Genomic DNA, 46,209 nt, shown 5'->3' on the forward strand with positions numbered 1-46,209 from the left:
CCCGCCGGCCGCCCCCGTCCCCGCCCAGCGGGCGGCGGCCCACGGCCGCCGCCCCTAGCGCGGCGGCGGCATGGACCAGCGTCAGCCCGGCCTCGTGCGCCCAGCGCCCTCGCGCGCGCGGGCCGCGTCCGGCAGCGCCCCGGCCGGCCTGACCCTGCCCGCCTCCGCCCCGTCCGGCACGGCGGGCGACGCCGTGGGCATCCCCGAGGATCACGGGCGGCGCATCCTCGGCTGCCTCCCGCGCAGCGGCGCGGTCTTCGCCTGTTCCGCCCTGTGGTGGTGGGTGGTGCCCCCCGACTCCCAGATCGGCCTCGACTGGCCCGCCACGGCCCGCTACTGGCCCAACGCCGTCCGCCCCGGCGCGCACACGCAGCGCGCGCCGCACCAGACTCCCGCCGCGCCGCGCCACCACGGGGGGCGTGGCGCGGCGGGGGACGGCCCGGCGCAGCTGGTCCACTGGCCGGAGGACGCGGCGCCGTTCACCCACCCCCTGCTGCTCTACGTGGCCGTCTGCCGCCTGGCCGGCGTTCCCCCGGTGACCCGCCTCGCCGCCCAGACCCGCCGCCAACGCCCGCGTGCCTCGGACGCCGGCCCGGTCCGTCCCGGCGGCCGGCCCCGGCTGCGCGGACGCCGGTCCTTCCTCGGATGAGACCGGCCGATCAGGGGTATTTCCCGGGCAGGTGCCGGCCGCGTCGGCCGACGGCTGGGGAGGGGATGTGATGGAGGCCAGAGGCAGGGACGGCTGTGTCCGCTTCGACGGCCGCTTCGTCACCATCACCCCTGAGGGACTGCTCGGCCGAATGCGTCGGCGCACGTCGGCCTCACTGCAAGCCCCGATCGGCTACGTCGTGGCCGTCCAGTGGCGCCCGGCCGGCTACTGGAACCCGGGGTTCATCCACATCATCGGCGCCCAGGACCGGGCGTTCGGCGGCTGGTCGTTCCACCACCTCAGGAAGGCGGCGGCCAGCCCGAAGGCAGTCTGCTTCGACCGGTGGCAGCAGCCACGCTTCGAGGAACTGCGCAGCGTCCTGGAACACGCGATCGCCCAGCGCCCTGGCGCCTGACGGCACCCTGGCCGCACCGATCCGGGCAGGCCACGGGCGACGGTCACTGGCGACACCGCCACGCGGAGGGCACGCGGCCGGCCGGCAACTCCCGAGAGGCACGGCGCGGCCCCGGGCCGCCGGGTCAGGAGGGCCGTGTCCGACCCGGCCCCCGGCTCAGGCCGGGTAGTCCCTGACGTGGGCCGTCTCCTGCTCGCGTTCGACCTGGCGGTTCCACTCGGCCTTGCCGGCCTGCCAGCCGTCCTCATCACTGCCCCGGCGCCAGTAGCCCGAGATGGACAGGGCCTCGCGCGGCAGGCCGCGGTCCTGGCGCAGATGGCGGCGCAGCTCCTTGACGAAGTGGGCCTCGCCGTGGACGAACGCCTGGGGCGGACCCGGCGGGAACGCGGCCGAGGTGACCGCCGCGACCAGTGCGTCGCCGACGCGGCCCGCGCCCCGGTGCAGCCAGCGGATCTCCGCGCCGGCCGGGGCGTCCAGCTTCTGCTCCTCCTCGGGGCCCGCCACCTCCACGAACACCCGAGCCACCGCCCCGGCCGGCAGCGCCTCCAGGGCCGCCGCGATGGCGGGGAGAGCGCTCTCGTCGCCCGCCAGCAGGTGCCAGGCCGCCTCCGGGGCGGGCGCGTACCCGCCGCCGGGGCCCAGGAAGCTCACCGGGTCGCCCGGCCGGGCCGCCGCGGCCCAGGGCCCGGCCAGCCCCGCGTCGCCGTGGTGCACGAAGTCGATGGTCAGCTCCAGGGCCTCCGGGTCCCAGGCGCGCACCGTGTACGTCCGCGTCCGCGGCCAGGCGTGGCGGGGCAGGTCGCGGCGCACGGCGGCGATGTCGAGGGGCTCGGGGTAGTCCACGCCCGGGACCGGGAAGAGGATCTTGACGTACTGGTCGGTGTCGCTCCTGGCGGCGAAGTCGCGCAGCTCCTCGCCGCCGAGCACGAGTCGGATCACGTGCGGAGTCACGCGCTCGGCGCGCAGCACCCGCGCGGTGTTCACCTTCGGGGCGGCCCGGGGGCCGGTTCGGTCGGACACGCGCACTCCTCGGCGTCGGGCGAAACTTAGGCAAGCCTAACTTCACGCGCAAGCCTACTCCTCCGCCCGCCCGGGCGCCCCTCCCGTCCCGCTACAGAAGTGTCAGCCCGTACGCGGCCAGCGCCTCGCCCACCGGCTGGAGGTAGGTCGTTCCCCCCACGGAGCAATTGCCGCTGCCGCCGGAGACCAGCCCGATCGCGTAGGGCGCGGAGAACGCCGGGGCGCCGCTGTCGCCCGGCTCGGCGCAGGCGTTGGTGCGCGTCAGGCCGCTGACGATCTGGCCGCCGCCGTAGTTCACCGTGAAGTTGACGCCGGTGACCGTGCCGGAGCGGCAGCCGGTGGGGGTGGCGATCCAGATGGTCATGCCCACGGTCGCGTTGCGCCAGCCGGTGATGTCCACCTCGCGGCCGTTGCAGACCACCGTGCCGGGGTGCGGCACCGCGGGGTTGGTGTACCGGATCAGGCCGAAGTCGTTGCCGGGGAAGCTGCTCCCGACCGAGGGGCCGATCGGGATCGTCAGGGCGGGGTCGGTGTACCAGGTGGGCAGGCCGGTGGTGCAGTGCCCGGCGGTCAGCAGGTAGGCGGCGGAGCCGGAGACGGTGTTGAAGCCGGCCGTGCACTGCCCGCCCGGCGAGTACACCCGCTCGCCGCCGCTGACGAACGGCCGCAGCGGCGCCGCGGCGCGTTCGAGGGCCAGGGCGGGGGCCAGGTCGCCGGCCTCCCGGCGCAACGCGGCCAGCGCGGAGGCGGGGACCTCGGGGCCGGCGGTGACGCGGACGCGGCCCGAGGCCCGGTCGACGGCCCAGGCCGTGCCCGGCACGTCGGCCGCGCGGACGGCGGCGCTCGCCGCGGCCAGCTCCTGGGCGCCGAACGCCCTCGGCGCGGGCGCGCGTTCGGCCGCGGCGCCCTGGCCGGGGGCGGCCAGCAGCAGTGCGGCGGCGGACAGGCAGGCCAGGAGGGCGGCGGACAGCGCGGAGCGTCTGAGGGGTAATCTCACGGATTCCTCCGGAAGGGACGTGGGGGAGCGAGGGCCCGGCGCGGGCCTTCACCGTCCATCTGCCCGCCGGACGGCGGGAGTTCACCCCGGGACCACCCCTAGCGTCTGTCCGCCCTAGCGCGGCTCGGGCGTGCAGCGCCGCGGGCCGTGGCAGTAGAAGCCGCGGCCCTGGCAGTACCAGCACACGTGCGGGGCCACCACGCCCTGCGGGCTTCCGGAGTCCGGCACGTACAGCGTCTCGCGGAACTCCATCCGCTGCCCCGTGCACGCCTGGCACTGCCGGTGCGGCCCCGGGCACCCGTTCTCCGCCGGCTCCATCGCCACCTCCGCCACACCTCAGCGCCCGCCGATGCGTATCGTGATCGCACGACGGCTCTCCGGAGCCAACCTACCGGCCCCGGCGCCCCGCACGCTCCCTCTCCTCCCGCGCCCGGCGCGCAAGCCGAAGCGGGGGCGTGCTCACCCGGCGCGCGCCAATGTGCGGGATCTCCCAGGCGTGACCCCGGGCGTTGTAGCAGGCTCACACCTTTGGTTCCGGGGGCGTGAGTTCGGTGGTCCCGGCTCCTCGGCCGGGTACATGACACTCCACGGCGCCGGGGACGGCGCCGTCCGCGGCCGTGCCCGCGCCCGGGGAGCCGACCGTTCCCCAGGGCCGAGGGCCCCAGCCACCGACCGTCGAGAGGCGGCCGCGGTGACCCCCGAAGGATGGATGATGCGACCTTCACACCCCGCGGGCCTGACGCTGAAGGCCGGCACCGCATGGGACGAGACCTACGCCCGCTGCCTGCGGGCGGCGCCCGAGGCGTTCGACGAGGACCGGGCGCGCAACCTGTGGGCCGGCGCCTGGCAGCGCGACGGCGTTCCGCAGCCCGCCGTCTCGCCCGTGGACGGCACCGACCTGCCGGGGCCGCCGTTCCTGGACGACGCCGAGGCCCACCGGGCCGTGGCCGCCGCCTATGACCAGCACCAGCGCTGGCGCCGCGTCCCGCTGGCCGAGCGCAGAGCGCGCGTGACCGCCGCGCTGGACGCCATGACCGAGCACCGCGACCTGCTGGCCCTGCTGCTGGTGTGGGAGATCGGCAAGCCCTGGCGGCTGGCCTGCGCCGACGTGGACCGCTGCATCGAGGGCGTGCGCTGGTACGTGGACGCCGCCCCCGGGCACCTGGAGGGCCGCGTCGCCCTCGACGCCCCCGTCACCAACATCGCGAGCTGGAACTACCCCATGAGCGTGCTGATGCACGCCATGCTCGTGCAGGTCCTGGCCGGCAACGCCACCGTCGCCAAGGTCCCCACCAACGGCGGCCTCTCCTGCCTGACCCTGGCCGCCGCGCTCGGCGCCCGCGAGGGCCTGCCCCTGACCCTGATCAGCGGAAGCGGCGCCCGGCTCAACGACGCCCTGGTCCGCTCCCCGCACGTCGGCTGCGTCTCCTTCGTCGGCGGCCGGCGGGCCGGGGCGCGGATCGCCGCTGCCCTCTCCGGCCTGGACCGGCGCCACATACTGGAGCAGGAGGGCCTCAACACCTGGGGCGTGTGGGAGTACAGCGACTGGGACCTGCTGGGCGGCCAGCTCCGCAAGACCTACGAGTACGCCAAGCAGCGCTGCACGGCCTACCCGCGGTTCGTCGTGCAGCGCTCCCTGCTCGACCGCTTCCTCGCGGCCTACCTCGGCGCCGTCCGGGAGATCCGCTTCGGCCACCCGCTGGCCGTGGCCGCGCCCGAGGACCCCTTCCCCGAGCTGGACTTCGGGCCGCTGATCAACAACGCCAAGGCCAAGGAGCTGGCCGGGCTGACCGAGGACACGATCGCCGCCGGGGGCCTGCCGCTGTACCGCGGCAGCCTGGACGACGGCCGTTTCCTGCCCGGCCAGGACACCTCCGCCTACCTGGCGCCGGCGGCCATCCTCGCCCCGCCGCCCTCCTCCCCGCTGCACCACGCGGAGCCCTTCGGGCCGGTGGACACCATCGTGGTCGTGGACACCGAGGCCGAGCTGCTGTCCTCGATGAACGCCTCCAACGGCGCGCTCGTCGCAACCCTGTCCTGCGACGACGAGTCCACGGCCGGGCGCCTGGCCCAGGAGATCCGGGCCTTCAAAGTCGGGATCAACAAGCCCCGTTCGCGCGGCGACCGGGAGGAGCGCTTCGGCGGGCACGGCAACTCCTGGCGCGGGGCGGTCGTCGGCGGCGAGCTGCTGACCCGCGCCGTCACGCGCGGGCCGCGTGAGGAGCGGCTGCCCGGCAACTACCCGGACTACCTGCTGCTGCCCTCCTGACCCCTCCCCGGGGCACGGCCGTTCCGCCCGCGCCCGGGGCCCCTCGCGTCGCGCCACGCGAACGGGCCCCGGCGCGCGGCGAACGGCTACGGTGGCCGCGTGTTCTCCCCCCAGGGTCCGACCCTCCGCGAGCTGGCCGTGCAGGCCCTGTCCTCTGTCGAGCGCGGCTACGACCTGCTGGCCCCGAAGTTCGACCGCACCCCCTTCCGCACCCCCGACGCCGTCCTGGACGCCGTGGGCGGGGCGCTGCGCGGGCTCGGGCCCCTCGGCGACGGTCTTGACGTGTGCTGCGGCACCGGCGCGGGCGCGGCGGTGCTGCGCGAGATCTGCCGGGGACGGGTGACCGGCGTGGACATCAGCACGGGGATGCTGGAGGTGGCGCGCCGGGCCGCGCCCGGCGACGGGGTGGACTGGGTGCGGGCCGACGCCCGCGCGCTGCCGGTCCGGCCGGTCTTCGACCTCGCCGTCAGCTTCGGCGCGTTCGGGCACTTCCTGCCCGCCGAGCGGCCCGCGCTCTTCGCCTCGGTCCGCTCCGCGCTGCGGCCCGGCGGGCGCTTCGCCTTCCCGCTCGTCGCGCCGCCGCGCGTCGGCTCCCGCGCCTACTGGGCGCTGTGGGGTTTCGACGCGGCCATGCGGGTGCGCAACGCCCTGTGGCGCCCGCCGTTCGTCATGTACTACCGCACCTTCCGGCTCCCCGACGTGCTGCGCGACCTGACGGCGGCCGGGTTCGCCCCGGAGACGCTGCCGCTGGAGGCCCTGGGCCGCCGCCCGGACGGCGCCCCGCGCTGCCTGCTCGTCGTCGCCCGCCGCGCCTGAACGCCCCGCCCCCGCGCACCCGAGCGCCCGCCCTTCGCCCGCTGCTCGACTCCGGCCGTGCGACTGGCATATGACGTCTGATCAGGCATTCGTCACCACCCGTGCGTTCCGCATGCCTTTTCCGTGACAGCCGCCACTGTCCGCCGACTCCCGCCGCTGGAACCCTCGTTGACGTGCCGGGGACCGCCCGGACGCACCGCGGACGACGAGAGGCGAGGAGGGGGCGTGGACAAGCGGTACGAGGTCTTCTGCCTGGTCGACCGGCACTTCTACGAAACGCCCGACCGCGCCGCCGCGCCCGCCGCCCCCGGCGGCACGCACCCCGAGGGCTGGTTCGAGACCGCGCAGCGGCCCGTGCCCGCCGGGTGGAGCGCCCGCCGCTCCGGCGACTGGCTCCACCTGATGCCCCCGCCCCCGGGCGAGGGGGGCGCCGCCCCGATGCCCGCCCAGGGCTGGAAGGTGCACGTCTCCGCGACCCTGGCCAACGCCGACAAGACCGCCGCGAAGGTCTGGGACCATTGCGTGCCGCGGGGCATCCCCTTCAAGTTCGTCCCCGCCCGCGAACTGCTCTACCTGCGCAACTCCAAGTACGCCGAACGCCACCTCAGCGGCAAATTCGCCACCCTCTACCCTGCCGACGAGGACCGACTGGAGGTGCTGCTCGCCGAGTTGGGCGAGCTGCTGGACGGCGGTGAGGGCCCGTACATCCTCACCGACCTGCGGATCGGCCGCGGCCCGCTCTACGTCCGCTACGGCGCCTTCGTCCCGCGCTGGTGCGACAACGGCTCCGGCTCCCTCGTCCCCGCCATCGAGGACGACTGGGGCCGGCTGGTGCCCGACCGCCGCACCCCCGTCTTCTCCCTGCCCGAGTGGGTGACCCTGCCCGCCTTCCTCGAACCCCACCTCGCCGCCCGCGACGGCGTCGTCCTGGGGGACCTGCCCTACCGCATCGAGGGCGCCCTGCACTTCTCCAACGGCGGCGGCGTCTACCGCGCCACCGACCTGCGCACCGGCGAGCGCGTGGTCCTCAAGGAGGCCCGCCCGCACGCCGGCCTCGCCGCCGACGGCGCCGACGCCGTCACCCGCCTGAAGCGCGAACGGGCCGCCCTGGAACGGGTGTCCGGCCTTTCCGTGGCCCCGGCGGTCCGCGACTGGTTCGAACTCGGCGAGCACCGCTTCCTGGTGATGGACCACCTCCCGGGGCGCACCCTCAACTCCTTCTTCGCCGAACGCCATCCGCTGCTCGCCGAGGCCCCCGACCCCGGCCGCCTCGCCGACTACGCGAGCTGGGCGCTGGACGTGCACGCGGGAGTCGAGCGCGCCGTCGCCGCCCTCCACGGCCGCGGGCTGGTCTTCAACGACCTGCACATGTTCAACGTCATGGTCGCCCCCGACGGCCGCACCGTCTCGCTCCTCGACTTCGAGGCCGCCGCGCCCGCCGACGAGAACCCGCGCCAGATCGTCGCCCACCCCGGGTTCGTCGCACCCGCCGACCGCACCGGCTACGCCGTCGACCGCTACGCCCTGGCCTGCCTGCGGCTGGCCCTGTTCCTGCCCATGACCTCGCTGCTGGCCATCGACCCCGCCAAGGCCGAACACCTCGCGGAGGTGGCCGCGCGCGAATTCCCCACACTGCCCGGGGCGTTCCTCGACGAGGCCGTGGCCGAGATCCGCGGCGCCGGGAACGGCCGTTCGCCCGCGGCCCCCATATCCGCCGCCCCGACCCCCGCCCCCGCCGCCGCGCGGCGCCCCGCGCCCGCGGACTGGCCCGGCCTGCGCGACGCCCTGGTCCGCGCGATCCTGGCCTCCGCCACCCCCGAGCGGGAGGACCGCCTCTACCCCGGCGACCCCGCCCAGTTCGCGCCAGGCGGCGCCGAACGCCACGAGGAGGGCGAACGCTGGCTGCTGCGCCGCGCCGCCGCGCCCCCCGAGGGCAGCCCCCTGGGCCTGTACGACGGCCTGTTCGGCGTCGTCCACACCCGGCACGGGCTGGGCCACCGGCAGGCCGCGCTCGACCTGGCAGAGCGCGCGCTGGGCGAGCGCTGGGAGCGCCTGCCCGCCCACCTGCACGGCGGCCTGGCCGGCATCGGCCTCGTCCTGGACGAGCTGGCCGCCGCCACCGGCGAGAGCGCCCTGGCCGCCCACGCCGAGCGCGTCACCGACCTGGCCGCCGAACGCCTCGGGGACCCGCCCGGCCCCACCCGACCCGGAAGCCCCGGGGACCCCTCGCGCCCCGCGCCCGGGCGGGCGCGCGCCGGGCTGATGCGCGGCGCGAGCGGCGCGGCCCTGCTCTTCGTGCGCCGCTACGAACGCACCCGCGCCCCCGGCCTGCTCGACCTCGCCGCCGCGGCCCTGACCCGGGACCTGGCCCACTGCCGCGCCGACAGCCACGGCACCCTGGCCGTGGACGAGGGCACCCGCACCATGCCCTACCTCGCCGAGGGCAGCGTCGGCATCGCCGCCGTCCTGGACGACTACCTCGCCCACCGCGCCGACGAGCGCCTGGCCGCCGCCCGGGCCGCGATCCTGCCCGCCGCGAGGCTGCGCTACTACGCCCAGCCCGGCCTCTTCCGCGGCCGGGCCGGGATGATCTGGCACCTGGCCAGGACCGCCACGCCCGGCGTCACGGCCGCCGACCTCGACGCGCAGGCCGCCGCGCTCGACTGGTACGCCATGCCCTGGGGCGGCGGACTCGCCTTCCCCGGCGACCAGATGATGCGCCTGTCGATGGACCTGGCCACCGGCACCGCCGGCTGCCTCCTCGCCCTGGCCGCCGCCCACCGCGGCGACACGGGCGGGCGCGCGCCCGGCCTGCCCTTCCTGCCGCCGCCCCCCGGCGGCGGCCCACAGATTCCTCCGCCGCGGGACGGCGGAGGCGCACGGGGGACCGATTGAAGGCACCACCGCACCACAGCGCACCACACCGCACCACGTCATGAGATCGACGACGGAAGGAAACCCCATGTCCCTGCTCGACCTTCAGTCCATGGAGCCGGAGACCGCCACCGACGGTGGGGGCGGAGGCGGCGGCGAGAGCAGCCTCAGCCTGCTGATCTGCAACAACCACAGCTCGCACAGCACCATCCTGTGCCTCTGAGCAGCGGACCCCAGGCCGCCCCGCGCGCACCGTCGCGCGGGGCGGCCGCCCCGCGCCCGGGGGAGCGGCCCGCCGCCCCGGGCGAGCCCCCCTCGGTCCTGCGCGCGACGGCCCGGCACGGCGCCGCCCGCGCCGCCTGGCTGCTGCTGCTCGGCCTGGCCGAGACCGCAGCAGCCCTGCTGCTGCCCGCCGCGCTCGCCCGCGCCGTGGACACCCTGCTCGCCGGGGCGCCCGGCGCCCGCCGCTGGGCCCTGGCCTGCGCCGGCCTGGCCGGCGCCCAACTCGCCGCGGGCGCCGCCCGCTCCGTCCTCGCCGGAACGACCGACGCGCGGGCCGCCGCCTGGCTGCGCGGGCGCCTCATCGGGCACGCCCTCGCCCTCGGGCCGCGCGGCGCCGCCCCGTTCGCCCCCGGCGACCTGGCCACCCGCGCCACCCTCAACGCCGCCCACGCCGGCGCCGCCCCCGCCGCCCTCGCCGCCGCGGCGGCCGGGGCCGCCGCCCCCGTCGGCGGCCTCCTCGCCCTCGCCCTGCTCGACTGGCGCCTGGCCGCCGTCCTGCTGGCCGGGCTCCCGCTGCTCGCGCTGCTCCTGCGCTCCTTCGCCCGCTCGACCGCCGACGCCCTGGAGCGCTACCAGCGCGCCCAGGCCGCCATCGCCGCCCGGCTGGTGGAGGCCACCCGCGGCGCCACCACCATCGCCGCCGCCGGCACCCTGCGGCGCGAGCGTGACCGCGTGCTGGCCCCGCTGCCCGAACTCTCCGCCCAGGGACACCGGATGTGGCACGTCACCGCGCGCGCCACCGGCCGGTCCGCCGCCCTCTCCCCGCTCCTCCAGCTCGCCGTCCTGGCCACCGCCGGACTCCTGCTGTCCGAAGGGCAGTTGTCCACCGGCGGCCTGCTGGCCGCCGCCCGCTACGCCTCCTTCGCCTCCGCCGTCGGCGTCTGCGTCGGCCACGTCAACCGCGTCGTCCAGGCCCGCGGCGCCGGCCGCCGCATCGGCGAGGTGCTGGCCGCCGCCCCCGTCCGCCACGGCGAGGCCGCCCTGCCCCGCCCCGGCGCCGGACGCCTCCGGCTCCGCGGCGTCACCGCCGCCCGCGACGGCCGCCTTGTCCTCGACGGCCTCGACCTGGACGTTCCCGGCGGCGCCACCCTCGCCGTCGTCGGCCGCTCCGGCACGGGCAAGTCCCTGCTCGCCGCCATGGCCGGGCGCCTGGCCGACCCCGACGCCGGGGAGGTCCTGCTGGACGGCGTGCCGCTGCGGGCGTTGACCCGCCGCGAGCTCCGCGAGGCCGTCGGCTACGCCTTCGAACGGCCCGCGCTGCTCGGCGGCACCCTGGCGGGCACCATCGGCTACGGCCCCGCCCGGCCCGCCCCCGGGCGCGTGGCCGCCGCCGCGCGGTCCGCCTGCGCCGACGCGTTCATCCGCACCCTCCCCGAGGGTTACGACACCCCGTGCGCCGACGCGCCCCTCTCCGGCGGGGAGCTTCAACGCCTGGGTCTGGCACGGGCGTTCGCCCACGACGGGCGGCTGCTGATCCTGGACGACGCCACCTCCAGCCTGGACACCGTCACCGAACTGCGCGTCGGCCGCGCCCTGATGAGCGAGGCCGGGGGCCGCACCCGGCTGGTCGTCGCGCACCGCGCCGCGACCGCCGCCCGCGCCGACCTCGTCGCCTGGCTGGACGGGGGCCGGGTGCGCGCGCTCGGGCCGCACCACGAGCTGTGGCGGCTGCCGGAGTACCGCGCCCTGTGGGCCTCGGACGAGCCGGGCGCCGCGGACGAGGGGGAGGCCGACGAGGGGGAGGGGGTCCGCGATGGCCGCGCCGCCCGCCCCTGAGCCCACCGCCGAGCCCACCGCCGAGCCCACCGCCGAGTCCGGGGCCGGGCCCCGGCTCGCCCGCTCCGGCCTGCGCTTCCTGCTGCGCCGCCGCCGGGCGCTGGCCGCGCTCGCCTGCTGGTCCCTGCTCCAGTCCGCGCAGACCTTCCTCATGGGCCTCGGCGTCGCCCGCGCCCTCGACCGCGGCTTCCTCGCCGGCGACCCGGCCGCCGGGCTGCGCTGGCTGGCCCTGACCGCCGCGGGCGTCGCGCTCGGCGCGCTCAGCGCGGCCCGCGTCCACCGCGCCGTGGCCGGGCTGGTCGAGCCGCTGCGCGACCGGCTGGTGACCGGCGTCGCCGAGGACGCCCTGCGCGGAACGGCCTCCGCCCCCGGCGTCGTCTCGCGGCTCGGCCACCAGACCGAGCTGGCCCGCGACAGCTTCGCCGGGCTGATCCTGGTCGCCCAGACGTTCGTCTTCACCCTGGCCGGGGCCGTGGCCGGGCTCGCCGCGCTCGCGCCCGCCCTCCTCCTGGTCGTGCTGCCCCCGCTGCTGCTCGGCCTGGCCGTCTTCGGCTGCGCCCTGCCCCCGCTGGCCCGGCGCCAGCGCGCCGTTCTGGAGGCCGACGAGGCGCTGGCGGCCTGCCTGGGTGAGACGTTCGCCGGCCTGCGCGACATCACGGCCTGCGGCGCGGAGGACCGTGCCGCCGCGGAGACCGGGGAGCGCGTGACCCGGGAGCTGAACGCCGCCCGGGCGCTGGCCCGTTGGGGCCTGTTCCGGTCCCTCGCCCTCGGCCTCGGCGGCCACCTGCCGCTGCCGCTTCTCCTGCTCACGGCCCCCTGGCTGCTGGAACGCGGCGTCACGGCAGGGGCGCTGGCCGGCGCCCTCACCTATCTCAGCCAGGCCCTGCTCCCCGCCCTCCACACCCTCATGGACGGCGTGGCCGGCGCCCTGACGCGCCTCCAGGTCGTCCTGACCCGCCTGCGTCCCGTCGGCCGGGGACCCGAAGCGTGCGGGCCCCCGGCCGCCGAGGCCGCTCCGGACGAGGCCGCCGGGCCGGCGCGGGGCCTCGCATGGGACGCCGCCCCCGGCGTGGCCGAGAGCACTGCCCGGGGCGCCGGCCGTGACGCCGCGCCGGAGGCAGCGCCCGCCCCAACGGCCTTGCTAGCCCGGGGCGTTGCACCGCAGGCCGTACCCGGATCGACCGCGCCCGCCGCGGGCGTTGCCCCCGGCGCGGTGGCCGGGGCCGCCTCCGGCTCGGGGGCCCCGCCCGCGCTCGAACTGCGCGGGCTCCGCTTCGCCTACGGAGGCCGCTCCCAGGCGCTGTTCAGCGGGCTGGACCTGGTGCTGCCCGCCGGCGGGCATCTCGCCGTGGTCGGGCCGAGCGGGACGGGCAAGTCCACGCTGGCCGCGCTCGCGGCCGGGCTGCTGGCGCCCACGGCGGGGGAGGTGCTCCTCAACGGCCGCCCGGCGGCGGGGCTCGGGGCGGCCGAGGCCGCGCGGCTGCGGGTGCTGCTGCCCCAGGACTCCTACGTCTTCACCGGCACCGTCCGCGAGAACCTCGCCTACCTCCGCCCCGGCCCCACCCCGGACGCGGCCCTGCTGGAAGCCGCCCGCGCGGTCGGCGCGGAGGCCGTGGTCGAACGCCTCGGCGGGCCCGGGGGCCGCGTCGCGCCGGAGGAACTCTCCGCGGGGGAACGCCAGTTGCTGGCGCTGGCCCGCGCCTGGGCGGCTCCCGCCCCGCTCGTGCTGCTGGACGAGGCCACCTGCCACCTCGACCCGGCAGCCGAGGCGCGGGCGGAGCGGGCCTTCGCCCGACGCCCCGGCGGCGCCCTGCTGGTCGTCGCCCACCGGATCAGCTCGGCCCGCCGGGCCTCCCGTGTCCTCGTCCTGGACGGAGAGGACCACGTCACCGGCACGCACGCCCGGGCGCTGGCCCGCTCGCCCCTCTACCGCGACCTGGCGGCGGGCTGGGCACCCCCCGGCCGCAAGGATCCGGAGGCGCCCCGGCCCGACCCCTCAGACCCAGCCCGCGTGGCGTGAGATCCGGATGGCGTCCACGCGGTTGCGGGCGCCGGTCTTGCGGATGATCGCCGCCAGGTAGTTGCGGACCGTGCCCTCCGCCAGCCACAGCGTTCCCGCGATCTCGGAGACCGAGGCCCCGTCGGCGGCCAGGGAGAGCACGTTCAGCTCGCGCGGCGTCAGCGGCATCCGCGCCGCGCTCAGAAAGTCGGGCGCCAGCGCGTCGTCCACGTACCGGCTTCCCTGCGCCACCCGCCGTATCGCGTCCAGCAGGCGCTCGGGCGGCGCGTCCTTGCTGACGTAGCCCAGGGCGCGCGCCTCGAATGCCCGGTGCAGCAGGCCCGGTCTGCCGGTCGGCGCTATCACCACGAGCCCCGAGCGGGCCATCCCGTCCCACGGCTGCGGCTTCCCCATCCCCGCGAGGGCGGAGAAGCCGGGACAGTCCACGTCCAGCAGGACCAGGTCCGCCGGCCGCCGCGCGGCCTCGTGGGCCACATCCCGCGACGAGGCTGCCACCACGTCGATGTCCTCGGCCGAGGTGAGCAGGGACCTCAAGGCGCACCGCAGCAGGTAGTCGTCGTGGACGAGCAGTAACCGGATCACGTCTGTTGCCTCCTGGGGCAGCCACTTGTGCTCGCGATGCGAACGCCCCCCGCAGGGCGTCCGCACGACATCCTCACGTCCCCCGGCGCGCCGGGGGGGCGAAATGCGGTACCCCCGGAAGCACACCGGGCGCAGAAGGGGGCGCATAGCGGAGGCAAGTGCTCCGCTTCGTGAACGTGTGCGCGCGGACGGCTACTTGACGTCGAGGCTGTGGCTCAGTGGCGGCGCCCGTGGACGCTGCTCGACGCGCCCCCGAAGAGGCGGGCGACGGCCCGGAACGGCAGGGAGACGACGGCGGCGAGGACGCCGCCGATCGAGCGGAGAATGTCGGCGATGGCGCGGAACATGGTTCTCCTCCTTCCGCGTTGACGGTCTTTGTCTCGCGGTCTTCTTCTCTGCGGCCCGCTTCTCTGCGACCGCTGGTGCGCGGCACCGGGTGCCCAGGGCGCCGGGCCGGAAACCCCGCCGCTACGCAAGGTCAGGACCCGGACGCGCAGGGATGGCGGCCGGGCCCGCGCGGGTAGGGGCCCGAGCCAGGGGCCCGGGGCTAGGGTGCTCACCGAGCCGCGATCGACAGGGCCCGCGACGGAGGGGGATTCCGATGGCCAACGCGGAGCAGAAAGAGCTGTGGAACGGCGACAGCGCCCGCCACCGCGTCGCCCACGACGCGCGCTACGCGGCCATGCAAGCCCGCCACACGGTCCGGCTCCTGGCCGCCGCGGGCATCGCGCGGGCCCACCACGTGCTGGATGTCGGCTGCGGCTGCGGCGCCACCGCCCGCGCCGCGGCCGAACGCGCGCCCGCCGGCAGTGTCCTGGGCGTGGACCTGTCGGAGGCGATGCTGGACCACGCCAGGGAACGCGCCGCCGCGGCCGGGCTGCGCAACCTCCGCTTCGGCCGGGTCGACGCCCAGGAGCACCCTTTCCCCCCGGCCGCCTTCGACGTCGTCCTCAGCCAGTACGGCGTGATGTTCTTCGAGGACCCCCCGGCCGCCTTCGCCAACCTCCGCCGCGCGCTGCGCCCCGGCGGGCGCCTGGCGTTCCTGTGCTGGCAGGCGCCGGGCCGCAACGACCTCCAGACCGTCGTGGACGCTGCCCTCGCCGAGCACCTCGACCTGCCCTGCGCCGAGGACGGCGCCGCGCCCGGGCCGTTCTCCCTGGCCGACCCCGAGCGGGTCCGGGACCTCCTCGAGAAGGCCGCCCTCTCCGGAATCCGCATCGTCCCCGTCACCGACCCGCTGTGGCTCGGCGCCGACGCCTCCGATGCAGCAACGTTCCTGCGCGGCCGTCCGCGCCTGCGCGAGCTCCTGGCCGCCGTCGACCCGGACACGGCGGAACGCGCCATGGACGCGGCCCGCCGCGCCCTCCTCCGCTTCGAGACGTCCGACGGCGTTCTCCTCGGCGCTGCCTCCTGGCTCGTCACCGCCACCCGCCCAACGCCCTGAGTGCCGCGCTCCCTTACGACGCGCGGGCCGTCGTGGCAAGAGGGGTGGCCGAGGGCAGGGGCGGTTCGCGACTCTGGGTGGTCCGACGGCTGCGAAGAGGGAGGTGTCGGTCCATGGACGCACAGCACGCGCCGGCCGTGGCCGGTCCGTGTCTGCACCTTCAGTTGGTGACGACGCCGGCGGGTCAGGAGTGCGGGGAGTGCCGGGTGCTGGTCTATCCCGCCGACGCCATCGCCGGGGGACCGCCGCCGGGAGCCCCGGGCGGCGAGGCCGCCCCCGGGGGCGGCTAGGGCGTGTCCGCGAAGTCGCGCGCCCGCGGGACTTCGCGGACACGCCCCGGGCGAACTTTCCCTCCGCCGCGCGGATGTCCCGCACGCCGTCACGCTCACCGCCCGCGTGTCCGCCGCCGGCCCGGCCCCGGCCAGGCCCACCGGGGTCCGTCGCTTTCCGCCTCGGCCGCGCGCTCTCCGGGACCACCGCGCTCCTCTGATCCGCGTGCCGGCGCCCGCCCGCCCCGGACCGCAGCCGACGGCCCGGCGCGGGCGGCGCCCGCCGTGCCGTTGCCCGCAACCCGGGGCGGTTTGGGCGGGCGGGTCCGCGGCCACTCGGCATGTCATGTCCGCAAAAAACGTGAGACTCGGTCCCGCGGCCACGGCCATCGCGGTCGCCGCGGACGTCGCGGCGACCGTCATCGGCCTATGGCTGGTGATGTACCTGCTCGACGCCAACCCGGCCAACGACCTGGTCAACCTGCTGGAGCACCTCGCGCGCTGGCTGGCGGCCTGGTCGCACGACATGTTCACCTTCGACGAGGAGTGGGCCCGCGTGGTCTGCGGCTACGGGCTGGCCGCCCTGGTCTACCTCGTCGTCGGCAACATGCTGGCCCGGCGGGTGCGCCGGATGTAGCACCCGCCGGGCCGGCTTCGCGTCAGCGGCGGAGCAGGCGTTTCTGCGCGGCCTCCAGCGGCCCGTGCCGGAAGCGGCGAAGCCACAGGGGCGCGCCGATCAGCAACACGGCGCACACCCCCGCCCACACGCCCATCACCCACCACGGGGACCCGTCCGTGCCGGGACGGGCGGCCAGGCCCAGGCCGAAGCCGTAGCACAGCAGCGCGCACAGGGCGTTCTGGAGCACGTAGCAGGACAGGGCCGTGCGCCCGACCGCGCCGAGCGCCGCGGTCAACGCCCCCGGCCGGCGCACGCGGTCCACCAGCGCGCCGACCAGGCCCACGCAGCCGACCGCCACGAAGGGCGCCGCCAGGTAACGGTCCGCCAGCGCCCAGTCGGAGCCGCCGAGCGAGGTGGCCAGGTTCAGCGGCAGGCCGACCCCCAGGCCCCAGCGGCACAGGCGCAGCCGCAGCCGGCGCCCCGCCGCGTCGTCCCCGAACGCCCCCGCCCGGAACAGCCGCACGCCCAGCAGGAAGAGGAAGAGCAGCAGCCCGAAGGTGATCACCGGCTCCATCCGCAGCGCGAGCGCGTGCTCGAGTCGGAAGCCCACCACCTCCAGGTAGCCGCCGTGCCCGTACACCTCGGCCGCCCGGCCGTACCCGGCGTCGCCCCCGCCCTCGCCGTCCTCGGCCAGCAGCGCGGCGGTCAGCAGCAGCACGAGGGCGACGTGCGCGCCCGCGGCCCAGCGCATGGCCCGCCGCCGGGCCGCCTCCGAGCGCGCCAGCAGCCAGGCCACCACCAGGGCGGTGACCGCGTAGCCCATCAGCACGTCCCAGGCGAAGATCAGCAGGAAGTGCAGCGTTCCCTCGGCCAGCAGGAACAACGCGCGCCGCGGGTAGCGGCCCGGCCACCGCCCCCCGTGGCCGGTGGCCGAGCGGTACTGGATGGCCAGCCCGACGCCGAAGAGCAGCGTGAGCATCCCGAGCGCCTTGCCGTTGCCGAGGAACCGGAAGGCCCACTCGGCGGCCAGGGCGGGGGAGGGATCGCGCAGCAGGTCGTTCAGGCTGACCATGGCGGAGGAATCACTGAGCACGCCCCACTCGCCGGCCGGGTGGGCGAAGATCCAGACGTTGGTCAGCAGCGTGCCGAGGATGGCCACGCCGCGCAGCACGTCCAGGACCGGGAGCCGCCGCCCTGCGGATAACGCGGGCTCCGTGGTCGTCGTCAACGGCGGCGCGCCGGCGCGCGCCTCGTCCGCGGTGGTCATGCAAACCCCCTGGGGCATCGGCTGGTTGTCCGCTCATCATGGGATCTGGGCCGGCGCCGGGTCGTCAGGTTCGCGGAGGAGAACGCCGTACATCCTTCGGCGGACCGGGCCCCGGGGCGCGTCCACCCCGGGGCCCGGCACCGCTCACGTCACGCGGCGCGGGTCACCGGCTCCTGAACCTCGGTGACCCAGGCGCTCCGGCCGGGCCCCGGGGTCTCGTGGTGGACCTCCCGGGCCATGGCCGGCATGGAGGCACCTCCCAGCCCCCGGGGCTGGGGGAGGTAGCCGTGGGTCTCCGTCCAGCGGGCGATGGCCTGGAGGCTGGAGACCAGGTGCTCCATGGACCCCCGGTGCAGGAGCGTGGCGGCCTGCTCGATGGGCGGCAGGTCCACGACGGCGAAGTCGTACCGCGCGTCCGGCGCGGCGGCGACCTGGGCAGCATGCCGTGCAGCTCGGCCGCGTCGACGCGCTCGTCGAGGATTCCGCGCACCTGCCGGAGCGTGAGGCCGAGGTCCTTCGGGGCGACGATGCGGTCGGGCCGCGTGAGCTGGGCGGCCGTGTAGCAGCGGTCGCCGGTGACGGGGCCGGTGCGGGCGGGGCGCGGCAGGCCGAGGCCGTCGTAGTGCCTCAGCATCCGCACCGTCACGCCCCCGTGCCGGGCGAAGTCCCCGATGGTGAACATTCCGATGGTGAACACGGCGCGGCTGCTCCACGGCCTCACACGGTGTCAGCAACCAGCGGCCACGTCGGCGGGCGTTCAGGAGGGGCACGCGGAGCCGGCCGCGTCGGGGGGGACGTGCGCGGCGCGCTCCTGCGCGGTGAGGTCGCGGCCCAGGGCGTCGCACAGCCGCCGGACGGCCTCGGCCGGACTGGGCAGGGCGGCCTCCCACAGCAGCACGGACCCGTCCCGGGGCGCCGTGGCCAGCGAGGAACCGTCCGGGGAGAACGCCAGGGCCAGGACCGGCCCGGAGCCCCCGGGCAGCTCGGCGCGCGGGCGGCCGGTGACGGTGTCCCAGAGCCGGACGGTGCCGTCGCCACTGCCCGTGGCCAGCACGGTGCCGTCGGGGCCGAACGCCAGGGACCGCGTGTCGTCCGTCTCCCCCGCGAGCGGGGTGCGGACCTTCCCGGTGTCCGTGTCCCACAGCAGGACCGTGCCGTCGGGCCGGACCACGCCCAGCGTCCGGCCGTCCGGGGCGAACACCACGCCCGGCAGGGAGCTTCCGCCCCCGCCGCCGGGGGCGTCCTCCAGGGCGGCGACCTGCTCGCCGCCGTCCACCTTCCGCACCCGGACGCTGCCGTCCTCGTACAGCGTGGCCAGGGCCGTGCCGTCCGCGCTGAACGCCGTGTCGATGACGCCCCCGTCCTCGTGCTCGTCCTCGTGGGCGGCCAACGGCCGCCCCGTGGCGGCGTCCTGGACCCGCAGCAGGCCCCCGCCCCCGTGCACGGAGGCCAGGGTGGTCCCGTCGGGGCCGAAGGCGACCGGCCCCCAGGCGTCCTCCAGCGGGCGGGCGTCCACCTGGCGCCGGGTCGCGGTGTCCCACAGCCGCAGCGTGCCGTCCGTGCCCAGGACGGCCAGGCGCCGGCCGTCCGGGCTGAGGTCGAGCCGGTCGGCGGGGGCGGCCTCGGGGCCGACGCCCTCGGGGGGGACGCCGCCCGTGTCGGGGCCGACGCCGCCCGGCCCGGGGGCCGCGCCGCCGTCGGGGCCGCCGTCCGGGAAGGTGCCGAGGGGCGCGCCGCTCGCCGCGTCCCAGAGGCGGACCTGTCCCGAGGCGTTCGCCGTGGCCACGGCCTCGCCGTCCGGGGTGAACGCCACCGCGTCCGCAATCCCGGCGGCCCCGGTCAGGGAGGCGCGCGGTCCTGAGCCGACATCCCAGACCCGGACGGTGCCGTCGTCGCCTCCGGTGGCGAGCAGCGAGCCGTCCGGCCCGAAGGCCAGGGCCGTCACCTCTCCCGCGTGTCCGGTGAGGGTGGCGCGCAGGTCCCCGCTCTCGGCGTCCAGGACGCGGACGGTGCCGTCCGGGGCGGAGACGGCGAGGGCCCGGCTGTCGGGGGAGAAGGCCAGCAGGGGCAGGAGGCCGGCGGCGCCGGGGCCGAACGCCTCACCGTCCCGCCCGTCCGCGTCGGGCATCGCGAGCGGGCCGTCCACCCGGCCGAGGGCGGGCAACTCGGTGCCGTCCTCCCCGTCCCACCGCCGGATCACGCCGTCCTCGCGGACGGTGATCAGGCTTCCGCCGTCCGGGCTGAACGCCGCCGCGACGGTCAGGCCGCTCCGCTCCCCGACACGGAAGCGCACGCCGCCCGTCACCGTGTCCAGCAGTGCCGGCCCGCCCACCTCGTCCGTGAACACCGTGTCGCCGTCGGCGCTCAGGGCCAGGGTCCCCAGGCCGGCGCTCGGCGGTGTGACGGTGCGGCGCAGGCGCCCGGTGGAGGTGTCCCACAGCTGCACCGAGCCGGGCCCGTGCGTGGCCAGGACCGCGCCGTCCGCCGTGAACGCCAGCGGCGTGGCGAAGTCCTCCACCTCCTCCAGCGTTGCCAGGAGCCGTCCGGAGGCGGCCTCGCGGATCCGCAGGTTGCCCAGGCCCTCCTCGGCGGCCAGCAGCGCGCCGTCCGGGCTCAGCAGCGCGGGGCCGACCACGCCGGAGGGCGCCGCCGCCCCGGCCGGGGACCGGGCGCCGCCGTTGTCCATGTTCCAGGAGCGCGTCCGGCCCGCCCCGTCCACGCTGATCAGGTCGCCCCCGGGGCCGAAGGCCACCGCGCGCACACCCCCCGCGTGCCCCGGCAGGCGGTGACGCAGCGGCAGGGCGGAGGCGGCGTGGACGGCGGCGGTCGCCTCGGAGGTGGGGTGCGTGCGGTAGGCGGCCACGGCGAGCAGGGAGGCCAGGTCGGGGTCGCTCTCGAGGAAGGCGGCGGACTGGGCGGCCAGTTGGCGCGACTCCGCCTCCCGCTGGGCCTCGACCGCGCTCTGCCGCTGCCACAGCGCGCTGCCCGCGGCCACGACCGCGGCGGCCAGGAGGCAGGCCAGGGCCGCGGTGAGGGCGCGCAGGCGGCGGGTGGCGCGGGCCGCGGCGGCGCGTTCGGCCTCCCGCGCGGCCAGCCCGGCGTCGAGGAACGCCCGTTCCCCGGCGGTCAGTTCGTCCGGGGCGCCGTCCGTGTCCCCGGGGAATGCCTCCTCCGCGGCGGCCAGGCGGGTGCCGCGGTAGAGCGCCCCCGGGTCGCGGTCCAGCGCCTCCCAGGCGGCGGCGGCCTCGGTCAGCCCGCGGTGCAGCCGCAGGCGTTCCCGCCCGGTCTCCACCCAGTCCCGCAGCCGGGGCCAGGCCGTGATCAGCGCCTCGTGCGCCAGCTCGGCCGACTCCCCGTCCAGCGTGATCAGGCGGGCGCGGGCCAGGCGTTCGAGCACCGGGGCGACCTCGGCCGCGCGGCCGTCCTCCAGCTCGGCCCGGGGCGCCGGGCGCCGGGTGTCCTGCGCGCCGTCCCCCGGGGCGATCAGCCGCAGCAGCACCAGCCGCGCGCGTTCGGCCTGCGCGGGCGGCAGCGCCGTCCACAGCTCCTCGGCCGTGCGGGCCACCGCGCCCCGGATGCCCCCGGCCGCCTCGTAGCCCTCCAGCGTCAGCGAACGTCCGCGGCGGCGGCGCCAGGTCTCGCGCAGCGCGTGCGACATCAGCGGGAGGCCGCCGGGGCGGCCGTCCACCTCCTCCAGGATCCGCGCGGTCAGGGCGCGTTCCACGATCAGGCCCTCGGCCTGGGCCGGTCCGACGACGGCCTGGCGCAGCTCGGCGGGGCTCATCGGCGCGACGAGCACGGTCGCCTCGCGGGTGGCCAGCGCCAGGTCCCGGTGCTCGGTCAGCCGCCCGAAGAAGTCCGCCCGCACGGCCAGCACCACCCGCAGCCGGCCGCCCCCGCCGGCCTCGTCCGTCCCGTCCGCCGCGTTCGCCGCCTTGGCCAGCGCGTCGAGGAAGGCCGCCCGCCGCCCGGCCTCCCGGCACAGGGTGAACGCCTCCTCGAACTGGTCCACCAGCACCCACGTGGGCCCCTCTCCCTCCGCCGGGACCAGCGCGCGGGCGTGCGTGCACGCCGGGTTCGCGCCCGGCGTGAGGATGCGCACAGCCGCCGGGCGCCGCGCCCCGTCGGACTCCCCGCGCAGCGCCGGGATCAGCCCGGCCCGCAGCAGCGAGGACTTCCCGCAGCCCGAGGGCCCGGCCAGCACCACCAGACGCCGGGCGTGCGCCCGCTCCACCACCTCGGCCACCAGCGCCTCCCGGCCGAAGAACCGCTCGTGGTCGGCCGGTTCGAAACGTGCCAGCCCGGGGTAGGGGGAGCGCGCGCCGAACTCCTCCTCGGCCTTCCCGGCCTCCCGCGCCTGCCGGGCGTCCTCCTCGCGCCGGGCCTCCCGCCAGCGCTCCTCCCAGTGAGCCTCCTCCCCGCCGCAGGTCCGCGCGTACGCCAGCGCCACCGGCAGCGAGGGCAGGCGCTCACCGGCCGCGGCCTCCGACAGCGTCGCCGCCCCGTAGGGCACCCGCCCGGCCATCGTCCGGTAGGTCGGGCTCCCGGCCTCCCGGCGCAGCTTCCGCAGCTCCAGCGCGAACCGCGCCACCGGACCCGCCGTCGGATCCAGCGGCTTTTCCCGACGGCCCATCGGGCACCGCCCCCCACAGTCGCATCCCCGGCGGCCCCCCGGCCGCGCCCCTGGGCAGCGTACGACAGGCGCGGCCCGAACGGTCCGGCTCGCGGCCGTTGTCCGCGCCCGGCCGGAGGGTTTGGGAGCGCGCCGGGGGCCCGTGACCTGCGGCTACAGGATTGATCGGAGTGGCGGAAGGGGGGTGCCGATCAAGGCCCGGGGCGCTGGAATCGGTGACAAGAGCCGCCATGGGACGGCGGCCCCGACGGGCAGAGGAGAAGGACATGGACGAGGCAGCGGGCAGACACGGGACGACGGCGGTGCGCGACCGCGGGCGGCACGCCTTCGCGGCGCGGCCGGGGGACGACGACTGGGTGAGCTGAGCCGGCGCGCCCCCGCCCCGCGGGCCGGACGGCCCGCGGGGCGGGGGCGCGAGCGCGACCGGGAGGGCAGGGAGGCCGGGCGTTCAGCCGGCGGGGGCGGCGGCGCGGAGGGCCGTTTCCAGGACGCGGGCGGCGCCGTCCTCCGCGGCCAGGGCCTCGGCGACCTCGCGGGCGCGCTCCCGGTGGCCCTTCCCGGAGACCGCGCGGCGGATCAGCTCCGCCAGGCGCTCGGCGCCCAGGCGGGCGATGGGAACCCAGCCGGGGCTGGTGCCCAGCGCGACCTGCCGCTCGGCCCAGAACGGCCGGTCCATTCCGGCCGGGACGGTCACGGCGGGAACGCCCGCCCGCAGCGCCGCGGCGGTGGTGCCGGCTCCGCCGTGGTGGACGACCGCCGCGACCCGCGGCATCAGCCAGTCGTGGGGCACGGCGCCGACCGGGAAGACGTGGTCGTCCGCCACGGACAGGCCCGCCCAGCCGGACTGCACCACGCCCCGCACGCCCGCCAGGCGCAGCGCGCCGCGCAGCGCCTCGGCCACCCGGCCGCGGTGTCCGGCGTCGATCGCGGTGCTGCCGAAGCCGATGAGCACCGGCGGAGGCCCGGCCTCCAGAAACTCCTGAAGGCCGGGCGGGGGTTCCCAGCCGGTGGGGCGCCGCGGCCACCAGTAGCCCACTACCTCCAGGCCCGGCCGCCAGTCGGCGGGGCGGGGGACCACGGTGGGGCTGAAGCCGTAGCAGACGGGCCAGTGCCGCTCCTCCACGCGGCGGCGGAACGCGCGGGCGGGCACGGGCGGCAGGCCGTGCCGGGCGCGGAAGCGCTTCGCCGCCCCGGCGGTGGCCCGGTCGATCGCGGCGTGCGCGGCGCCGGCCGCCGCCGCGTTGCCCCAACCGCCCAGCGAGCGGCGGCCGGAGAGGAAGGCCGGGGGCCACTCGCGGGTGGGGTGCGCGGGCTGGAGGAAGACGCCGACGGTCGGCAGGCCGCCGGCCGCCTCGGCGGCGTGCCAGCCCAGCGGGGTGCTGGTGGTGGACAGCAGCACCACGTCCGCGCCCTCGGCCATCACGGCGCGCATGGCCTCGATGCCGTGGTCCAGGTTGCGGACGAGGTCGGCGGTGCGCCTGGCGTTGGGGACCAGTTCGCGGCTGCCGCGGCCGAAGGTGTGCTCCTCATGCCCGGCCTCCTCGTCGCCGAACGACCGGAACTCCAGGCCGCGTTCGCGTACCAGGGGCGCGAAGTCGCCGTGCGTGGCGATGACCGGGCGATGGCCGGCCTCGGCCAGCCGGGCGGCCAGGCCCGTGTAGGGGAGCACGTCGCCGGTGGCCCCCGCCGTCACCATGAGCACGCGCATCGAGCCCTCCCTCGCCGGCTCCCGGACGGACCCGGCGACAGTACTGACGAGTTCCGGCCATGCGCAACGGCCTTCGGGGTAGGAGTGGGTCGTCCCGCGGGGGGCCCGGGGAAGACCCTGAGGTGGCCGCGGGGGGCGTTGAAGATCGGCAGGGGCGGGAAGGATCGGGAACATGCGTACGACGAACCTGGGGGGAGGCGCATGAGCTTCTCCGAGTACCTGGACCGGGAGTGGCCCGATATCGCCGTGCTGATGACCCAGCACGCGCAGGTCGTGCTCATCGCGGTCGGGATCGCCGCCGCTCTGGGCGTCGGCCTGGGCGTGGCCCTGGCCGGGCGCCCGCGGGCCGCGCGCGTGGCGCTGTCCGTGGCCGGGACCATGCTGACCATCCCCTCCCTGGCCCTCTTCGGCCTGCTGATCCCGCTGCTGGGCCTGGGCGCCGGGCCCACGATCGTGGCCCTGGTGCTCTACGCCGTCTTCCCGATCCTGCGCAACACCGTCACCGGCCTCGAATCGGTCCCCGCGGCCGTCGAGGACGCCGCCCGCGGCATGGGTCTCGGCCGCTGGGAGCGCGCCCGCCGCATCCGCCTGCCGCTGGCCTGGCCCGTGGTCCTGGCCGGGGTGCGCACCGCGACCATGATGAGCGTGGCCATCGCCGCGATCGCCGCGGCCGTCAACGGTCCCGGCCTGGGCGAGCTGATCTTCGACGGGCTGGCCCGCATAGGCGGCGCCAACGCCCTCAACCAGGTTCTGGCCGGCACCCTCGGCGTCACGCTGCTGGCCCTCGCCCTCGACCTGCTCTTCGTCGTGCTCTCCCGCCTGACCACCTCGCGAGGCATCTCATGACCCCCGACACGATCCCGGAGCCGGCCCCCGAGTCCGTCCCGCGGTCCAGCCCCGAGCCCGCCCCGGCGGAGGCGGCCACCGACGTGATGATCCGTCTGGACAAGGTCAGCAAGCGGTACCCCGGCCAGGACCGGGCCGCCGTCGACCGCCTCTCCCTGGACGTCCGCGCCGGGGAGACCGTGGTCCTCCTCGGCCCTTCCGGCTGCGGCAAGACCACCACCCTGCGGCTGATCAACCGCCTCATCGAGCCCACCGAGGGCCGCATCCTGCTCGACGGCGAGGACGTCACCCGCGTCAACCCCGACCGGCTGCGCCGACGCATCGGCTACGTCATCCAGCAGGTCGGCCTCTTCCCCCACATGACGGTCGCCGACAATATCGGCCTCATCCCGCGCACCCTCGGCTGGGACAAGAGGCGCGTGCGCGAGCGCGTGGACCACCTGCTCGACCTCGTCGGCCTGGACCCGGCCGCGTTCCGCCGCCGCTACCCCAAGGAGCTCTCCGGAGGGCAGCAGCAGCGGATCGGCGTGGCCCGGGCCCTGGCCGCCGACCCGCCCGTGATGCTGATGGACGAGCCCTTCGGTGCCATCGACCCCATCACCCGCGAGCGGCTCCAGAGCGAATTCCTCGGCATCCAGGCCAAGATCCGCAAGACGATCGTGCTGGTCACCCACGACGTGGCCGAGGCCGTCCGGCTCGGGGACCGCATCGCCGTCTTCACCGAGGGCGCCCGCATCGCCCAGTACGACACCCCGGCCCGCATCCTGGCCGCGCCCGCCGACGAGTTCGTCGCCTCCTTCCTCGGCGACGGCACGGCCATCCGCGGCCTGCGCCTCGCGCCCGTCGGTACCCTCGCGCTCGACCCGGTCGTGCCCGTCCCGCCGGGCCAGGAGCCTTCCGCCTCCGGCTCCGGGCCCCGCGCGGTCCGGGTGGACGCCGAGGGCCGCGTCCTGCGGTGGCCCGGCCCGGACGGGGCGCGCGACCTCGCCCGCGTCCGCGCCGACCAAACCCTCTACGACGCGCTGGACGCGATGCTCCGCGCCCGCCAGGACACCGTCGCCGTCGTGGACGAGAGCGACCGCCCCCTCGGCGCGCTCACCTGGGCCTCGGTGCTGCGCTCCCTGCCCGCTCCGGGCGGGGCCTCATGACCGTCACCGCCCACGACGCCCCCGCCGGGCCCGCCGCCCCCGCCGCCCCCGCCGCGCCCCGGAACGGCGCCGCCGGCCGCGGCTCGCCGCTCGGCCTCCTCGTCACGCCCCTGCTGCTGGCCGCCGCCTGCCTGGCCCTCTACCTCCACATCAACGGCCAGGAGCTGGACAGCATCGAGACCCGCGCCCTGGACCGCGAGGTCATCACCCGCCAGCTCCTGGAGCACCTGCGGCTGGTGGGCGCCTCCACGGGCCTGGTCATCGCCCTGGCCATCCCCCTCGGCGTCCTCCTCACCCGCCCCGGGCCCGCCCGCTTCGCCTGGCCCGTCCTCGCCCTGGCCAACATGGGCCAGGCCGTGCCCTCCATCGGTGTGCTGGTCCTCCTCGCCGTCACCGTGGGCATCGGCTTCCAGCAGGCGCTGATCGCGCTGGTCCTCGTCTCCGTCCTGCCGGTGCTGCGCAACACGATGGTCGGCCTGCGCGGCGTGGACCGCTCCCTCATCGACGCCGCCCGCGGCATGGGCCTGACCCGCACCGCCGTCCTGCTGCGCGTCGAACTCCCCCTGGCCGTCCCGGTGATGATGGCCGGCCTGCGGATCGCCCTGATCCTCAACGTCGGCAGCGCCACCCTGGCCACCTACACCAACGCCGGCGGCCTGGGCGGCCTGATCGACACCGGCATCTCCCTCAACCGCACTCCCGTCCTGCTCACCGGCTGCGTCCTGACCGCCGTGCTGGCCCTGGCCTGCGACTGGCTGATCGGCCTGGCCGAACGCACCCTCCGCCCCCGCGGCCTCTAGCGGGCGCCCCCCGCGCGCCCCGCCGTACCCCACGAATCGCCCGTCCGACGTTAGGAAGCCCCATGCGCCCGCTCATCCGCCGCCGGCCCACGCCCGCCCTGCCCGCCGCGGCCCTCAGCGCCGTCCTGGCCGTGACCGCCGCCGGCTGCTCGCTGGAGTCCTCCGGCGGCGACGCGGATCCCGGCAGCCTCGCCGAGCACGCCTCGCTGGAGGGCGCCTCCCTCACCGTCGGCTCCAAGGAGTTCACCGAGCAGCTGGTCCTGTGCCAGGTCACCGGCCTGGCCCTGCGCTCGGTCGGCGCCGAGGTCTCCGAGGAGTGCGGCCTCCAGGGCAGCAACACCACCCGCAGCGCCCTGGAGTCGGGCGACATCGACATGTACTGGGAGTACACCGGCACGGCCTGGATCAACTACCTCGGCCACACCGACCCGATCGGGGACCCGGCCGAGCAGTACGCGAGGGCCGCCGAGCAGGACCTGAGCGAGAACGACGTCAGATGGCTCGCCCCCGCCCCGGCCAACAACACCTACGCCATCGTCGCGCTCGCGGACCGGGCCGAGGAGCTGGGCGTCTCCACCCTCTCCGAGTACGCCGCGCTGGTCCGCCAGGAGCCCTCGGCCGGATCGCTGTGCGTGGCAGCCGAGTTCGCCGGACGGGACGACGGCCTGCCGGGCCTTCAGGACGCCTACGGCTTCGAGGTCCCCGACGGCGACCTGGCCACCATGGCGGCGGGCGCGATCTACGAGGCCGTGGCCGGCGGCGACCCCTGCGCCTTCGGGGAGGCGGCCACCACCGACGGCCGCATCCCGGCCCTGGGCCTGACGGTGCTGGAGGACGACGAGGGGTTCTTCCCCGTCTACAACCCGGCGCTGACCGTGCGCGAGTCGGTGTACGCGGAAAACCCCGACCTGGCCGCCGTGTTCGAGCCGATAGCCGCGGCGCTGACCGACGCCGAGCTGCAGGACCTCAACGCCCAGGTGGACCTCGACGGCCTCGACCCCGAGGACGTGGCCCGCGACTGGCTCGTGGCCCAGGGCTTCATCGGCGGCTGAGCGCTCCCCGCGTACGGCCGGCCCCGATCGCCGGGGCCGGCCGCCGGGACGCCGCGCCCGCGGCCGTTCACCCCAGACCGCGGGTCAGGGCCCGGGAGTCGGGCACGCGGGTGACCAGGGGCACGGACCTGGGCTGCGTGCCGTCGAGCTGGCCCAGGACCCACTCGGCCGACATCATCGCGCCCTCCATCCAGCCCGGCAGCGGCGAGACCTGGTCGCCCAGCACGTGGAAGCCGCCGTGCGGCTCCAGCAGCCGCCGGTACATCTCGGTGTCCCTGGCATTCCCCACCCGCCAGTCCGCCCAGCCGCCGCGCTGGAAGGGCACCCGGTGCCAGGCGATCGACAGTCCCTTCTCCAGCGGCACCGCCTCGTCGGTCCACCGCTCCGGGTGCAGCTCGCGGGCGCCCTCGCGGGCGGCCAGCAGCCGCTGCTCCCAGGACATCGCGCCCAGCGCCTCGGCGTCCTCCTCGTAGTTGTAGGCGCCGGTGAGGGTCCCCCTGGCGGCGAACCAGTCGTTCGAGGGGTACCAGATCTGCGTGATGAGGTGGTCGGTGTAGCTGATGCCGCCGAAGATCTGCTCCCGGTCGGACTCCCAGAACCGCTCCTCGGCCTGCCAGCCCACCTTGCAGGTCGGCGCGAAGCGCACGTGCTCGATCGCCTCCCGGTACGGCGCGGGGAAGCCTTCGAGGGCCACCGACCGGCTCAGCACCGGCAGCGGGATCGAGCACAGCACGTGGTCGACGACCCGCCCGCCGGGCGGCCCGTTCCGCCAGGTGACGCGCACCCGCCCGTCGCGCAGCGCCTCGATGCCGGTGACGGGGGAGTCGAGCTGGACGCGCTCGGGCCCCCAGCGCTCGCGGAGGGCGTTCACGAAGCCGCGCACCACCCGGTCCATCCCGCCCACCGGCTGGAACAGCGTCGGCTGCCACAGGTACTCCTGCGGCTGGTAGAACATCGTCTCCGACCAGAACCGCGAGGCCAGCAGCCGCTCCAGACCCAGCGGCGGCGCCGGCTCGGGGTCCTCCCAGGGGTCGTACATCCCCATCGGCCCCCGGTACCCGGCGCGGGTGGAGCCCCGGTAGCGGAAGTCCCCGTCCAGGTCGCCGAAGACCCGCAGCAGGTCGCACAGCGCCCGCCTCTGCGCGTCCAGCGGCGGCAGGCCGTTCTCCAGCAGCGAGCGGGCCAGGCGTTCGGCGATGTGCCCGCGGGTGTCGTGCGTGACGCGGCGGTTGGGCAGCGGCTCGCCGCCGAGGCCGGCCGTGGCGTGGACCCGGTTGGCGGCCGTCTCCATGACGTAGACCTCCAGGGCAACGGCCAGCTCCCGGCAGTACCGCAGCACCCGGCGGTGGTGGTGCGGGATGCGTCCGGGGCCGAGGTTGAGGTACAGGCCCTCGTCGAAGGCGCAGGTGTGCGCCCACGTCTCGGAGCCGTGCGTCTCGCGGATGACCGTGCCGGTGCGGGCCGTGAAGTTCCGCCCGCCGGCGCGCGGCTGGGCCTCCACGACCCGGCAGCGCTCGACGCCGGCGGAGAGCAGCTCGTAGGCGGCCGTCAGCCCCGCGACGCCGGCGCCCAGCACCAGCACCGAAGCGTCGCGGGGCAGGCCGGGGGCGACCGTGACGGCGCCCCGCCGGGCCGTGGCGTACGGTGCCGCGGCGCCCGTCATTGCCCGGTACAGGCCCGTGGTCGCGCCCGGGGTGAAGTCCATGCGGGTGTCCTCCCTGCGGTGTGCCGTCGAAGGCCGTGCAGGGAAGGCTTCCGGGGACCGGGGATCGCCAAGGGCCGCCGGGGGCGGCGCACTTGTTGAAGCGCGTGAAATCGCCCCCGGCCGGCCCCCGGCTCAGGCCCGGGTGAGTCCCCGGCCGCCGCCGCCCTGGCGCAGCGGGGGTATCCGGCGCTGGGCCGCAGCCGCGGCGGCCAGGTACCGTTCCTCGGGGACCAGGGCGTACTCCCGCAGGCAGGCCTCGGTGACCTTGATGACGTGCTCGTCCCCGTGCTCCGCAGCCCGCGCGGCCGGCTCGCCGGGCGCCGGCACCGGCAGGGCCCCGGCCTCCTCGCGCCAGGCCGCCGTGCCCTCGCCGTCGCGCCCGGTGGTGAACGCCATCAGGAAGGCCGTGCCCACCTGCCACAGCGCGGCCAGCGAGGGCTCCACCAGGCCGGCCGGTGGGGGAGGACCAGCCGCACGGCGGCCGGGGCGGTCACCCCGTGCACCAGCGGCACCGGGTACACCTCCGGGTGGTGCAGGCAGACGTCGGCGCAGCGCAGCGTCAACTCGCCCAGCAGCCGCGGCGCCTGGTCGGCCGCGGGCAGGCACGGGGCCTCCTCGTACCCGGGCAGGGAGCCCAGGCGGGCCAGCCGCCCGGCCGCCATCCCCGGCCCCGGGCGTTCCCCCTCCTGGCGCGGGGGCCGGGGCACGGCCGCGACCGCGGCGGCCAGGTCGTGCGTTCCCGTCAGGCGCGGCTGCCCGGGCAGCGCGGTCCAGCGGGCCGCCCAGTAGGCCAGGCCCCGGGCCGGCTCGGTCAGCTGGGCGGGGGTGGGCTCCTCGGCGGCGGCCAGGCCGCGCACGGCGTGGGCGGTGCGGATCACGCCGTGCGTGAGTCCGGCCCACAGCCCCGGCAGCAGCCGCGGCCACCAGCGGGCCAGCACCTGCCGCCAGGGGGCCTCGGCCAGCTCCCGCGCGAAGAGCACCTCCCAGTCCCCGCTGCGGTCGAAGGCGCCCAGCGCCGGCCGCCAGGAGGAGGCGTCGGCGGGGTCCAGCGCGAAGCGGGGGGCCGGCGGCTCGTGGTGGGGCATCGCCGCCCGGTAGTCCTCGACCCACCGCGCGACCTCCCCGGGGTAGCCGAGGACGGCCAGCGCCTCACGATGGAGGAGCACGGCCTGACCCCGCGCCACGGCGCGCTGCTCCCGCAACTCCTGGCCTCCGAGCGCCCGCTGACCGTGGGCGAGCTGGCCCGCCGGATGCGCGTCTCCCTGCCGACCGCCAGCGAACTGGTCGGCGCCCTGTACCGCGCCGGGGTCGTCGAGCGCCGCCCCGACCCCGGGAACCGCCGCCGCGTCCTGGTCTCCCTCGCCCCCGCCTTCCACCCCGCCGTCGAACGCCTCGTCACCGCCCGCGCCGCCCCCCTGCTGCGCGCCCTCGACGCCCTCTCCCCCCGTGACCGCGCCGGCTTCCGCGCCGGCCTGGAGGCATGGGCCCGCGAGGTGCAGGACCAGGGCGCGGTCACTTGACCGCGCCGGCGCTGATGCCGCGGGTGAGGGTGCGCTGGAAGACGAGGAAGAAGGCGATCATCGGGACGACGCCGAGCAGGGCCGCGGCGCTCATGGCGGTCGGGTCGCTGCTGTACTGGCCCTGGAGGACGGACAGGCCCAGCGGGACGGTCTGGTTCTCGCCGGAGATGAGCAGGACCAGCGGCATGAGGAACTCGTTCCAGCTCCAGACGAAGAAGAAGACGCACATCACCGAGAGGGTCGGCCAGCTCATCGGCAGGACGATGCGCCACAGGGTGGTCCAGCGGCTCGCGCCGTCCAGGGCCGCCGCCTCCAGCAGCTCGCGGGGAAAGCCGGCGAAGACCGAGGTGAGCAGGTAGGTGCCGAAGGCGCTGTAGACGACGCCGATGAGGAGCGTGTAGCCCAGCTTGGTGTCGTACAGGCCCACTTCCCGGAAGACGTAGTAGACCGGGTAGACCATGCCCTCCTGCGGCAGCACGTTGACCGCCAGGAAGAAGACGAGGAAGGCGTTGCGCCACCGGACCCGGCCGATGCCCAGGGCGTAGGCGTTGAACAGCGCCAGGACCACGGCGATGAGCACCACGCCCAGGCTGATCTGGACGCTGTTGACGAGCTTCTGGGTGAAGCCGACGCGCTCCCACACGTCGGCGAGGATGTCCCAGTTCCACTCCTCGGGCCAGGACAGGGGGCCGTTGTTGCGGTAGTCGGCCGAGGTCTTGAAGGCGTTGGTCACGATGACCAGGAAGGGCGCGACGAAGGCCAGCACGAAGGCCGTGACCGCGGCCGTCACCGGCCAGAAGAGCAGGGGCCGGCGGGCGCGGGCCCGGGGCAGGCGCGTGTCGGCCCGGCCCGCCCGCCGGGAACGGCCGCGGCCCCTGCCCGGCGTGGTCGGTGCGGGGAGGCCGGCCGGTGCCTCGGGGGTGGTGAGTGTCATGGCGGGTCACATTCCTCGGTCGTCGCTGTTCTGGCGGAAGAGGAAGACGGCGGCGATCGCCATGACCATCACGGTCATCACGGTGGAGATGGCGGAGCCGTAGCCCACGTCCGCGCGCTCGAAGAAGTTCTGGTAGGCGAAGTAGGAGGGCACCAGGGTGGCGTCGCCCGGGCCGCCGCCGGTGAGCACGTAGATCTGGGCGAAGACCTTCAGGCCGGCGATCGTGGTGGTCACCAGCACCACGTAGAGCTCGGGCCGCAGCAGCGGCGCCGTGATGCGGGTGAACCGCTGGAACCAGGACGCGCCGTCCAGGTCGGCCGCCTCGTACAGCTCGGGGTCGATGCGCTGCAGGCCGGCGAGGAAGAGGACCAGCGGATAGCCGAGCTGCATCCATACCAGGACGGCCAGCACGCTCCACAGCGCCAGGTCGCGGTCCCCGAGCCAGTTCTGGGTCAGGCCCCCCAGGCCGACGGCCTCCAGCAGGTCGTTGACCGCCCCCTGGGGGGCGAGGATCCAGCCCCACATCAGGCCGGTGACGGCCACCGGGATGACCTGGGGCAGGTAGAGGCCGGAGCGCAGGCCGTTGACCAGGGCGGCGGGGGCGCGCTTGGCGATGTGGTCGAAGAGGACGGCGGCCAGCATCAGGCCGAGCAGGGTGGGCACGACGGCCATGCCGAGGATGATGAAACCGATGTTCCGGAACGACGCCCAGAAGGTGTCATCCTCCAGCAGCCGGGTGTAGTTGTCGAGGCCGGCCCACTCGGGGTCGCCGATCCCCTGCCAGGTGGTGAAGCTGTAGCCGATGGTCATGGCCAGGGGCACGACCAGGAACAGCAGGCACAGCAGCAGGCCGGGTGCCAGGTAGCCGCCGTAGCCCCTCGCGGCCGTCGGCCGCCGCCACAGGCGTTGCGGGAGTGTTTTCTGCGTCACGTGTCGCTCCTTGCCGCGAGGGCGGCGGCGGGCCGGGGGTGCGGCCCGCCGCCGTTCGGTGCCGATGCCACCTGCGCCCGGCCTCAGCCGAGGGAGGCGGCGAATTCCTCGTAGGGGCCGGCGATTTCGTCGAGGAGGTCCTCGGGGCGGGCGCCGTTCATCAGGTTCTGCACGGCGGCGACATAGGTGTCGTAGTAGCCGGCGATGGGCCAGTCGGCGTACAGCGCCAGGCCGTTGTTCTCCTCCAGCGACTGGAAGCCGGTGATCACGTCGCGGGCGCGCTCGTCCTCGATGTCGGCGGGGTCCACGGAGACGGGGACGCTGCCCTCGTTGCCGAGCAGGGCCTGGATCTCGGGGGACATGGTGATGTCGATGAAGTCGTAGGCCAGTTCCTGCTGCTGGGAGCGGGCGGGAACGACCCAGAGGTTGCCCGCCGAGCCGGGCGCGAGTTCGCTGCCCGGGTAGGGCAGGGCGCCCCACTCGAAGTCCCGGATGTCGTCGGCGAGTCCGCCGTACCACCAGTTCCCGCCGACCATGATCGGGTGCTCGCCGGCGACGAAGCTCTCGGTCATGTCGTTGCCGACCAGGCCGACGGAGTCCTCGGCGAAGTAGCCGCGGTCCAGCCACTCGCGGTAGGTCTCGGCGGCGTAGGTCCACTCCGGGCCGCCGAAGTCGGTCTCGCCCCGGAACTGGTAGTTCTCGACCCACTCCTGGTCGGCCTGGGTGAGGGCCAGGAGGTAGAGCCAGTGCTGGGCGGGGTGGTCGTTGCCGGCGTTGGCGATCGGGGTGACGCCCTCGTCGGCGAAGCGCCGGAGCGCGGTCTCGAAGCTCGCCTGGTCGGTGGGGACCTCGATGCCGTACTCCTCGAACATGTCCTGGTTGTAGTACATCAGGACGTATTCGCCGTAGTTGGGGATGCCGTACCAGCGGTCGCCGCCCATCCGGCCGCTGTCGTCGTAGCGCGCGGCGGTGGAGAGGTTCTCGCCGAGCATGTCCGCCCAGCCGCGCTCCTGGGCGACCTCGGTGAGATCGGTGAGCAGGCCCTGGGAGGAGAGCAGCCCGGCAGTGGCGTTGCCCTTGTTGTACTCCATAAGGTCGGGGGCCTCGTCGGAGTTGAGCACCATCCCCGAGGTCTGCTGCATCTGGTCGAAGGTCCGCAGCTCGAACTCGACGGTCACGTCCGGGTGGGTGCGCTCGAATTCCTCGATCGCCGCCTGCCAGGCCGTGCCGAGCGCGCCCTCGGGGTCCTCGTAGTGCCAGATGGTGAACGTCTGCCCGCCGCCGTCGCCGGATCCGCCGCAGCCGGAGGCCGCCAGCAGGGAGAGGGTCGCCGCTGCCGCCGCCAGGGCCGCGCGGACGGATCTCCGGGTGGGTATCCGTGGGAGTGTCATGGTGGTGCCTTTCTTCACTGCGCTGTGCGTGCCCGCGGGGTGGGTGCGGTCGCGGTCAGGGGAGGCGACGGGTGAGGACCCTGGCTTCCCAGGGGCCGAGCGGGAGGGAGCCGGCCGGCGGGAGGGGGTCGCCGGGCACGTTGGCGATCAGCGTCCGGGCCCCGCTCCAGCCCTCCGGGAGGGGGAACGCCGTCGGCTCGGCGCCGAAGTTGGCCGCCACCAGCAGCTCGGTGCCGCTGTCGGCGTGCCGGCGCAGGAAGGCGTAGACGCGCTCGTCCTCGGGCGCCAGGAGCCGGAAGTCCCCGTGGACCACCGCGGGTTCGCTGTGGCGCAGCGCGATCAGGCGCCGGTAGTGGTGGAAGACGGACTCCGGGTCGTCGAGCTGGGCGGCGGCGTTGACCTCGGTGTGGTCGGGGTTGACGCCGATCCATGGCCGGCCGGTGGTGAATCCGGCGTGCGGGCCGGCGTCCCACTGCATCGGGGTGCGGGCGTTGTCCCGGCTGCGGGCGCGCAGGGCCGCCATGACCCGGGCCGGGTCCTCGCCGGCGGTGACCGCCTCCCGGTGGTGGTTGAGGGACTCGATGTCGCGGAAGTCCTCGATGGCGGCGAAGGGGGCGTTGGCCATGCCCAGCTCCTCGCCCTGGTAGACGTACGGGGTCCCGCGGTGCAGGTGCAGGACGGTGGCCAGCAGGGTCGCGGAGCGCACGCGGTGGGCCGGGGAGTCGTCGCCGAAGCGGGAAACGACGCGGGGCTGGTCGTGGTTGTTCCAGTACAGGCTGTTCCAGCCGGTCTCGTTCAGGCCGGTCTGCCAGCGGGCGAGGGACGCCTTGAGGTCCGTCAGCCGCAGCGGCCGGGGGTCGAACTTGCCGCCGGGTCCGGCGTCGAGCCCGACGTGCTCGAACTGGAAGACCATGTCCAGCTCGGCCCGGGCCGGGTCGGTGAACCGCCTGGCCTCCTCGACGGTGACGCCGGGCATCTCGCCCACGGTCAGCAGGCGCTCCCCGCGGCCGGCGAAGACCTCGCGGTGCATCTCGGCGAGGAACTCGTGGATGCGCGGGCCGCAGACGTAGAAGGGGTGGCCGTCGCCGTACCGGGCTCCCTCGGGCACGCGGCCGTCGGGCAGGGCCGGGTCCTTGGATATGAGGTTGATGACGTCCATCCGGAAGCCGTCCACGCCCCGGTCCAGCCACCAGCGCATCATGGCGTGCACGGCCTGCCGGACCTCGGGGTTCTCCCAGTTCAGGTCGGGCTGCTTGCGGGCGAAGGTGTGCAGGTAGTACTCGCCGCTCGCCTCGTCGAAGGTCCAGGCCGGGCCCGAGAACCAGGAGGCCCAGTTGTTCGGCTCGGCCCCGGGCGTTCCCGGCTCCATGCCCGGCCGGGCCGGGCGCCACCAGTACCAGTCGCGTTTCGCGCTGCCGGGACCGCCGTCCCGGGACTCCCGGAACCAGGGGTGCTCGTCGGAGGTGTGGTTGACGACCAGGTCCATCACCAGCCGCATGCCGCGGTCGTGCGCGGCGGCGAGCAGCGCGTCGAAGTCCTCCAGGGTGCCGAAGACCGGGTCGATGTCCTGGTAGTCGCTGATGTCGTATCCGTTGTCGGCGTGCGGCGAGGGGTACACCGGCGAGAGCCACAGCACGTCCACGCCGAGCCGGGCCAGGTAGTCCAGCCGTCCCGTGATGCCCGCTATGTCCCCGATCCCGTCTCCGTCCGAGTCGGCGAAGCTGCGCGGATAGATCTGGTAGACGACGGCCGACTTCCACCAGGGCTCGCCGGTGGCCGGCGGGCCGGCCGGAGACGGGGCCTGGGAAAGGGCTGCTGAAGAGAAGGACACCTGCTGCTACCTCGCATCGCTCGGGCATCGCTGTGCGCCGCTCCGGCGGCGCGCAGGGCTTATTTGTAGGCTGGAAGTTTCCTGGCGTCAACCCCCCGGAAACATGCGCGCGAAATGAATTGCGGGCCCCGGAGGGCCAGGCCGCGGCTCCGCGCGGCCCGGCGGCGAGGAGAACGGGGGCGCCCGTGCCGGCGGGGGTTCCGCTTTCGCCCCATGGGGCCCGGATGCGGCGGCCGGGGCGGGGTGGCCGCCCCCCCGGGGCCGACGGCGCGCGCGGGCTAATGTGCAGCGAGCAAGGAAGTGAGGGCGGGCTCCGGGGCCCGCCCGGCGTGCGGGGAGCGGGTCAGCCGGGGCCGAACTCCTCGGCCGGACAAGGCTGTCGGCCACCCGGAGGCCGGGGCCGCCGGCCAGCCGACGGCCCCGGCCGGGGACGCGGGAACACCCCGGTGACGCCGCGCCTTACACTTTCTTTCATGTCTGCAGGTTCCGTGCCCCGCGTGCCGCCCACTGCCTCCGCCACCGCGGGCACCGGCGAGAACGGCTTCCCCCGGGTGGTGGTGGAGCGGGAGGTGCCGGGCGTGGTCGCCGACGACACCAGGGCGGCGATCTTCGCCGAGGTGCTGACCGCGGGGCCCGCGTCCCGCACCGAGCTGGCGCGGCGCCTGGGCCTGTCCCAGTCCACCGTCACCCGGGCCGTCAACCCCCTGATCGAGACGGGGTATCTGAGGGAGATAGGGGCCCGGGCCTCGGAGGGCGGCCGTCCCCAGCGCATCCTCGCGGTCGCCCGGGACCGGCACCTGGTGCTGGGGGTGAAGCTGGCCCCGCAGAGCGTCACCGCCGTGCTGACCGACCTGGAGGCGACCATCGTTTCCCGCAGCCGCCTGCCGGTCGCGGCCGGCGCCGAGCCCGAGGACGTGCTGACCCTGGCGGCGCAGGCGGCGGCCTTCCTGCTGGCGGCCGACCACCGCTCCGCCGACCGCCTGCTGGGCGCCGGAGTGGGCCTGGGCGGCCACGTGGACTCCCGCACCGGGCGCTGCGTGCGCTCGGGCGTGCTGGGCTGGGAGGACGTGGACGTCGCCGGGCCGCTGTCGGCGAAGCTGGGCCTGCCCGTGGTGGTGAACAACGACGCCAACGCCCTGCTCGTCGCCGAGCGGTGGTTCGGCGCCGGCCGGGACAGCGAGTCCCTGGCGGTGGTCACCGTGGGCGCCGGCATCGGCTGCGGGCTGCTGATCGGTGGCGGGCTGTACGCCGGCTCCGGCGGACTGGCCGGGGAGCTGGGCCACGTGCCCGTGCAGCCCGACGGTCCGCCGTGCTCCTGCGGGAACCGCGGGTGCCTGGAGTCGGTGGCGGCCGACCCCGCGATCCTGCGTGCGATCTCCGAGGCGTCGGGCGTTCCGTGCGCGTCCATCTCCGAGGCCCTGGCACGGGCCGCCACGGGCGAGAGCGCGGCCCTGGAGGCGTTCGCCGTCATGGGCGAGGCGCTCGGGCGCGCCCTGGCGACCCTGTGCAACCTCGTGAACCCGCAGAAGATCGTGCTGACCGGCGAAAGCCTGCGCGCCTACGAGTACTTCGGCCCCGCCTGCCGCGCGGCGATGGCGGCGCACGGCTTCTCCACCGCCGCGGCGGACTGCGAGCTGGTGGCCCACCCGGCGGACGACGACGTGTGGGCCCGCGGGGCCGCCTGCCTGGCCATCCGGGAAGCGGTCCAGGCCACGCGCTGAGGCCCGCCGCCGGTCCGGGCGGCGGCGGCCCGTTCAGCCGTCGATCAGGGAGAAGCCCAGGAGGACGGCGGCCTGGACGCGGATCGCGCCGGGGGCCAGGTCGGGGTCGCCCGCGGGCGGGGAGGCGGAGGACCCGGCGCGGGAGGGGGCGGGAAGGCGTTCGGCGTCCACGTCCGTGATGTGGATGACGGGGCCCAGCCGCACCCCGGCGGCCTCCGCGTACAGGGCCGCCTTCTCGCGCGCGGCGCCCACCGCCCGCACCCGCGCCCGGGCCCGCAGCTCCGGCTTGGTGGAGACGTCGAACTCCACGCCCCGCACCTCGTGCGCCCCCGCCTCCACCAGCGCCACCAGCAGCGGCTCCAGCGCGTCGAGCTGCCGCACCGTGACGGCGAAGGAGGCGCTGCACTCGTAGCCCAGGAACTTCCGCTGGCCCCCGCCGTAGCTCCAGGCCGAGCGCAGGTTCAGGCGTGAGGAGGCCACGTCCGCGTCCCGCACGCCGTGGCCGCGCACCACCTCCCGCACCCGGTTGACCGCGCCGCGGGTGACCGACAGGGACTCCGCCGGCTTCTGCCGGGTCTGGCTGACGGCCAGCCGCACGTGCGCCAGGTCCGGCGCCGCCGACACCCCGGCGGACCCGAACACCGAGACGCCCCACGGCGATTCGATCGACTGTGATCCATGCATGCGGCCCATCCAACACGACCGCTCAGCGGCGGCCCAGGGCGATGCGGCGCTGGAGGGCGATGTGCCGGAACTGGTAGTACGCGCCCACCTGCCGCAGCACGCCGCGGCCCTCGTGCGCGTCGGCGAGGAAGCCCATCAGCCGCAGCGGCAGGTCCCGGCGCAGCGCCAGGTGGCAGCGGGCCACCGTGAACGCCCCCCACGCGCCCTGCTCCCAGGCCGGGATGAGGCCCACGGCCGCGCCGATGCCCGCGCCCGCCAGCGCGCTGACGGTCACCGCGAACGCCATCCCTCCCGCCGCGTCCTCCGCGGCCCGGTACACCAGGCCGCCCAGGACCCCGCCCGTGACCGCGCCCGCGGCGCCGACCACGCCGATCAGGCGGAAGAACGTCCGCCGGTCCTGCGCCAGCAGCGCCGCCGGGCCCACGGCCGTGGCCACGTCGGCCGACCCGGCCCGCCACCCGTTGGTCACCCCGAACGTCAGCCCGCACAGCACCCCGACCGGCAGCCCCACGCCCGCTCCGAAGGCGATGGCCGCGCTCACCCCACCCGCCAGGCCCACCGCCACCCCGCTCCAGCTCCAGGCCCACCGGATCTGCGCGGCGGGGGAGTTGCCCGGTTCCCCGAGCGTCAGCCCCGTCATCAGGCCCGCGACCAGGCCCAGCAGCAGGCCGTGCTCCCGGTCCAGCAGGGCCCAGCCCGCACCCCAGACCGCCGCGCCGAGCAGCAGCCAGCGCAGGTTCCACAGCCGGCGCGCCACCGGGCCGGGGCGGGCGCGGGCGACCCGCTCGTCCAGCCGCCCGGCCAGGGCGTTGGCCACGGCGAACGCCGGCACGCCCACCGTCGCCCACGGCGCGGACAACCCACCCTCCGCCAGCAGCGAGCGCAGCAGCCCCTGCACCAGGCACAACACGCCCAGGCCCAGCACCAGCCCGCAGGCGGCCTCCGCCAGCAGCCGGGGCAGCCGCCGCGGCACGGCCAGGCGCAGCTCCCACCACGCCAGGTCCGGGGCGCCGCGCAGGTTGCGCTCCAGGTGGCGCGCCAGCTCGGACAGGGCGCGTTCCGCCCGGGGGCCGGGCCAGCGTTCACGGGTCCGGGGGCCGGGGCCTGGCCGGTAGGCCGCGGGGACGAACGCGTCGTACAGGTGCGTGCGCACCGCCTCCGCGGTGGGCAGGGCCCGCCGGTCCAGCAGCTCGCCCGGGTCGGGCAGGGCGCCGGCCCGCTCCCCGTCGCGCGGGTTGTAGACCACCCGCGCCAGGGAGAGGACCAGCGGGTTGTCCAGCGCCCCGGCCACCGGGGCGCCCGTGCCCAGGCGGGAGATGACGCCCTCCCAGCGCGCCGCCGAGGCCGTGCCCGCCCCGCCCGCGTCCCGCCGCAGGAACGCGGCCACCGTCGCCGGGGCCAGCGGCAGCACCTCCACGCCCGCCGCGCCCCACAGGTGCACGGGCAGGCCGGCCGGCGGGTCGGTCACCGCGCGGTAGGGGCCGGTGAGGCTGGAAAGCACCACGCCCTGGCCCGGGGGCAGGTCCTGGTTGATCCGGCGCAGCGCCAACGGGCGGACGGAGGGCGGGAGTTCGTCGAAGCCGTCCAGGATCGGCAGCACCCGCCGCTCGTCCAGCAGGGCGCGGGCGCGGGTGCCCTCCCGGGCGCCGGGGGCGGGGTTGCCCAGGCCGCGGTAGTCGGTGGCCAGCCGGCCGGCGAGCCAGTCGTTCAGCCCCTGCGCGGCCGGGTCCCAGGTGCCGAGCGTGAAGAGCACCGGCACGGGGTCGCCGGGCCCTGCGCGGTCGGCCAGGAGGGAGAGCAGCAGCCGGATCAGCAGCGTGGACTTGCCCGCCCCGCGGGCGCCGAGCACCACCAGGCGCCGGGTGGGCACGCGGTGGGCGAGGACCCCGGCGAGCGCGGTGCCCTCGCCCGCGAGCTGGGCCGGGTCGGTGGCCCAGCCCGCCGGGTCCGCGGCGGGGCGGCCGGGCCAGGAGCGGGCCTCCGCGCGCAGCACGTCGAGGGGTTCGGCCAGCGGAGCGGGCGCGGCGCGCCAGGAGACGGGCAGCAGCGGGGCGTCGTTGAGCCCGCGCCGCTGGAGCTCCTTGTGCCAGCCGTCGCGGACGGCACCGGCCAGCACCTGGGCGACGTCGTCCAGGGACGGCTCGGGGCGGGCGGTGCGGAAGCTGTCCCAGGACTGGTAGAGCGAGGCCAGGCCGGGCAGCAGGCCCGCGAGCAGGCCGGGCACGCTGAGCTGGAAGCGGGCGGCCAGGGCCACGGCGCCGCCGATGCCCGCCACCGCCAGGCCGAGGAAGATCCATCCGGCGCGCGCGGAAGCTGGCGGCATCTGTCCCCTCAAAATCCCCTGGCCGATGGCGCGTTCATCATGCCAACGCCCGGGCTGCCCCACCAGCCACAGGAACGGATCCGCCCCGGCGCCCCGCCGCGAGGGGCGGGCGCCGGGGCGGGCGAGGGCTCGGGAGGGGGCGCGGGCGGGGCGGGCTCAGCGCCCGCGGCGGGCGGGGGCGCCGGTCGCCGCGTTGAGCCAGTCCTCGCCGTCCCCGTTCTCCGGGCCCCTGGCCTGCTCCGGAACGGTGGGAGCGGCCTCGCCCGGGCCGCTGCCCGGGACCAGCGGGTGGCGCGGCAGGACCAGCGCCGCGGCCAGCGCCCCGGCCCCGGCGACGGCCGCGCCGACCAGCGTGGCGTTGGACAGCGCCACCTCGAACGCGCGGTCGGCGGCGGTGAGCAGCCCGTCCCCGGCGGGGCCCACGCGCGTGGCCACCGCGTGCGCGCCGCCGAGCGAGTCGGCCGCCGCCTCCCGGGCCGGGAGCGGCAGGTGGTCCAGAGCGGGCAGCTCGCCGCGGTAACGGGTGGTCAGCACGCTGCCCATCACGGCGATGCCCAGGGCGCCGCCCACCTGCATGGCGGTGTCCGTCACGGCCGACCCGGCGCCGGACTGCCCGGCGGGGGAGGAGGCCAGGATGGAGTCCGCGGCCGGGGGCATCGCCAGGCCGAGGCCGAGGCCGAGCAGACCCAGGGCCACCAGCGCCCGGTCCTCGCTCTGCGCGTCCACCGTGGACAGCAGCGCGGCCCCGGCGGCGATGACGGCGAGGCCGCCCGCGATGGTCGCCCTCAGGCCCAGCCGCCGCACCACCATCGGGGCCAGCGCGGAGGTGAGGATCAGCGTGCAGATCGCCAGCATCCGCAGCCCGGCCTCCAGCGGCGGCAGGCGCAGCGCGAACTGGAGGTACTGGGTGACCAGGAACAGTGCGCCGAAGAGCGTGAACGCGACGCAGGTGATGGAGATCGCGGGCCCGGTGAAGCGCGGGTTGCGGAAGAGCACCCCGTCCAGCATCGGCCGCTGTGTGCGGCCCTCCCAGGCGGCGAAGCCGACGAGCAGCAGGAAGCCGCCCGCGATCAGCCCCCACGTGCCCGGCGCGGACCAGCCCCACTCCGGGCCCTGGATCAGCCCGTAGACGAGGGCGACAAGGCCGGCCACGGAGAGACCTGCACCGGGCAGGTCCAGGCCCGCGTGCCGCTCGTCGCGCGACTCGGGCAGCAGCCACGCCCCGGCCAGCAGCGCTCCGCCCGCCACGGGGATGTTGATGAGGAAGACCGACCCCCACCAGAAGGTGTCGAGCAGCACCCCGCCCACCACCGGGCCCAGCGGGACTCCGATCCCGGCCGCCGCCGTCCACAGCGCGATGGCGCGGGACTGCTCGTGCGGCGGGAAGACGTTCCTGATGATGGCCAGCGTCGTGGGCATGATCAGGGCGCTGCTCATGCCCATGCCCGCGCGGAACGCGATGAGCGCCTCCGCGCTGCCGGCGTAGGTGGCCCCGAGGGAGAACAGCAGGAACAGCGTGAGCCCCAGCGACAGCACGCGTTTGCGGCCGAACCTGTCGGCGAGCCCGCCCGCCAGGAGCAGCAGTCCCCCGAAGCCGAGGGTGTAGGCGTTGACGGTCCACTGCATCGCGGTCGCGCCGGCCGACAGGTCGGTCTGGATGTCGGGCAGCGCGATGGTGATGATCAGGATGTCGAGGCCGATGACGATGAGGCTCAGGCTTAAAACGGCCAGGATGAGCCAGCGGCGCCGGAATACGGTTTCGCGGTCCACGAGGGACTCCCTTGGTTCCCTTGGAGCGGGCGGGGGCTGGGTGACGACGGGGGCGGCGGGGCGTGGGCCCCGCGGCGGTCAGGCCGCCCGCAGGCCGCGGACGGTCAGCCGCACCAGGTCGCGCAGACGGCGTTCCATGACCTCGGCGTCCGAGGGCTCCTGGGAGATCCCGAGGACCGCGGCCAGGAGCAGGGCGGCCACCTCCTCGGCGTCGAACTCCTCGCCGATCAGGCGCAGTTCGTCCGAGGCGGAGCGCAGCAGCCCGCTGGTCGTCGTCAGCATGCGGCGGTGACAGGACACCAGCAGGTCCCCGGCGACCCGCTCGGCGTCCCTGAGTATCTCCGCCCGCAGCGGAGGATCGACCGTCCCGCCGAGCGCGCAGGCCTTCACGGAGAGGACGCCGAACAGCCGCTCCTCCAGCGGGCCCTCGGCCCGCGCGGCGCGCTCCGCCGCCTCGGTCATCCCGTCGATCAGGTCGGCGGTGACCGCGCGGAAGACGTCTTCCTTTCCCCGGAAGTGCTGGTACAGCGAGGGCCGGGAGAGGTCCGCGGCCTCGGCGAGCAGCGCCATCGACGTGCGGCGGAAGCCGTACCGGCCGAAGGTGCGCAGCGCCGCGGCCAGGATCTGCCGCTGCCTCGCCTCTGCGTCCAACATGCTGACATAATCTGTACGGAGTGTCAGGGTGTCAAATCGGTGGATCGTCATCTCCCCGGAGCGGGAGGGCCGGTGAGGCACCCTCACGGCACTCAACGACCGGAAGGCCGGGAAATCACTCTTCCCGGCCCTTTCTTTTCCGATCCGCACGGGTCCGCCCCCACGTGCGGGGCAACGCCCGGATGCGCGCCGGTCCGCCGCCAAGCGCCGGGCTCCGCCCCCGGCGCGCGCCCCTCAGGGGCGCTCCAGCACCGCCCCCAGGGCGGCCACCGCCCCCGCGCGGTGGTGATCCAGCCGGCGCACGGCCGCCTCCGCGTCCCCCGCGCGCAGGGCCGCGAGCACGGCCCGGTGCTCGGCCACCACCCGCTCGCGGTTGCCCGGCTCCGCGTAGTAGAGCGAACGGTAGGCGTCCGTGGCGTCCCACAGCGAGCCGATCAGCCGGCCCAGGCGCGGCAGGCCCGAGGCGTCGGTCAGCGCGAAGTGGAAGCGGCGGTTGGCCGCCGCCATCGCCGCCACCTCGCCCGCCGCGGCGGCGCGTTCGACCTCCCGCTGCGCCTCCTCCGCCTCGGGAAGCGCCTCCGCGAGCCGGTCCGCGGCCACCCGCAGCGCCTCCGCCTCCAGGAGCTCCCGGATGCGGTAGACCTCCCGCAGCCCGTCCATCGACAGCTCGGCCACGACGTACCCGCGGTGCGCCCGGTGCTCCACCAGGCCCTCGCCCTCCAGCATCCGCAGCGCCTCGCGCAGCGGCACCCGGCTCACGTCCAGGCGCGCGGCCAGGGCCTCCTGCCGGATCGGCGCGCCGGGCCGCAGCTCCCCGCTGGTGATGGCCCGCCGCAGCTCCCCGGCCACGAACGCCTGGGCGGTCGGCGGACGCCCGCGCACCCCGCTGTCCATCCCCTCGCCCTCCCTGTGGATACTGGATCCAATCCGGACCCACCGGCCACCGTATACCGCCGCAAGACCGGCGGGCCAAGCCCGCGACCAGCCCGAGGAGACCGGCATGACGACGCCACCCGTCCACCCCTTCGACCTGCTCGACATCGACGGGCTGCTCTCCGAGGAGGAGCGCGAGATCCGCCGCACCGTGCGGACCCTGGGGGAGCGGGAGCTGCGCCCGCACGTCGCCGAGTGGTTCGAGAGCGGGCGGATCCCCGCCCGCGAACTCGCCCGCCTCCTGGGCGGGATCGGGGTCCTGGGCATGCACCTGACCGGCTACGGCTGCGCCGGCACCGAGGCCGTCCCCTACGGCCTGGCCTGCCTGGAGCTGGAGGCCGTCGACTCCGGGCTGCGCAGCCTGGTCTCCGTGCAGGGCTCCCTGGCCATGTACGCGATCTGGAAGTACGGCTCCGAGGAGCAGAAGCGGCGCTGGCTGCCCGGCATGGCCGCCGGCGAGACCATCGGCTGCTTCGGCCTCACCGAGCCCGACGCCGGCTCCGACCCCGGCTCCATGCGCACCCACGCCAAGCGCGAGGGCACCGACTGGATCCTCAACGGCACCAAGATGTGGATCACCAACGGCTCGGTCGCCGACGTCGCCGTCGTCTGGGCCCGCACCGAGGAGGGCGTGCGCGGCTTCCTCGTCCCCGCCGGAACGCCCGGCTTCTCCGCCCCCGAGATCACCCGCAAGCTCTCCCTGCGCGCCTCGGTCACCAGCGAGCTGGTCCTGGACGGCGTCCGGCTGCCCGCCGACGCCCAGCTCCCCGGCGCCCGCGGCCTCTCCGGCCCCCTGGGCTGCCTGAACGAGGCCCGCTTCGGCATCGTCTTCGGCGCCCTGGGCGCCGCCCGCGACTGCCTGGAGGCCGCCCTGTCCTACGCCGCCGACCGCACCGTCTTCGCCCGCTCCCTGGCCTCCTACCAGCTCACCCAGCAGAAGCTCGCGGACATGGCGGTCGAGCTGAACAAGGGCATGCTGCTCGCCCTCCACCTCGGCCGCCTCAAGGACGCCGGGCGCCTGACCCCCGAGCAGGTCAGCGTCGGCAAGCTCAACAACGTCCGCGAGGCCATCGCCATCGCCCGCCAGTGCCGCACCCTCCTGGGCGCCAACGGCATCACCCTCGAATACCCGGTGCTGCGCCACGCCAACAACCTGGAGTCCGTCCTGACCTACGAGGGCACCAGCGAGGTCCACGCCCTGGTGATCGGCAAGGCCCTGACCGGGGAGCAGGCCTTCCGCTGACCGGGCCTTCCGCTGCCCCGCACCCAGTTGCTACCGTCCGGTAATCACCGCACGCCGAGCAGCGGGAGGCCGGGCCATGTCCGAGTACCGAGCCGGGGGCCGCGGCCCGAAGGCCGCGTTCATCCGCCTGCTGAGCCGGATCTTCGTCCGGACCACCCTCGCCTGGTGGCCGCTGCGCGGCCCCCTCGCCCGCCTCATGCCGGTGGTCAACCTCGTCTTCCGGCCGCTGCCCCGGCTGCGCGCCACCGAACTGGAGCGCGTGGACGGCGGCACCTGGCGCGGCGAGCTGGTCCGCCCCCGCGGCACCGGCGCCCAGGCCCCCGGCGGGCTGCTCTACCTGCACGGCGGGGCGTTCGTCTTCTGCGGCCTGGCCACCCACCGGCGCGTGGTCGAACGCCTCGCGCTGCGCACCGGCCTGCCCGTGCTCTCCGTGGACTACCGCCAGCTTCCCCACGGCCTGCTGGACGACTCGATCGCGGACGCCCTCGACGCCTACCGGCTGCTGGCGGGCCGCGTCGCGGGCGGCGGCTCCTCCGTCGTCTGCGTCGGGGACTCCGCGGGCGGGCACCTGGCGTTCGCCGTGGCCCTGGAGGCGCGGCGCCAGGGCCTGGCCGGGCCCGGCGGCGTCGTCGGCCTCTCGCCCTGGCTCGACTTCGACAGCCGCGCCAAGGCCGCCCACCCCAACGCCCGCAAGGACGTGTTCATCCCCGCCAAGCGGCTGGACCGGGTCGGCAGGCTGTGCACCGGCACCGCCCCCGGCAGCCCCGTCGACCCGCGCCGCTCCCCGGTCAACGCCGACCTGGCCGGCTTCCCCCCGGTCCTCATCCAGTGCGCCGAGGACGAGGTGCTGCGGGTGGACGCCGAGCTGATGGCCGAACGGCTCGCCGACGCGGGCGTTCCGCACACGCTCCAGGTCTGGGAGGGCCAGGTCCACGCGTTCACCGTGCTGGCGCACGCGCTGCCCGAGACGCGCGCCGCGCTGAACGAGGTGGCCGCCTTCGTCACCCGCACCCTGGGCACCGCCCCGCCCGCCCTCCCCGCCCCGCGCACCGCGCCCGGCCGCGCGCGCCACGCCCGCGGATAG

40 protein-coding genes and 1 pseudogene are annotated in these 46,209 nt (G+C 76.2%); 19 read left to right on the forward strand and 22 right to left on the reverse strand.

Annotated features, from left to right (window positions below):
- Nucleotides 1-70 precede the first annotated feature (70 nt).
- Both RM780_RS21610 and RM780_RS21615 read left to right on the forward strand, forming a co-directional pair.
- On the forward strand, nucleotides 71-649 hold the full coding sequence (locus tag RM780_RS21610) for a hypothetical protein (protein WP_311632498.1): 579 nt from the start codon (nucleotides 71-73) through the stop codon (nucleotides 647-649).
- A gap of 70 nt (nucleotides 650-719) precedes the next feature.
- Nucleotides 720-1,064 carry a DUF4429 domain-containing protein gene (locus tag RM780_RS21615; RefSeq protein WP_311632499.1) on the forward strand — a complete coding sequence of 115 codons (345 nt, stop codon included), beginning with the start codon at nucleotides 720-722 and terminating at the stop codon, nucleotides 1,062-1,064.
- Between the two features lie 156 nt (nucleotides 1,065-1,220).
- On the opposite strand, the gene RM780_RS21620 is transcribed toward RM780_RS21615, so the two are convergent.
- The 3 genes from RM780_RS21620 to RM780_RS21630 form a co-directional block, all read right to left on the reverse strand.
- Nucleotides 1,221-2,084 carry a siderophore-interacting protein gene (locus RM780_RS21620; protein WP_311632500.1) on the reverse strand — a complete coding sequence of 288 codons (864 nt, stop codon included), beginning with the start codon at nucleotides 2,082-2,084 and terminating at the stop codon, nucleotides 1,221-1,223.
- A gap of 91 nt (nucleotides 2,085-2,175) precedes the next feature.
- The gene (locus RM780_RS21625) at nucleotides 2,176-3,081 is read right to left on the reverse strand and encodes a S1 family peptidase (RefSeq protein WP_311632501.1); all 906 of its coding nucleotides are present in this window, start codon (nucleotides 3,079-3,081) and stop codon (nucleotides 2,176-2,178) included.
- 114 nt (nucleotides 3,082-3,195) lie between these two features.
- Entirely contained in the window at nucleotides 3,196-3,405 is a 210-nt protein-coding gene (locus RM780_RS21630; RefSeq protein WP_311632502.1) for a hypothetical protein, read from the reverse strand.
- A 385-nt stretch (nucleotides 3,406-3,790) separates the two neighbouring features.
- Here RM780_RS21630 and RM780_RS21635 point away from each other — a divergent pair, with 385 nt between their 5' ends.
- From RM780_RS21635 to RM780_RS21660, 6 genes are all read left to right on the forward strand, one after another.
- Complete coding sequence (locus RM780_RS21635) at nucleotides 3,791-5,350, forward strand: aldehyde dehydrogenase family protein (RefSeq protein ID WP_311632503.1); 1,560 nt, start codon at nucleotides 3,791-3,793, stop codon at nucleotides 5,348-5,350.
- Between the two features lie 99 nt (nucleotides 5,351-5,449).
- Entirely contained in the window at nucleotides 5,450-6,166 is a 717-nt protein-coding gene (locus RM780_RS21640) for a class I SAM-dependent methyltransferase (protein WP_311632504.1), read from the forward strand.
- A 225-nt stretch (nucleotides 6,167-6,391) separates the two neighbouring features.
- Nucleotides 6,392-9,061: a class III lanthionine synthetase LanKC gene (lanKC, locus tag RM780_RS21645; protein ID WP_311632505.1), complete on the forward strand. Its 2,670-nt coding sequence runs from the start codon at nucleotides 6,392-6,394 to the stop codon at nucleotides 9,059-9,061.
- A 67-nt stretch (nucleotides 9,062-9,128) separates the two neighbouring features.
- A complete protein-coding gene (locus RM780_RS21650; RefSeq protein WP_311632506.1) occupies nucleotides 9,129-9,263 on the forward strand; it encodes a SapB/AmfS family lanthipeptide in 135 nt (44 codons plus the stop codon).
- Nucleotides 9,254-11,098: an ATP-binding cassette domain-containing protein gene (locus tag RM780_RS21655; RefSeq protein ID WP_394813043.1), complete on the forward strand. Its 1,845-nt coding sequence runs from the start codon at nucleotides 9,254-9,256 to the stop codon at nucleotides 11,096-11,098. The genes RM780_RS21650 and RM780_RS21655 overlap by 10 nt, the downstream gene beginning before the upstream one ends.
- Nucleotides 11,076-13,118 carry an ABC transporter ATP-binding protein gene (locus tag RM780_RS21660; RefSeq protein WP_311632507.1) on the forward strand — a complete coding sequence of 681 codons (2,043 nt, stop codon included), beginning with the start codon at nucleotides 11,076-11,078 and terminating at the stop codon, nucleotides 13,116-13,118. The genes RM780_RS21655 and RM780_RS21660 overlap by 23 nt, the downstream gene beginning before the upstream one ends.
- On the opposite strand, the gene RM780_RS21665 is transcribed toward RM780_RS21660, so the two are convergent.
- Nucleotides 13,095-13,700: a response regulator transcription factor gene (locus tag RM780_RS21665; protein WP_311632508.1), complete on the reverse strand. Its 606-nt coding sequence runs from the start codon at nucleotides 13,698-13,700 to the stop codon at nucleotides 13,095-13,097. The two genes, RM780_RS21660 and RM780_RS21665, sit on opposite strands and share 24 nt — an antisense overlap.
- A 215-nt stretch (nucleotides 13,701-13,915) precedes the next feature.
- Nucleotides 13,916-14,047 (reverse strand): LPFR motif small protein, encoded by a 132-nt coding sequence (locus tag RM780_RS21670; RefSeq protein ID WP_311632509.1) that lies wholly within the window; start codon nucleotides 14,045-14,047, stop codon nucleotides 13,916-13,918.
- Nucleotides 14,048-14,301: 254 nt separating this feature from the next.
- Here RM780_RS21670 and RM780_RS21675 point away from each other — a divergent pair, with 254 nt between their 5' ends.
- The 3 genes from RM780_RS21675 (at nucleotide 14,302) to RM780_RS21685 (ending at nucleotide 16,050) form a co-directional block, all read left to right on the forward strand.
- Nucleotides 14,302-15,144 carry a class I SAM-dependent methyltransferase gene (locus tag RM780_RS21675; protein ID WP_311632510.1) on the forward strand — a complete coding sequence of 281 codons (843 nt, stop codon included), beginning with the start codon at nucleotides 14,302-14,304 and terminating at the stop codon, nucleotides 15,142-15,144.
- Nucleotides 15,145-15,257: 113 nt separating this feature from the next.
- Complete coding sequence (locus RM780_RS21680; RefSeq protein WP_311632511.1) at nucleotides 15,258-15,434, forward strand: hypothetical protein; 177 nt, start codon at nucleotides 15,258-15,260, stop codon at nucleotides 15,432-15,434.
- 325 nt (nucleotides 15,435-15,759) lie between these two features.
- The gene (locus RM780_RS21685) at nucleotides 15,760-16,050 is read left to right on the forward strand and encodes a hypothetical protein (RefSeq protein WP_394813044.1); all 291 of its coding nucleotides are present in this window, start codon (nucleotides 15,760-15,762) and stop codon (nucleotides 16,048-16,050) included.
- Between the two features lie 22 nt (nucleotides 16,051-16,072).
- Here the strand turns inward: RM780_RS21685 and RM780_RS21690 are convergent, their stop codons facing one another.
- The 5 genes and pseudogenes from RM780_RS21690 to RM780_RS21705 form a co-directional block, all read right to left on the reverse strand.
- Nucleotides 16,073-17,299 carry a DUF418 domain-containing protein gene (locus RM780_RS21690; protein WP_311632513.1) on the reverse strand — a complete coding sequence of 409 codons (1,227 nt, stop codon included), beginning with the start codon at nucleotides 17,297-17,299 and terminating at the stop codon, nucleotides 16,073-16,075.
- 149 nt (nucleotides 17,300-17,448) lie between these two features.
- On the reverse strand, nucleotides 17,449-17,691 hold the full coding sequence (locus RM780_RS27975) for a hypothetical protein (RefSeq protein WP_449657204.1): 243 nt from the start codon (nucleotides 17,689-17,691) through the stop codon (nucleotides 17,449-17,451).
- Between the two features lie 44 nt (nucleotides 17,692-17,735).
- Nucleotides 17,736-17,981 (reverse strand): annotated as a pseudogene (locus RM780_RS27980) (MerR family transcriptional regulator); the annotation flags it as partial.
- 75 nt (nucleotides 17,982-18,056) lie between these two features.
- Nucleotides 18,057-21,890 carry an nSTAND1 domain-containing NTPase gene (locus RM780_RS21700; protein ID WP_311632514.1) on the reverse strand — a complete coding sequence of 1,278 codons (3,834 nt, stop codon included), beginning with the start codon at nucleotides 21,888-21,890 and terminating at the stop codon, nucleotides 18,057-18,059.
- Nucleotides 21,891-22,380: 490 nt separating this feature from the next.
- Entirely contained in the window at nucleotides 22,381-23,640 is a 1,260-nt protein-coding gene (locus RM780_RS21705) for a glycosyltransferase (protein WP_311632515.1), read from the reverse strand.
- Between the two features lie 201 nt (nucleotides 23,641-23,841).
- Between RM780_RS21705 and RM780_RS21710 the strand changes: the two genes are divergently transcribed.
- From RM780_RS21710 to RM780_RS21725, 4 genes are all read left to right on the forward strand, one after another.
- A complete protein-coding gene (locus RM780_RS21710; protein ID WP_311632516.1) occupies nucleotides 23,842-24,486 on the forward strand; it encodes an ABC transporter permease in 645 nt (214 codons plus the stop codon).
- Complete coding sequence (locus tag RM780_RS21715) at nucleotides 24,483-25,634, forward strand: ABC transporter ATP-binding protein (protein WP_394813045.1); 1,152 nt, start codon at nucleotides 24,483-24,485, stop codon at nucleotides 25,632-25,634. The genes RM780_RS21710 and RM780_RS21715 overlap by 4 nt, the downstream gene beginning before the upstream one ends.
- The gene (locus RM780_RS21720; protein ID WP_311632517.1) at nucleotides 25,631-26,434 is read left to right on the forward strand and encodes an ABC transporter permease; all 804 of its coding nucleotides are present in this window, start codon (nucleotides 25,631-25,633) and stop codon (nucleotides 26,432-26,434) included. The genes RM780_RS21715 and RM780_RS21720 overlap by 4 nt, the downstream gene beginning before the upstream one ends.
- Nucleotides 26,435-26,496: 62 nt before the next feature.
- Entirely contained in the window at nucleotides 26,497-27,486 is a 990-nt protein-coding gene (locus tag RM780_RS21725; protein WP_311632518.1) for a glycine betaine ABC transporter substrate-binding protein, read from the forward strand.
- Nucleotides 27,487-27,553: 67 nt separating this feature from the next.
- Here RM780_RS21725 and RM780_RS21730 read toward each other — a convergent pair whose 3' ends face one another.
- The 3 genes from RM780_RS21730 to RM780_RS21740 all read right to left on the reverse strand — a co-directional run bounded on the left by RM780_RS21730 (nucleotide 27,554) and on the right by RM780_RS21740 (nucleotide 30,357).
- Nucleotides 27,554-29,191, reverse strand: a complete 1,638-nt coding sequence (locus RM780_RS21730) for a flavin monoamine oxidase family protein (protein WP_311632519.1) — start codon at nucleotides 29,189-29,191, stop codon at nucleotides 27,554-27,556.
- Between the two features lie 132 nt (nucleotides 29,192-29,323).
- Nucleotides 29,324-29,635 carry a hypothetical protein gene (locus RM780_RS21735; RefSeq protein WP_311632520.1) on the reverse strand — a complete coding sequence of 104 codons (312 nt, stop codon included), beginning with the start codon at nucleotides 29,633-29,635 and terminating at the stop codon, nucleotides 29,324-29,326.
- Nucleotides 29,587-30,357 (reverse strand): hypothetical protein, encoded by a 771-nt coding sequence (locus tag RM780_RS21740; RefSeq protein WP_311632521.1) that lies wholly within the window; start codon nucleotides 30,355-30,357, stop codon nucleotides 29,587-29,589. The genes RM780_RS21735 and RM780_RS21740 overlap by 49 nt, the downstream gene beginning before the upstream one ends.
- Here RM780_RS21740 and RM780_RS21745 point away from each other — a divergent pair.
- Nucleotides 30,346-30,711: a MarR family transcriptional regulator gene (locus RM780_RS21745; RefSeq protein ID WP_311632522.1), complete on the forward strand. Its 366-nt coding sequence runs from the start codon at nucleotides 30,346-30,348 to the stop codon at nucleotides 30,709-30,711. The genes RM780_RS21740 and RM780_RS21745 overlap by 12 nt on opposite strands.
- On the opposite strand, the gene RM780_RS21750 is transcribed toward RM780_RS21745, so the two are convergent.
- The 4 genes from RM780_RS21750 to RM780_RS21765 all read right to left on the reverse strand — a co-directional run bounded on the left by RM780_RS21750 (nucleotide 30,704) and on the right by RM780_RS21765 (nucleotide 35,797).
- The gene (locus RM780_RS21750; protein WP_311632523.1) at nucleotides 30,704-31,645 is read right to left on the reverse strand and encodes a carbohydrate ABC transporter permease; all 942 of its coding nucleotides are present in this window, start codon (nucleotides 31,643-31,645) and stop codon (nucleotides 30,704-30,706) included. The genes RM780_RS21745 and RM780_RS21750 overlap by 8 nt on opposite strands.
- Nucleotides 31,646-31,651: 6 nt before the next feature.
- Complete coding sequence (locus RM780_RS21755) at nucleotides 31,652-32,575, reverse strand: carbohydrate ABC transporter permease (RefSeq protein WP_311632524.1); 924 nt, start codon at nucleotides 32,573-32,575, stop codon at nucleotides 31,652-31,654.
- A gap of 83 nt (nucleotides 32,576-32,658) precedes the next feature.
- Nucleotides 32,659-33,966, reverse strand: a complete 1,308-nt coding sequence (locus RM780_RS21760; protein WP_311632525.1) for an ABC transporter substrate-binding protein — start codon at nucleotides 33,964-33,966, stop codon at nucleotides 32,659-32,661.
- Between the two features lie 55 nt (nucleotides 33,967-34,021).
- Nucleotides 34,022-35,797, reverse strand: coding sequence for an alpha-glucosidase (locus RM780_RS21765; protein WP_311632526.1), 1,776 nt, complete (start codon nucleotides 35,795-35,797; stop codon nucleotides 34,022-34,024).
- 473 nt (nucleotides 35,798-36,270) lie between these two features.
- Between RM780_RS21765 and RM780_RS21770 the strand changes: the two genes are divergently transcribed.
- Nucleotides 36,271-37,518, forward strand: a complete 1,248-nt coding sequence (locus tag RM780_RS21770; RefSeq protein WP_311632527.1) for an ROK family transcriptional regulator — start codon at nucleotides 36,271-36,273, stop codon at nucleotides 37,516-37,518.
- Nucleotides 37,519-37,551: 33 nt separating this feature from the next.
- On the opposite strand, the gene RM780_RS21775 is transcribed toward RM780_RS21770, so the two are convergent.
- From RM780_RS21775 to RM780_RS21795, 5 genes are all read right to left on the reverse strand, one after another.
- Nucleotides 37,552-38,202, reverse strand: coding sequence for an SIMPL domain-containing protein (locus RM780_RS21775; protein ID WP_311632528.1), 651 nt, complete (start codon nucleotides 38,200-38,202; stop codon nucleotides 37,552-37,554).
- Nucleotides 38,203-38,224: 22 nt separating this feature from the next.
- On the reverse strand, nucleotides 38,225-40,525 hold the full coding sequence (locus RM780_RS21780) for an NACHT domain-containing protein (RefSeq protein WP_311632529.1): 2,301 nt from the start codon (nucleotides 40,523-40,525) through the stop codon (nucleotides 38,225-38,227).
- 156 nt (nucleotides 40,526-40,681) lie between these two features.
- The gene (locus RM780_RS21785; protein WP_311632530.1) at nucleotides 40,682-42,295 is read right to left on the reverse strand and encodes an MFS transporter; all 1,614 of its coding nucleotides are present in this window, start codon (nucleotides 42,293-42,295) and stop codon (nucleotides 40,682-40,684) included.
- Nucleotides 42,296-42,373: 78 nt separating this feature from the next.
- Entirely contained in the window at nucleotides 42,374-42,949 is a 576-nt protein-coding gene (locus RM780_RS21790) for a helix-turn-helix domain-containing protein (RefSeq protein WP_311632531.1), read from the reverse strand.
- Between the two features lie 234 nt (nucleotides 42,950-43,183).
- Nucleotides 43,184-43,843, reverse strand: a complete 660-nt coding sequence (locus tag RM780_RS21795) for a GntR family transcriptional regulator (protein ID WP_311632532.1) — start codon at nucleotides 43,841-43,843, stop codon at nucleotides 43,184-43,186.
- Between the two features lie 106 nt (nucleotides 43,844-43,949).
- Between RM780_RS21795 and RM780_RS21800 the strand changes: the two genes are divergently transcribed.
- Together RM780_RS21800 and RM780_RS21805 are read left to right on the forward strand one after the other, a co-directional pair.
- On the forward strand, nucleotides 43,950-45,125 hold the full coding sequence (locus RM780_RS21800) for an acyl-CoA dehydrogenase family protein (protein WP_311632533.1): 1,176 nt from the start codon (nucleotides 43,950-43,952) through the stop codon (nucleotides 45,123-45,125).
- A gap of 76 nt (nucleotides 45,126-45,201) precedes the next feature.
- On the forward strand, nucleotides 45,202-46,209 hold the full coding sequence (locus RM780_RS21805) for an alpha/beta hydrolase (RefSeq protein WP_311632534.1): 1,008 nt from the start codon (nucleotides 45,202-45,204) through the stop codon (nucleotides 46,207-46,209).

This window comes from Streptomyces boetiae (genome assembly GCF_031845405.1).
Lineage (GTDB): Bacteria > Actinomycetota > Actinomycetes > Streptomycetales > Streptomycetaceae > Streptomyces > Streptomyces boetiae.

Excerpts from the sequence above, each read along its gene's own strand:
- RM780_RS21610 (WP_311632498.1), top strand. The coding sequence starts at position 71 with ATGGACCAGCGTCAGCCCGGCCTCGTGCGCCCAGCGCCCTCGCGCGCG.
- RM780_RS21615 (WP_311632499.1), top strand. The coding sequence starts at position 720 with ATGGAGGCCAGAGGCAGGGACGGCTGTGTCCGCTTCGACGGCCGCTTC.
- RM780_RS21635 (WP_311632503.1), top strand. The coding sequence starts at position 3,791 with ATGATGCGACCTTCACACCCCGCGGGCCTGACGCTGAAGGCCGGCACC.
- RM780_RS21650 (WP_311632506.1), top strand. The coding sequence starts at position 9,129 with ATGTCCCTGCTCGACCTTCAGTCCATGGAGCCGGAGACCGCCACCGAC.
- RM780_RS21660 (WP_311632507.1), top strand. The coding sequence starts at position 11,076 with ATGGCCGCGCCGCCCGCCCCTGAGCCCACCGCCGAGCCCACCGCCGAG.
- RM780_RS21670 (WP_311632509.1), bottom strand. The coding sequence starts at position 14,047 with ATGTTCCGCGCCATCGCCGACATTCTCCGCTCGATCGGCGGCGTCCTC.
- RM780_RS21675 (WP_311632510.1), top strand. The coding sequence starts at position 14,302 with ATGGCCAACGCGGAGCAGAAAGAGCTGTGGAACGGCGACAGCGCCCGC.
- RM780_RS21680 (WP_311632511.1), top strand. The coding sequence starts at position 15,258 with ATGGACGCACAGCACGCGCCGGCCGTGGCCGGTCCGTGTCTGCACCTT.
- RM780_RS21685 (WP_394813044.1), top strand. The coding sequence starts at position 15,760 with ATGTCCGCAAAAAACGTGAGACTCGGTCCCGCGGCCACGGCCATCGCG.
- RM780_RS21690 (WP_311632513.1), bottom strand. The coding sequence starts at position 17,299 with ATGACCACCGCGGACGAGGCGCGCGCCGGCGCGCCGCCGTTGACGACG.
- RM780_RS21705 (WP_311632515.1), bottom strand. The coding sequence starts at position 23,640 with ATGCGCGTGCTCATGGTGACGGCGGGGGCCACCGGCGACGTGCTCCCC.
- RM780_RS21710 (WP_311632516.1), top strand. The coding sequence starts at position 23,842 with ATGAGCTTCTCCGAGTACCTGGACCGGGAGTGGCCCGATATCGCCGTG.
- RM780_RS21715 (WP_394813045.1), top strand. The coding sequence starts at position 24,483 with ATGACCCCCGACACGATCCCGGAGCCGGCCCCCGAGTCCGTCCCGCGG.
- RM780_RS21720 (WP_311632517.1), top strand. The coding sequence starts at position 25,631 with ATGACCGTCACCGCCCACGACGCCCCCGCCGGGCCCGCCGCCCCCGCC.
- RM780_RS21725 (WP_311632518.1), top strand. The coding sequence starts at position 26,497 with ATGCGCCCGCTCATCCGCCGCCGGCCCACGCCCGCCCTGCCCGCCGCG.
- RM780_RS21730 (WP_311632519.1), bottom strand. The coding sequence starts at position 29,191 with ATGGACTTCACCCCGGGCGCGACCACGGGCCTGTACCGGGCAATGACG.
- RM780_RS21745 (WP_311632522.1), top strand. The coding sequence starts at position 30,346 with ATGGAGGAGCACGGCCTGACCCCGCGCCACGGCGCGCTGCTCCCGCAA.
- RM780_RS21750 (WP_311632523.1), bottom strand. The coding sequence starts at position 31,645 with ATGACACTCACCACCCCCGAGGCACCGGCCGGCCTCCCCGCACCGACC.
- RM780_RS21760 (WP_311632525.1), bottom strand. The coding sequence starts at position 33,966 with ATGACACTCCCACGGATACCCACCCGGAGATCCGTCCGCGCGGCCCTG.
- RM780_RS21770 (WP_311632527.1), top strand. The coding sequence starts at position 36,271 with ATGTCTGCAGGTTCCGTGCCCCGCGTGCCGCCCACTGCCTCCGCCACC.
- RM780_RS21775 (WP_311632528.1), bottom strand. The coding sequence starts at position 38,202 with ATGCATGGATCACAGTCGATCGAATCGCCGTGGGGCGTCTCGGTGTTC.
- RM780_RS21780 (WP_311632529.1), bottom strand. The coding sequence starts at position 40,525 with ATGCCGCCAGCTTCCGCGCGCGCCGGATGGATCTTCCTCGGCCTGGCG.
- RM780_RS21790 (WP_311632531.1), bottom strand. The coding sequence starts at position 42,949 with ATGTTGGACGCAGAGGCGAGGCAGCGGCAGATCCTGGCCGCGGCGCTG.
- RM780_RS21795 (WP_311632532.1), bottom strand. The coding sequence starts at position 43,843 with ATGGACAGCGGGGTGCGCGGGCGTCCGCCGACCGCCCAGGCGTTCGTG.
- RM780_RS21800 (WP_311632533.1), top strand. The coding sequence starts at position 43,950 with ATGACGACGCCACCCGTCCACCCCTTCGACCTGCTCGACATCGACGGG.
- RM780_RS21805 (WP_311632534.1), top strand. The coding sequence starts at position 45,202 with ATGTCCGAGTACCGAGCCGGGGGCCGCGGCCCGAAGGCCGCGTTCATC.